The sequence below is a fragment of the Longilinea arvoryzae genome, assembly GCF_001050235.1.
In the GTDB taxonomy this organism is placed as follows: Bacteria; Chloroflexota; Anaerolineae; order Anaerolineales; family Anaerolineaceae; genus Longilinea; species Longilinea arvoryzae.
The window spans coordinates 2,844,258-2,901,928 of record NZ_DF967972.1; the positions used below are offsets into that span (position 1 = coordinate 2,844,258).

Consider the following 57,671-nt stretch of genomic DNA (forward strand, 5'->3'; position numbering starts at 1 on the left):
TTGAATATCGAGGATCGAAACTTCCATTGGAACTCCTGTTTATTGCGTCGGGTGTTTTCGTCCAAGGAAAAACAATATTACAGCCATCATCAGGCCGATCAGGCTGAGTACGAACGAAGGCCAGAACCACGCGGGCCGGTATGTGATGATGATCGTGTGTCTCCCGGCTTGAAGGGGTAAACCACGAAAAGCATAATTCGCTTTCGCGAGCTCAACCGTTTGCCCATCGATATCAGCCTGCCATCCAGGATACCAGATATCCGCCATGGTTAACCAGCCAGCCCGGTTAACTTCGACATCCAGCACAATCCGGGTCGCCTGGTCTAATTGTATACTGATTTTATCATCCGATTGCAAATCGCAGTTTACGCCAGCATCTCCGCTCCCCTCGATGACGATCCGGTCGATCCCATCCTGAATGACCCTTTGGGTTTCGTTCCAGGATTCGTCCGCGTTATCTGTAAATATCGCGCATGGATAAAATCGGAATCGTTCAGCCCCGGCAAGGGGTTGAACAGCGTAGGTATGCTCCTCTGGTTGAGTGACCGCCTCGACCCGATCGACTCCCATGGTTTTGAGCCAGGGAATCCGGTTTTCGGCCGAAAGAGTGGATACGTAAAGCATCCAATTCTCATAGCGCGCTGGTCGGAGCGGGTCGAAATTATTGGCCGAGGATTGGCCGTCCAGAATATTCAAGTTCGGAATTTGCGCCTGGCGCACTGCGTTCCAACTCTCTTGCTGCCGATAATCTGAAAAACGCAGGAAGCGCCCAAACTTCAGATCATATTCGCTTTTATCATCCAGGTAGAGCCTTCCCTCGGAAGGTGCACCGGTCTGAGCCGCGTCGCTGTAGAACTGCATGCTCGTGGCAGGATTTTGCCCGTATCCAGCGGCTGCCAGGTCCATGCCGACGAAGAGGGCCACCCACCACGCCCAACGCTGATGCGCCGGCGATGTCACCTCTAGGGGTTGTTTCAAGGCCAACCAGGCGACCAACAGTCCCAACAGAGCCGCGAGAATGGTCGAATAGATAAAGCTGCTCTTGATCGATGGGATCATAAACCAGGTCATGCCGGCGCCAAAAATAACAGCCATCAAAATCGGAATGGTTTTTCGCAATCCCTTCAGGGCTTTCCCGGATGGGCGCCGACAGTTTTCGATGCCATATGCAGCCAGCAAGCTCAACGAAATCACCGGCCAGATCATATAGCGCGCCGGCGCCTGAAACATATCGAAGGTTGGGATATGCCGGTATAAGAACGGGAAGACCGGCGTGTTCTTCCCAAGCGCGAGAATCGCGCCCACCAGCGCCATCGCCCACAGCAAACGCAGGCGTGGTTGTCGGGAAGGCGCTTCACCAGTTCGTTTCCAAACCATCCTCAAGGTCGAAAACGCCAACCCGACCGGCAGCAGGCCAATATAGATAGCGTCCTCCCAGTAACTGGCGTATCCCCAGTAATCGCCATATGCCGGATTGCCAAAAAAGGAGGGGGCAATCAGCGTCAGAAACCGCCACGGCCAGAACGAATAGGTCATGGCAAAATCATAACTGACTGCCGAGGCGCGCTGGGACTGCTGTAGCAATTCGAAAGTCGGGATCAATTGGGCGCTGGCGATGACTGCCCCAAGCGCCATGCCAAGCGCCGTCTGACCGGCCAGAGCCGCAGCACCCCGCCATCCGCGCCCCGCCCAACCCGCCGTGACCGACCAAATTCCGGCGAAGAGCAGGCTGTACCAGGTGATCTGGGCATGCCCGCTCAGCAATTGTAAACCAACGCACAGCGCCAATCCGCCGAGTCGACCGGCTCGGCGCCGCGCCGTCGTTTCCATGGCGAGCTTTTCGATGAGAAGAAGGATCCACGGCAGCCAGGCAGCGCTCCAGATCATGCTGAAAAAACCGGCTCGCGCCACCAGATATTCGCTCATCGAAAAAGCCAGACCGGCGACCACTTGAGCCAGCTCGCCCAGGCCTAGCTGTTTTACCAGACAAGCGGTTCCGTACCCGGCCCAGGCTAAATGGGCCACCAGCAGCAAGGTATGTCCCCAGGCCATCCAGGGCGTGCCCCCGATGGCTTGCAGCAGGTATAACAGCCAGCCCGGGGGATAATACAGGGCCAGTTGATAATTCGCCAGCAGCGGCGCTCCCATGCCGTTCAACGGATTCCACAACGGCCATAACCCGCTGCGAATCTGTTCCCAGGCCAGCATGCGCCAGGGAATGAACTGCAGAGCCGGTGTTCCCCAGACCAGGGCCTTACCGCTTAACAGCGTCGGCGCAAACAACAGGAACGGGAAAAACCAGAGCAGGTGATAAAGGGAGCGAGCTCGCCGGAAGGTGAAACGCATCTTGTTATTGAGTATCCTGAACCTGATAAATTGTATAACCGTCTTTGGAATAAATCGCTCGCAAGGTGGCTAGTTTATCCAGAGTCTCACTCCCCTGATCCGGATCATTTGCCTCGGACAACACGTATTGAACGCCTTGATCCTTGAGAAATGCGATGCGCTGCGAGTCGGTCTCGCCCTTCGAGAAGAAGGCATCCACCTGCGGCTCGAGGGCGGCCAGATTTATGCTTTCAGGACCGTGCCCAATCACGACCCGCACCGGTGCCCAGGCCGGCAGGGAATTTCCAATCCGGTACGTACTTAATACGGTCGAAAATGGCGTCACCTTTTCCGCCAGATATTCATAGGCGGCTGTTTTCGCCATGGGTTGAAACAGCGGTTCCGCCGGAGTGGAAACGGCCCAGATCGATCCCGAATAGAACAGGAGCGTGGACAGAAAACCGCTCGCCAGAACTGCCAGGGCTGGTCTCTGCCATTTGCGTTTGATTCCATCGATCGCGTAGATCGCGAGAATGATCCACGCGACCCAAACCCCTTCCGGTAGACGGCGCTGCAGGGGATATGGGAAGTAAGCCAGTAACGGAAAAATCAAAACCCAGGCGACCGGAAACGACCAGATCCATTCGCCGCTCTTCAGGGCCTTGAACATACCCCAGACGGCCAGAGGCAGCGCGACTCCAAAGGCCAGCAGATAATCGGTTGGCGGTGGCGAAAGGATCAGATTTTGCTGGGACCAGCCCTTCAAGAATGGATCCAGGCTGAAGGAAAGATAATTATAGATGACCATGGGTGAAGAGACCAAAACCATTCCGCAGGCCGTCCACGCCTGACCATACCAACGACTGAGTCCGAGTTGTATTTCCACTTTCGGCCTTCGCCGGGTTCGAACCCGAATCCAATCCAAAGCCAGCCCCGCCCCAATGACCGCCCAGACGGAAAGGATGGTCAACGGCTGCATGAAACCCAGGATCAGCCAGTAAATCCCTGACTTCAATCCATTCAGAAACGGTTTTTCACCGGTTTGCTTGAGGAATCCAGCCAGCCCCCATAGGAGTAATGCACGCGCGACGGCCAGATGGGGCAGTCCGAATACTCCGAGAAAGCCAAAGGTCTCCGGAGAATAAAATTCCAACGGAAGTTGTTCGTACCCACCGGATTTCAATCCGAAAATGGACAACCATCCCAGACCACCGCCAAAGGTTGCCAGCGCCACGGCCCACCGCTGCCAGCGTTCGTCCCGCAGAAACAGCCGGCAGAAATCGTAGGTTGCGAAAACATACAGGACAATGCCAACCGCGCGAAAAAGATGGAAGAGGACAACCAGTTGCAGGTGCAGCGCCTTTCCGCCGGCCAATTTTCCAAGGAGAATATACGGCAGGAATCCCAGAAAACCATTTTGGGGCTGGTTCGTGTACGGGGTTCGGAAGAGCCAATCGCCGGCGCTGCCGGCCAACATTTTGGCAATGTATGAATTGCCATCCTCGACCCCGAAAACGAACCCGGAAAATTCCCAACCGGAACCCTGCCGTGCAAAGCCAATCAGGTAGGGAAGGGTGGTCGCCAGGATGGTCAGGAGGGCAAATCCCCACAGCCAGCGTTTCAAAGGCCTACTCTCGCGAACCGGCATTCATCCTCCGTTGCTTCAATGATAGGACCCCGATCATTATCCATCCCGTCAGAGCAAGTCCCCAGCCCAGGTAAACGGAAATTGGATGAAAAACAAACTCGATTTGGTGCAATCCGCCATTCAGGCGAACGCTGCGCAGCGCGCCTTGATAAGGCTGGATATCCGTGGACTGTCCGTCCACCCTGGCCTGCCAACCCGGATACACCACATCCGAGAGAACAAGCGTTCCCGGACCTTGCGCCTGAAGGGAAACCCGATTTGCGGTGTAGTCGAGAATTTCAACGCTTCGCACTCCCCCGGAATCGGACTCCACCCAGGCTCGTTCGCGATAATCGCTGTTCTCATAGACCTGAATACCGTTCACAACCTGGACCCATTTCAATCCAGCGGTCGACAGCGGAAATGCCGATAGGACATATTTCGTGTTGAGGACGCCCAGCAGCTTCGCATTCGGCGAATAGGCGGCATTATCCTTCTGCGGATCGCCTCCGGTGAAAGGCGGCAGGGTCACGCTGTAGCTGTGAATCGGGATACCGCTTGCTGCGGAGAACAGCTTAACGTACGAACGGAGCTGCATCGGATCGATCCCATCTACGAGATCCAGGTTCTGTTGTACCGCAATATATTGCGGAAGGCTAAAGGATGGTGAATAAACGCGATAAAGGTCTCCCGATTTTGGCGCGACGACCTGCAATAAATCGGCAAAAGGTCCGTAAACATCGGCTGGCTTCTTGCGCGTCATGATGCTGGCGTCCATGCCGCCCATTTCAATGATAATTAATAGCAAGAAAACACACTGACTGATCTCGACTCGCAGCCAACGTTTTTCCGCTGCCAGGATGGCCAAGAAACCGAACAAAAGAGCCACGCCGGCCCACAGGAAGGGCTCGTAATACCCTCCCAGATACAAGCCCATTCCGGCCGCAATCAGCAGTGGAAACGCCACGAAAGGGACCATGAAAAAGACCGGTTCGGGTTTTTGCTCCACTTTTGTCTGCGATAAATATTCCAGGGCGTATCCCGTCAGGACCGCAAAGGAAAATCCGCACAGAAATAATGCCCGCGCCGGTACGCGCAATAAAGAAAAACCGGGTAAACCGCTGATGAATGCGTAACCTGGAACGACCTCGCCCAGCGACGCTGCCAGGCTCAAGGCCAACACCGCCAGCCAGAACCAGACCCGCCGGCGCAAATCCGGAACAGCCAGTGTGAAAATCAACACCAGCCAGGGCAATGCACCGGCGTACAATTCCCATTCGGCGTAACTTCCCATGGAGGGAACGAACACTCCCAACAGGTTGGCAGCGGGCAGGGAGATGCCCACCCGTTCGCCGGCGGTCATTTCTGCGCGCGTGGTCAGCGGCACCAGTTCGAGCAGCGGCAGCCAGAGCGGCGCGGTTAACACCCCAACCACCAGTCCCTGTAGAATCGCTCCGCCCAACCAGACTATGAATTTCCGGGCTTTCGGGCTGCTTCTTTGGCGGAAAAATTCTCGCAGCGAGTAGAAAAGCCACAGGATGGCAGCATACGGCGCCCAGCGGATATCGGCCAGGGCCAGTAACGCCAACGCTATTCCGGGCGCGATTGTCCAGATCATCGAACCGCGATGTTCGATGCGCTTGAATTCCGCCCACAGCACCCACGGCGTCAGACAGACTGCGTAGGTCAGAGTTAAATGGCCGGCCGCAAAATGGGCCATCAGTTTGGGCATCGCCTGAAACACGACCCCGGCAGTCAATGCGGGCCAATCGCTCAGGCCATTCTGCCGCAGGAACAGGTACATTCCCAGGCCGGCCAGGATCATGTGCAACGCCGTCACCAGGTTAAAACCCAGCGGCAGCGGGAAGAGCAGCGCCAGCCAGCCCGGCGGGTAGTGCAGGCCGGATAATGGGTTCGCTGCAAAGGGGTACCCCCCAAAGAGCAGCGGTGACCAGAGCGGTAATTCGCCGTCCAAAAGGTTGCGGCGCAGGAATTCAGCGTTCGGCAGGTGGCTGATGACCAGGTCGGAATAGTCTCCGCGCACCGGAAAGGCAAAGTCCCCTCTCAGGTAGACCAAAAATGCCAGCGGGATCACCAATAAAATCAGGTACTTCCACGACTTCTTCATGGTCCGGCCTGCAGTTCGAACAATTTCACGCCATCCTCCTGGTAAACCAGAACCATCCCGGCCGGCAGGTTAACCGGAAGTACGCCATAAGCATCTTCCCGCGGCCCCCACAGGATCCATTTCACACCCCGCGCACGCGCCCAGGCCAGGTCACCGGCATTCATTGAATTTTCGAAAAAGCCCTCGACGGCCGTTTTCTCTGCCGGAGCGTTCACCGTTTCAAACGGGTGCCCGTAGATGACGCGCCGTCCGGTATAGGCCGGAATAAAGAGCCCGCTTTCGGGAGATGCGAGCACGATATCATCCGCCTGGCTGTTTTGCGCCAGATATCGATACACGTCCATCTCGGCCACCCGGATGAGCATACTCGGCTCGCCATTTTTAACGGACAACACGCCGCCCAACAGGATGATTCCAAGCGTTGGCAGCGTCAAACCAATGGCCGCAATACCAATCCATTTCTTACGCCGGGTTTTGAGTTCGGCCAATCCAAATGCCGCCAATCCGGCCACTGGGATCATGTATCCCAGCATAAACCTGCGCTGCAGATTAAACGGCAGGTAAATGAGAAGCAGGCCGAGTATGAGCCAACCGCTCAACAGGATTACCGGGCGATTGCGAGATCGAAACGATTGGACAATTCCCCATATCGCCAGGACCAGTAGGGGCATGAATGAAATCAAGAAATCCCAGATTGCGGGAGATGGAGTCTGATTTTGCGCATCCCAGATTACCAGGATGGGATCGGTGCGGATCACGATGAACTGATAAAGGATCGCCAGACCGCCGGTGAACAGGAAAACCAGCGGCGTCTGCCATTGGATGGTCTTCTTCGTGAGAAAGTCATACAGGCTCACTCCGAACACCACCACAATGGTCACCACAACTGCAAATGGAAGGACGATGCCCAGTGCAAGGCCGGCCAGGGCTAACCAAGGGATGTGTTTCCTTTGAAAAGGCCGCCCGTCCCGGGCCAGAAACCAGAGCATAATGGCCAGCGCCAGGCTAAAGTGCGGACTGGAATACATTGCCAGGAACGGGTAGGCTTCAGCCACCCAAAAATCGGATGTAAATCCGCCTTCCAGGGCCACCAGCCAGCCCAGGCCAGACCCCATTCCGGCGAACAGGAATGCCCAGAAGGCTACTTTTGGCCGGTCCTTGAAGATGTTGGTGAAGAACACTTTCATTGCCGCCAAAAGCAAGCCCGCCGATAATACGCGGGCCAGGTGGAAAACAAGAATGGGTGAAAGCGAAAGCCAGCGGGACAAATGACCAAGAAACAGGTAGAACAGAAACAAATAAGCGCCCGGATTGGGTTGAGCGGAATAAGGTAATTGAAAACGCCACGCGCCCTGCCAGCCCTCTTGCATCTTGGCCAGGTACGTGTTGCCATCCAATGGATTGAATAAGAATCCTCCAAAAATCGTACCGGAGCCGGTCAGGGTTTGTGCAATTAAATATGGGGAAATGATCAACACCAGGATCGCAGCGCTCGCAAACAAGTACCGGTTTCGCATATTCCCTCTTTTCCAAAGTATACTTGAGGTGATATCAACGGACAATCCAATCCGACTTACTTTTCAAATCTGTCGACCTGTTAAGCTTGCCAAGCCGGGTTTCGCCTTCTATAATCGCTCTATGAGCCTAAGCTTCCATCTATTTCAACTTCAGAAATTGGATACCCGGGTTTCCAATGCGACCAATCGCATTGCCGAGATCGACCGGTTGTTATCCCAAAATGAAGCACTCGTTCAGGCCCAAGGATCTCTCGATTCCGCCGCCGAGACCCTGGATAGTATCCGGTCGAAGCTTCGAGAAATCGAAATATCCGTTCATAACAAACGTATCAAGACCGAACAATCCGAAGCCGCATTGTATGGCGGAACCGTTAAGAATCCCAAAGAATTGCAAGACCTGCAAACCGAGGTCACGACGCTCAAGCGAACCATCTCTCAGTTGGAGGATGCCCAACTGGAAGTGATGGTTGCTCTGGAAGAAGCCGAACAGAATCATCGTGAAGCCGAAGCCCAGTTCAACCATGTCAAAGCCGAGCAGGCCGGACAGTTCGCCAGTCTCATGGGCGAAAAAAGCACCCTGCAAACCCTGCTCGACCGCTTGAGCATCGAACGCAAGGCGCTTGTCAGCCAGATCAATCCGGCGCTTCTGGAAACTTATACCCAATTAAGAAATTCGAAACGCGGGCTGGCAGTCGTTTCTGTCGAAGATAGCTGCTGCTCAGCCTGTGGCACCACCCTGACCGCTGCTGAAATCCAGGCGGCCCGATCTTCTTCCCACCTGGTGAATTGTTCGACATGCGGCAGAATCCTTTATGCTGGTTAATCCATGGCGCATTTCAAATTCGATTTCGTTTCCTTCCTGGCCGGTTTTGTAGCGGCGACCATTCTTTGGCTGCTGGTCTGGCGCCTGCGCGCCAATTGGTCGCAAATTCGGGATGCGTTGCGCAAGCAAAGCAGTTCGCTGCGCAAGAAGAATTTACTGGATGTCGAAACGTACCTGAAGCAGGGCTCTTACCGGCGCGCCCAAAAGCAGCACCTGGCCGCGGCCCTGTTTCCCCTCGAAGAAATCCTCATTCCGCCGCTCGTAATTGCCCCACCGGCGGCTCCGGATTCGAACGGAAATCTGAACGACGAATCCATGCTCGAACAGGTGCTTCCTTATCTACCGGATTGGCCTGAACTTGGATCCGAATACGGTTATCTTACCCGGCCATTGAGTGAAATCGCGGCCCAGCACGCGGATCTTGCACTGATCGGACGGCCCGGAGTGGGCAAGACGACCACCCTGGCAGATCTGGCAATCTCGATCGTGCAAAAGAAAATCGAGGATTCGCGTTTATTGGAAAGCTTCCCAATTTTCCTGCATGTTTTGGATTTGAGTCCGATTCTGTTGGGGAATGAAGACGCGGCGCTCGCCCTGGTGAATGCCGTAACCGCGAAGACTGCCGTTACTTTACAAAAACAAGCCACCACCGCCGTCCGGGTCTCATTACAGGAAGGTCGCGCGCTTCTGCTGCTGGATGGTCTGGACGAACTTCCGCCGACCGATTTACCTGCCTATACGAAATACATCCAGAATCTCAAATCCCAATTTCCCAATCTGCAAATCATTGCTGCTTGCAGTGATGTTTACCTGGATGGCCTGCTCGGGCTGGGATTCACCCCCATCGCTGTCGCCTCGTGGACGCAATTACAGGTTCGCCAATTCGTGACCCGCTGGGGGCAAATCTGGAAAGAATTGATCCACCCGCAAATCACCAAGGAATTGGATGTGCCACAGCCCGATCCTTTGGCCATGGAGAATTGGATCACCACTGAAGGTTCCTTCTACACGCCTTTCGAGTGGACCGAATTGGTCTGGGGAGCCTATGCCGGCGATTTGTCGGGCAACCAACCTCAACGCGCCATCGCGGCCCACCTGAAGCGCGTCTCGCCGGACAAATCACTGGAACCGCTTTTTGGGGCACTGGCATCTGAAATGTATTCATCCGGCAAAGCCAGTCTCTCCTTCGACCAAGCCGAAGATCTTCTAACCCGATTTTCGGGCAAGCATTCGGGTGAAGCGAGAGACGAAATTTCGGCCGCGCATGCAGAACTTGAAGCTGATCTTTCCGAAGAGAAGGGCAAGAAAAACGTTTCGGATCAACTTCGCAAAGGAACCAAGGTCGTGGTTCAAACCCCCGGCGAAAAATTACTGCTGAAAGCCATCGAGCAAGGCTTGATCGCCGAATACGGAGAAAACCAGGTAGCCTTCACTTTTCAACTGATGGCTGCCTACCTCGCCGCTTCCTTCAACACCGCCGAAATCACTTCCATAAACCCGCAATGGTCATACAGCCTTTCCATCGCCCAGTTCTGCGCCTGCGACGGCAAGAGTAGACCTGCGATTCTAAATTTCCTGAACCAGGATAATGATCCTCTTCGAACCAATCTATCCCGCGCAGGCCGCATTCTGGTCAGTACGCCGCCGAATTCCGAGCTGCGCATCCAGATCATGCGACATTTGATCGGTGAGATTTCCAGGGAACAATTGCCGTTCGGGACCCGGGCGCGGATGATGACCGCCTGCGCGATATCAAACGATCCAAGCGTCGCTCTGCTCTTCCGGCAATGGCTGAACGCCCCATCCGCCAATCTACGCCGTCTGGCCGCCCTGGGCAGCGGTCTGCTCAGGGATCCAAAGAGTGTCGGGGAACTTTCGAACCTGCTCGGCGATGCGGATTTTCACGTCCATTCGAGCGCAGCGCTGGCATTGACTGCCATTCCAGGTGATGGAGCGGCGAACTCGGTGTCTCTGGCCCTGTCCCAGGGAGTTGAGACCATCCGCCGCGCGGTCGCAGAAGCGCTGGCAGTTCAACCCGGGTCGACTGGCAGGGAGATCCTCAAGGAAGCCGTCACCATGGAGGATCTGCTCATCCGGCGCGCCGCCGTTTTTGGCCTGGCCATGCTCCGCAACTCCTGGGCGCACGATCTTCTTTCCAAGGTGGCTGTCGAAGATGGCCAGTGGGTGGTACGCAACGCCGCCGCCCAGACGATCGAACAGCACCAACAGCCAGACCCGCATATTCCCGTGCCAAAATTGCCCTTCTGGGAATCGCCCTGGTTGATCACCTTCGCCGGGAAACACGGCGAGGGCGTTTCACCGGACGAGCCGCCGTTGAAGCTTCTGTTTCTGGCGCTTAATTCGGGGACCCCGGAAGATCGCGCCATGGCACTCGAATATTTGGAGCTGTTTGGCAGCGAGGACGTTCGCAACGAAATTCGGAATCTACTTTCTCTCAAGGAAGAAGAGGTGTCCGAGAAAGCATTGCAGAGTCTGTGGTGTCTTTCGACGGGTTCTTCGAATTAGGGAAAAAAAAGAACCGCGGTGTCTTTCTCACACCGCGGTTTTGATTTACTTGACTTGTTTGACGATTCGTTCCTGAACCGTGTCGGCATCCAGGCCGATCACGGAGATCAACTTATCCCGGCCGGTTTGCCCGGCGACGATATCCAACTGGCTGACCTTCACGTCCAGCAATTTGGCCAGGTATTCAAGCAATGTCTCGTTTGCCTGGCCATCCACAGGCGCTGACGTGATCCGAATTTTGATCGTCCCGTCGTCCAGTATCTCTTGGATTTCATTCTTGCTCGCGCGCGTGGTCACACGCACGGCAATGGCAGCCCCCGTTTGCCCGTTATGCAGGTGGAAATGTCTGGATTCTGTCATAGTCCTATCCGATGAAGTTCAGAATGCTAACGATGACCCATTCAGCAGCTTGGAGAAGCAAGAGCAAAATCAATGGACTGAAGTCCAAATTCATGATGGGAGGTACAACCCGCCGGATGGGGTTGAGCATCGGTCCAATGATCCTTCCGATAAATGCCCGCACCGGGTGATATGGCGACATGAAGTAGGATAAAATCACTTCGGCTACCACGAGGATGGATAAGGCCCAGATGATGAAATGAACGATCTGTATGACGAGTCCCATAAAAGCTTTCCTTTGTGCTCTATTATAGTCTTGCTTTATGGAATGGTTAACCCGAAATCCACGCCGGCCTGGGACCCAGGATCGCCTGACCGATGCGAATGAAAGATGCGCCTTCCTGAATTCCGGTCTCGAAATCCGCGCTGGTGCCCATGGATAACTCCCGCCAATCTGTTGCCGGGAAACGCGCAGCCAGGTAATCCCGCAGACGAGCCAGGCGGGCGAAATAAGGGCGTACCGTCTCAGGATTCTCCGCCAGGGGCGGCATGGTCATCAATCCGTGCACATCCAACCGCGAGCAGGCCAAAACCTCTTCGATTTCCAATGATAGCGCTTCCCAATGGCTTCCATCCCAGGCTGCCCAACCGCTCTTGCTTTCTTCCGAGCTGACGTTCATCTCCAGCAAAACGGGCAGATCGCGGCCTCTCTCTTCCAGGGCCCGGTTCAACTTGAGAGCCAGTTCCAGGCTGTCGATCGAATGAACGTAATCCGCCATTTCAGCAACGATTTTCACCTTCCGGGATTGAATATGCCCGATCATGTGCCACTGGATGCCAGAGAAAACTGAAAGCGCCTGGCGTTTGGGTTCGATCTCCTCGGCGTAATTTTCGCCAAATAACTTCACGCCTGCCCGCGCCGCATTCTCGACGACTTCGACAGGCTGGCGTTTGCTGACCACCAGCAGTTTGATCGATTCTGGAGTTCGATTGGCGGATACGGCCGCTTTACGAATCCGCTCCTCGATGCGCTGCAGGTTGCCTCGAATTTGTTCTTCAGTCAAGCTCATCGGTTTCCGTCCGCCTTCAATGCCAGAATGGCGCCAAAGCGCCCCGTGTTACCCTGTTCCGCCCGGTGCGAATACCAATCTTCGATATGGCAGGCTGTGCAGATCCCCGCGATTTCGATATGCCGAACGCCGGCTTTTTCGAGCAGAATCTGGTTCGTTTTCCACAAATCGAGCTTGAATCTGCCGTGCTGGGATCGCAGGACTTCCCCGGTCCGCTCTTCCAGGACTGCTTTAATGCGATCCGCCACATCCACGCCAACTTCATAATGGTCCGGGCCAATGGATGGACCGATGCCGGCGTAGATGTTTTCGACTTTGCACGCGTAGCGGGCCTGCATGGCGCGCACGGTTTGAGCGACGATGTTCTTGACGGTGCCCTGCCAGCCCGCGTGAGCCATGGCGACCACCTTCTTTTCAGGTTCGTAGAAAAATACCGGCACGCAATCTGCGAACCGCATGAACAAGGTGATCTCCGCGTGGTCGGTTGCGATGGCATCAGCCTTGCGATGCGGCGTATCCAGCGGTCGGGGCTGGTCCGTACAGATCACATCTACAGAGTGAACCTGCCAGACATCGAAAAGTGATTCGACGGGCCGGTCCACGCTCTCGAAAATTCTGCGCCGGTTTTCAATCACGTTCTCACGGCTGTCGCCGTTCAACCCTCCAAGGTTCAAGGAAGCCCAGGGTCTGGGGCTGACGCCGCCCTGACGCGAATAGATACCCTGCACGACTTCATCTTCGGGAAAACTTTCAAAAGAAAAAAAACGCAAACCGTTCTTTTCAACGATTGGCATCCAATTTATCCTTTTACGGTCAATTGCTGCACGTACTGCAATTTTCTCAAGATCAATTCGCGGGTTTCCGCCATGCTCTCTGCCACGTAAGGGTATAAGAACCAGGCGGTGGTAATACCAAATAACAATCCGGTGATGGACCTTAGCAACGGTGTGCTTTCGCGAATGATCATCCAGGCGGGAGGAGTAAACGCCAACCCGGGCAGCTGAGAAATGCCATCCCAACCGATCGGCAAAATTCCAATGATGATCCAAATCGCCCAATGCAAAGGTTTCCACTTTCGGTTCGATAAAGCATAAATCAACCCGAAGATCAGGAAACCGGAATAAATCGCCACGTCCCGTTCGCAAAGGGCGACCTTATACCCCACCAGGTCATTACCGATAAAATTACGGCCGTCGATGATATTGGCCTTATCCGCTCCGATGACCTGCTCGTAGGTCGCAAAACCGGCGACATGTGCCCTTTCGAGAGGGTAAAAAGGCTGCTCGCCGAACAGGAAAAAGGATCGAAAGGCCAGTTGGTGGCACAAAGGTGAATAGATTGCATAGATCACCTTCGCCGGCCCGACATCCCCGGCTTTTTCGAACACCGGCGCCAGGAAGGGTAACCCAACGTAAAGAAAAACGATCAGATTGAAGACGAGCATGAAGTGCCGGCTGAGCCAGAGAACAAATCGATCCATGCCGGATATGCGCCTGCCGCGATCGACGCGCTCGCGAAAGCCTTTGTCGCCGGTTTTCTCATAATACTCACGCCGCTGGGTGGCAGCACTCAACAGTACCCGTAGATCCTGTTCAGTGAACGGCCAGCGTAAATGGTATGGACCGCACTCCAAAACGGGCAACGGCTTGCCGATCCGGTCTCTCATGAGTGGATTTTGTTCGAGATCGATTTCGATGACTTCGTGAGGATGGGTTTCCTGAAGATTCTGCAGCATTGCGCGGACTTCAGTAAGGTCGGTTTCTCCCGCAATGGAATATAGCGACACGCTGATCATTTTACCTCACGAATGGTACGGTTAAAGTCCAAAGTCAACCCACAGTCCAAAGCGCGCCAGTTGTTCGAAGGTGCCAAGGATCAACATAACGCCTACCAGGATCAGGATGACACCCATAACGATCTCGACATAATGCATGGCTTTGCGATACCGTTTCAAGACTGTGGTGACCCAGCCGATTCCCAACGCAGCCAGCAAAAACGGAATCGCCAACCCGGCCGAATAAGCCGAAAGCAGTTTGACGCCGTCGGATACCGAGCCGCCATTGAGCGCCAGGGTAAGGATGGCGCCCAGGACGGGCCCTACGCACGGCGACCAACCGGCGGAAAAGAAAATTCCCATCAGCGCAGAAGAAAAATAACTGCGCCGAACGTCGATTCGCGTCTGAGGGCGCAAATCGTACTCTAAAAATGGTATGCGCAGGATTCCCGTCATGTGCAGACCAAACAGGATGATGACCACCCCACCGATCTTTGCCAGCCAGAAGCGAATATCATATAGGAACCGCCCCAATACCGAAGCGGTCACGCCCAGAAGCACAAAGATGAGCGAAAATCCCAGGACGAAAGCAATGCCATGGGTGAACGTCTGCACCTTCGAGCCGGGCAGGTTCTCTCCTGAAATGGCAACCGACCTACCGCTCAAATAACCAATATAGGCCGGCACCAGTGAAAAAACGCAAGGGGATAGAAACGAAGCCAGGCCAGCCAGAAACGCTAATCCAATGGTTACTTCCACCCGGAATATCCTCCAATACGGACCAATACTACGCTTCGATCACCTGTACCTTTGTACCCAGATCGTAACCTGAGACCTCAATCTTACCCTCGGTGTAAGGCACCGCCGGATTCGACCATAAATAAACAAACTTTGCATCCTCCGGAGAGGCGTTGACGCAGCCGTGCGACATCGGCTCGCCGTAGTTGTTATGCCAGTAGGTCGAGTGAATGGCAACGCCGCCGCTGGCAAAGATGCAGGTCCAATCCACCGACAGCAGTTCATACCCGGAAGCGCTCGATCCGCCCGCCATGTGCAAGGCAACATACTTGCGGTTGATGACGTGATTATCCCCCAGTGGGGTGGACCATTTTTCGACCGGATTCCCGTAAGCGTCATATTTGGCGCCGGAGGATATCCGGCAGAAACGAACTTCGGTATTACCCTCGTAACAGGCCAGCGTCTGGCGGCTGAGATCGATGACGACTTTCTTATCGGCCACATCCGGACGGATGGGTTGAAGTTCTTCCTGTGGAATCGGCCGGAACGCCGAAGCCGGCGTCCAAAAGATATCCCCGGGACTGCCGTGCTTTTCGATGGCCCGGTAATACACATTTCCATCGCTGCTCGTGCGAATGTCATCGATCCAGTAGACCTGGCTGTAGTAGAAACGGTAACGGACGTTTCCCTTCAACAGCTCTGAAATGGGCTTTTCATTTTCCAGCACGAAATCGACGTACGGAACGGTCACTTCAGCCCAGATACCCCGTTCTCCGTCGTTTTCGGGTAATTCGGTCATTGGAGCATTGGGCGCGTACCGCACCGGTTGAACCATCATGGATGGAAGATAACCCTTGGGCGTCTGGATCCAGCGCCGGTTGGTCGGGTACATCGGAAAGGGATCGCCGATCACTTCCTTCTCCCAGACCACGATGGCGTCATCATAGACCGTATCCAGCGTTTCACTGTCCGGGGAAGGGCGGGACTTGAAATCGAGCTTGGCGATGGTGCGGGCAAGCTGCATATTCTCAGGCCATTCCTCATCCTGTGCGAAAACACTGTGCCAGGGTGTCAGTGCAGAAGCGCCCAATCCGGCCAACCCTAACTTTAAAAAATCTCGTCGCGAGATGCGTTTCGTCGAATTCATCATGGAAATAAGATAACCGTGATCCTTCAGAATGTCAACCTCAGCCAAATGATAAGAAGATTAGACCAACGTGTGATCCAACACCAGACGTTTGACTTTCTCGATCTCCGGCCCCCACCAGGCATCCCCGGGTTGGTAAGGTACCGCATTTCGAACGCGGTTGTACACGGTCTGAGTTCCCTGCCCGATATGCGTCCCGGGATTTGCCCGCAGGCGCAGGTCGACTGCGCGAGTGGCCGTGAAGAGTTCGATGGCCAGCACGTGATTCGTGTTTTCAAGAACCTGACGGGCATGGCGCGCCGCCGTCATGGCGTTGGCATTGTGATCTTCCTGCTCGCCCGAGGTTGGCAGTGAATGCACCGAATCGGGATGCGCCAGGGTTTGATTTTCAAGCACCAGAGAGGCGGCGGTATATTGCGGCATCATCAGGCCTGAGTTCAAGCCGGCTGCTTCCGGCGTATCGACCAACATCGGCGGCAATCCGCCGTTCAATTTGGCATCGGTCATGCGGAAAACGCGCCTCTCGGAGATGGCGGCAATTTCAGAAAGGGCAATCGCGAGGAAATCCATAACCATTCCCACCGGTTCGCCGTGGAAGTTACCACCCGACAGGGCGACATCCGGTTCGAACAGTAGCGGATTGTCGGTAGCCGCATTGATTTCGGCTTCGATCACGCCGCGTACGAAACGAATGGCGTCCCGCGATGCGCCCTGCACCTGCGGAGCGCAGCGTAATGAATAGGCATCCTGGACGCGGTTTGTGCTGCCGACCAGAGAGCTCCCGGCGGTTAACTCGCGAACTTTTTCGGCCACCTCGATTTGCCCATGCTGGCCGCGAACCGCGTGCAAACGGGCATCGAACGCAGAAGGACAACCCTGCATGGCTTCCACACTCAATGAAAGGGCGGCCTCGGCCACATCGCAGATATATTCCGCGTCCCATACCGCCAGGGCGCCAATCGCTGCCGAGAAAGTGGCCCCGTTGTTTACGGCCAGACCTTCCTTGGGGCCCAGAATGATGCGCTGGATACCGGCCTTACGCATGGCCGCTTTACCGGTCATCCGTTCACCCTGCACCATTGCCCAGCCGGAATCTTCCTCGCGGTCATCCGAGTCGGTCGTAAAAACCAAAGCCATGTGAGATAACGGCCCCAGGTCGCCGGATGAACCCAATGATCCCTGCGAAGGCACGATCGGGGTCACGCCTTTATTAAGCATCTCCAACAGGGTATCGACCACCTCGATGCGTACGCCGGAATGTCCCTTGGTCAATGTGTTCGCTCGGACCAGCATGGCAGCCCGTACGACTTCTTCGGGCAGCGGATCGCCGGTCCCCACGGCATGGCTCACGATCAAGTTACGACTTAATCGTGCGCTGTCGCGCGAAGGAATGCGCCGGTCAGCAAAGATGCCAAACCCTGTGTTGATGCCGTATACCGGCCGGTCGGTTTTCAGGATGGTTTCCATCCACTGCCGGGCACGTTCGATATTCTGCCGGCCTGCTGCGGAAATGGCGACCTTTTCGCCGTTTCGCGCCACAAGAACGACATCTTCCAGACTCAAATGGTGACCGTCGATTTCGATCATTGCATCCTTCCTCAAAACATGAGATGGCCGAGCAACACCGCGAACGCCGGAACCGTTAAGTTGTCGATATCTCTAAACGGAATGGATTCTACCAGAGCGCCAACAATGGATATCCCTGTTACGGCCAACAGATAATGCGGGATCGACCCGCTAAAAACCCCGGCCAGCATGAACGCCCCCAAAATGACGACGGAAAAGACCCACCCCCCCAGGAGCATCGCCAGGGTGCCGATCCAGGTTTTGCCTGCAGACCAGGGTAAAGGGCCGCTTTGAAACCGGCGTCCCAGGATATCCGCCAGTCCATCGCCGCCGCATAACAACATCAGGGCGACAATGCCGATGGGCGATGTCTTCCAATAGATCAGGGTCAGGGCGACAAAAACGATGCCGTAGAATAACGGCCCGCGCAAGATCTCAGATCGGTTCCCGCTTCGCGACATGGCAGCGACGGCGCCTTCATCCTTCCAGGCGCCCACCCCAACCAGGAAGAATTGAAACGTAATCGCCAATGGGATCAACGCCGCGAGAAACCTGGATTCAGGCCGATCGGGAAAAAGCAACCAGCACAACACGAAAATGGGTCCGGTTCCGATATGAATGATCTTGCGGCTGAGGGCTGCACTCATCCAGCCGCGCTGTGCGGCATAATCATTGACACGTAACCACGCCAGCGCAAGTGCAAACGTAATACACAGGGCTACCCAGGGACTGTTGAGCATGATGAGAACCTCGTTGTTCGTAAAGGCTAATCGCGACTTCGTTGCTCGCGATTGATTTCGCGTTGTTGATCGCGTTTTGCGATCTCATCCCGTTTATCGTACAATTTCTTGCCTTTGGCGATGGCAATATCGATTTTTACCAGGCCTTCTTTAAAGTACATTTGAACGGGAACGATGGTGACGCCTTTTTGCCTTACCGCATCCCAAAGTTCTCGGATTTGTTTTTTGTGCAGCAAGAGTCTTCGCGTCCGCTTGGGGTCGTGATTGTACCGGCTGGCAGGATCGTACTGTGCGATGTGCGAATTTACCAGCCAGGCTTCGTGACCGTCAACTTCGACATACGCCTCAACCAGGCTCACTTTCCCTGCCCGGATGGATTTGATTTCGGATCCCTGCAGGGAAATGCCAGCTTCGAAATGTTCCAACAGGAAATACTCGAAGTGAGCTTTGCGATTGGTTGCGATTATCTTGTTCTGGCTCATGTGCGAAATTTTATCACGCTTATCCCCAACGGAGTATAACTGCCCCCGACGCAGCCCGTAAAACGGCAGCCAGAACCAGCGCGGTTACGATCCCGACCGAATTGCTGACCACCGGACCCAATAGGGAGCCTGCCAGCACCCCAAAATTCGCCAGCACGCTGAACCAGGCCAGATAAGAAGGACGGCTTTCCACAGGTACACTCTCGAGGAGATAATTGAAAAGAGCCGTTCCACACAAAGACCAGGCGAAGCCGCCCAGAATGTTGGCCACCAGATACAGCGCCGGGCCGGTTGCCAGGCTCAGTGTGGCCGGGTAAGTCGCCATCAGGACCATTCCAATTCCAACGACCCAGCGATTGCCGAAACGATTCACGATGCGCGAATGCTGCAGCGAACCGATGAACATGGTGACATAAAAGAGAGACGTACCGACGCTGATGGTCTGGTCGGTCAGGTGCAGGTTGTTGACCATGAACACCGGGAAAATTGAAGAAGGCAGATAATGGCAAAAGTGAAAGATCGTGAGCAATATCAGCACGCGGAGGAAGGGACCGTGCAAAATATCGATCCGCAGGCTCTTGCGAACCTGATCGATCAATGACAATCTTTCCCGGCCTCGGTTCGCTTCAATTGAGTTGGCTCGCACGTTCTCCGGCACGCGAATCCTGGCAATGTGATAGGTGCTCACCATCGCGCCGATGAACCCCAACCCGAATACCACCTGGTATCCAATCGGGAAGGGCAACACTTCCAGCAAGTAACCACTCAATAGGGCCATCAATATGGTAACAACGGCAAACAGCGCATTCCGCGCGCCCGCAAAATATCCGCGCCATTCGGGTGGAACCGCTGCGCTAAAAAGCGAGTTGAAAGCCAGCGCAAAAGCGGAATACGGAATGTACATGATAAACGTCAGGGCAATCAGCAAGTTCACCTGAAGCTTTTCATTCAGGATGAATGGCAGGAGAACGAGCAGCATATAATAAGACCGGTGAAGGATGCCCAGGACGATGGATGTCTTCGTCAGGGACCGCTTTTCGAGATACGGCCCGGCCGGAAGCGATAGAAGCATGGTCATCAATGCGGGGATTGCGTTCAGAATGCCGATCTGTTCGGTCCCGGCATGAATCCGCGTGGCATAGATGTTCAGGAAGGTCAGGGCGGTTGCATTCAGCACGCCGTACCCGCCGATATCCATCATCAAGTGAAAGAAATTCTGACGCAGATCCTCAGGCATCGGCTGCGCCGGCTGCAAATTATGCCGGATGTTTCCGACCAACCCGCTAAAAAATCGCCTAACAAACGTATAATCGGTGCTCATGAATACACAACTGCCAGATTCCTACAAAGATTTTTTTCTGCTCGACCCAAACATTGTCTTTTTAAACCACGGTTCATTTGGCGCCACACCCCGCCCGGTTTTCGAGGCCTATCAAAAATGGCAGATCGAATTGGAGCGCCAACCCGTGGAATTTCTGGGTCGCAAAGCCGGTGAACTGATGCAGAGTGCCCGCGCCAGGTTGGGAGCGTACCTGCATACGGCTGCCGATAATCTCGTCTTTGTAACCAACGCGACCCACGGCCTCAATATCATCGCCCATAGCCTGTCGCTGGGCCCGGATGATGAAGTACTGGCCAGCGATCATGAATATGGCGCGCTGGACCGGACCTGGCGTTTTTTGGCAGGCAAACACGGTTTCAAGTATATCAACATCCCCATTCTGTTACCAGTTACTCGAGATGATGATTTTGTAAGCGCGTTCTTCGAGCATGTCAATTCGCACACCCGGGTGATCTTCCTCAGCCATATCACCTCCCCCACCGCCTTGATTTTTCCGGTCCAGGCCATCTGCGAACGCGCCCGGGCTGCGGGCATCCTGACGGTCATCGACGGGGCGCATGCGCCGGGTCAGATTCCGCTGGATTTGGACGCCCTGGGCGCGGATTTCTATTCCGGCAATCTGCATAAGTGGCTATGCGCACCCAAGGGATCGGCCTTCTTGTACGCAGCTCCCCGTGTTCAGCACCTGGTCGAACCCCTCATCGTCTCCTGGGGTTGGGAAAGCGAAAACCCGGGTCCCTCCCGGTTTGTGGATATCCTCGAATGGAATGGGACCCGCGATCTATCCCCATTCCTGGCCTCCCCCGCCGCCATTGATTTTCAGGAAAGCCATTCCTGGGACGAAGTACGCGCGCGCTGCCACCGGTTGGCCTTCGATACGCAACGCCGGATCACCCAACTCACCGGCCTGCCCGCCTTGAACGGCGCGGACGATCACTGGTTCGCGCAAATGGCGACCTCGCCGCTGCCCGATTCGACCGACATCGTGGCCCTCAAGGCGCGCCTGTACGATGCATATCATATCGAAGTCCCCCTGACGGCCTGGGAAGGCCGCAAGTTGATTCGGTACTCCTATCAGGCCTACAACGACGAAAACGATCGCGACGCGCTTCTGGCCGCGCTCGCGGATGCCCTATAGCACCCGGTCGAAAGACTCCCAAATCTCCTGCGCCAGTCCGGCGAGTTGATCGCCGCTCAGCCGGCCTTTCGAATGGATCGTCGTCTGCCCGCACAATCGCAGCAATGGCTTTTTCCAATCCAACAGTGCCGCGGTATCCGCCGGATAATGAGAACCGCGCGCGCCGGCATTGATCCAGCGCCGGCCTGCCAACGCTGCCATCCATTCATCCCATCCGACCAGATCGGGCGTCATCGAAAACGTGGACAATGCCGAAAAATAGATCGACAAATCGTCAGGCACCCGTGCCAGCATCTTTTTCAAAAAAGCCAGGCTGTCGCCCGTGTTGAAGATCAACCAGATCGGCAGCAGATTGGCCTGATGAACGATGCTGGCATCGAACTGCGAAAACATTTCCACCACCGCGCCGGCTGGACTAATTCCCTGATCTTCCAAAAATTGCCGGTAAGCCTTGAAAGCCAGCAGAGAAAATTGATTCGGGTCGTCGAATCGGATGGGAACGAAATGATAACCTTCCCGGGCGCAGAATTCCTGCAGCGATTCGCGCAAACCGGCCTCGCATCCCCATTCGGATTCGGGGCCGCGTTCGATCTCGAAATCCGGCAAACGCCAGGACGAATCCGTCAGATTTTCCCGGTCAGCGTAGGCCTGCAAACGATCGCTGCCGAAATAGAATTCTTCGGCCGGAATGGCGCCCCAACCGCCCGCCTGATAATAATTCCGCGCGCCGGTCTTCTGGCGCAGCCAGCTTGCTCCGCCGTCCAGATAGACCACCTCCCCGCCGGACACGACCCTCGCCCGGATGAATTCCCGGTAGGCCTCCGGTAGCTGGATCAATTTCAAGCGCAGGTGATTGACGCGCTTCGTCAACCAGCCGTCATGGACGGGATCGAAATGTTGGATGGAAATGAATTCCGGGTTCTGATCGGTAACCTGGCGCGCGAGATCACTGGATAACCGGAAGTAAGGCTGCGCTTCGCCATGCGGAGAGCCTCCCTGAAGGGTCAAAACAAAAGCCTGTGGCAAAAAAGCCGCATCCAACAGGCGCGCCAGATGCGCCGTCGCGCCGCCTTGCGCTACACCGACCACAACGCCAGGCAGCGGTCCTTTGACCTTCTGATAATCCATGAGCCGATTCCGGACAAGATCATTCGCCCTGAGGCCGGCGACGACTCTTGGGTCCAAACCGCTGCCGCGTTGCGTCCTGGGAACCGCCCACGCCGCCACCGGACTCGGCAGCACCCCCAGAAGCCGTAACCCGAGGCATTCGTATCCTTTGAAATCATACCCCCCGGCGAATTCGCCATTCAATGCCGCCGCCACCGATCGGGTCACGATCGGCGACGAGCTTTCACGACTCTCCATGCAGACCTCCTTGCGATTTTCCAGATCATGTATCAATTCCGATTATAATTGTTGGCATCATAAAATCATGGATTCATTATTTTGAGGTGGGGATATGACAGATATTGCTTTGGCATTGGGCGGGGGTGGCATCAAAGGCATTGCGCATATCGGCGTGCTCCGTGTTCTGGAACAGGCCGGTTTCAATATCAAGGCCGTGGCGGGGACGAGCGCCGGCGGCTTGATGGGTTCGATTTATGCCTATGGCAAGACCAGTGATGAAATCGAGAATATCGTTCTCAACCTGGATCAATCCAGACTTTTCGTGCGAACCAAAGAGGATGGCCCGTCCATCCTTGGGCTGGGCGGGATCGTTCAGACTCTGTCCGAACAACTCGGCGATGCGACTTTCAGCGACCTGAAGATCCCATTTGCCTGCACGGCCGTCGACACCATTACGATGAAGGAATACATTCTCGACCAGGGCCGGGTCGCCGATGCCGTGCTGGCCACGATCGCCGTTCCGGGCGTCTTCTCCCCTCGTGAGGTGAATGGGACCATCCTGGTGGACGGCGGCATCCTGGACCCCGTTCCGGTTGCGCTGGCGCGCTGGCTGGCGCCGTCCCTGCCGGTCATTGCGGTTTGCCTTTCCCCCGCGCCGGAGGGTTGGGCGCATTCGCCGGAGCTTTCTGTACCGGTAAACAATCCATTTGCCCAGCCAATCATCAGCCAGATCACCAAGACGCGGGTCGCGAAAGCCTTCACGACCTATGTGCGTTCCATGGATATCACATCGCATATGTTGGCAGAACTCCGTCTTGAAATCGACCGCCCGGATGTCATTATTCGCCCAAACGTCAGCCGGTTTGGGATCCTGGATACAGTCGATCCAAAAGTATTGATTGCCGAAGGCGAAGCCTCAGCCACGGCTGCGCTGAAGGATATCCAGAAATCATTGGGCTGGACCAATCAGGTTACGCGCCGCTTCCGAAAGGTTCAACAGCCCGGCGTCAAGATCGGCCGGTTCGAAACCGGCGATTAGAATCGCACAGGAATCATGAAACCCGTTCGGGATATGCGGAAATTTGCATCCCAGACCCGAACCCGCCTGATCGCCGGCGGATTGGGGTTGGTTTTGATCGTCGGTTCGACCTTAATCTACATCATCTACGGTCCGAGCGCCGCTTTATTGGGCCTGTTATGCTTTCTGGCAGGGATCCTGCCCATTGGTCTGGTGATCGGTGTTTTGTGGCTGTTCGAATGGATTTCAAAACGTGGTTAAAAGACCTGACGCATATACGCTGATCGAAAACGGCTGGACCGTTCGCGTCCAGGCCCCGATTGAAATGCACAGCCAACGCGTGATCTTTTTGCTGCACGGCTGGACAGGGAATGAAACTGTCATGTCGATTTTTGGAAAACAGGTTGCAGCGGATTATTGGTTGATCTCTCCCCGCGGTCCGGTTCAGGCGCAGCCCAACGGCTTTGGCTGGCTGCCTGCCGGTTCGAGCGTCTGGGCCAGCTTTCGGGACTATTCCGAAGTGACCCACGAACTCGACGTGCAAGTGCAACACTGGTTGGACATTTTGAAGATTACATCCGAAAAGTTCGACTTGATGGGTTTCAGCCAGGGAGCTGCCGTGTCTTTATGCTACCTGCTCCAATACCCTGACCGAATTGGACGGGTCGCAAGCCTGGCCGGCTTTCTGCCCGAAGGAGCCAAAGAACTCCTTGTGCCGGACCGGTTATCCGGTAAGGCCGTTTTGATTGCCCATGGAACTGTCGACAAAGCGGTTCCTTTCCGCCGCGCTCAGGAAGCCGCCGCGATCCTTAGCGCAGCAGGCGCTGAAGTCGAATTTTGCCAGGATGAAGTCGGGCACAAGGTGGGTCCGACGGGTTACAAGAAGTTAAGGATCTTTTTTGCATAAAAAAAACCGGGGTAACCCCGGTTTTTGTCATTATCGGCTTTGGAGCATCGAAAATGCTCCGACCAATATTCCTGCGACCAGAATGATCGCAATCACCAATCCCATGGGCACTCCGGAGGCGATTTGATTGGGTGAAGTCTCGGCGTAGGTTGGGACCTCCAACGGCGCGGGCTGCGTAAACGTAGGCATCCGCGTTGGCTCGATGGTGACGATAAACTGGGCAGCCAGGGTCGGGTCGAAGGTAGCCGTCACGGCAGGTGTCACGGTCGCTGGGGGTTGGACAACCGGAGGTTGACCGCCGGTGATTTCGATGTATTGGGAGCTTACCCAACCTGTTCCACCCGGAACGCCCGGATATTCGATCAGGTAATATTCGCCTTTCGGAGAGACTCCCACCGCAGGGACGGATTGTCCGGGCAGCAAAACGCCAATTTTCTCATACAGCGCCCCCGGACCGGAACGCACATTCAAGAAAGGCTCACCCATATCGGATTTGACCGTCGCAGTCGGCCCCTTCGGCGTGCCGGTCACGGTCGGAATCGACCCGGTCGGAACTTGAAAATCGGGCAATGCGTAGACATTTTGCGGGATGAACATCAAAAACACCCCAAAGACCAACAAGAAGAGCGCAGCGATGCGCGTATATTTCTTTTTCATAAACCTCTCCAGAACCATAAATCCCAAACATCCCGATTATAACCTATGATTTATCGACGCCAGAGCCGGCGCATTCTGAACAAGGTATAATGAGTCCCAGCGAGACACCCAACAGGAGGCAGACTGTGCAAAACGCAATAACGGATGTGCCGGGAATTTTGGTAGGGCATGCCACCAACCTGAAAGCCATGACCGGTTGCACGGTCATTCTGGCAGAAGACGGCGCCATCAGCGGGGTGGACCAACGCGGCGGCGCGCCGGGAACGCGCGAAACGGATGCGTTACGGCCTATGCACCTGGTCGATAAGGCCCATGCGGTTTTGCTTGCCGGCGGATCGGCGTTTGGCCTGGATGCGGCGACCGGCGTGATGCGCTTTCTGGAAGAAAAAGGGGTTGGGTTCGATTCGGGTTTCGCGCGCGTTCCAATCGTTCCAGCCGCGGTTTTATATGATCTTGGGATCGGTCTGCCAGACGTCCGTCCGGATGCTGAAATGGGTTATATTGCCTGCCAGAACGCCAGCCAAGCGGCCCCCGCCGAGGGGAACGTCGGCGCAGGTACGGGCGCCACGGTTGGGAAAATCCTGGGTATGTCGCAGGCAATGAAGTCGGGATTAGGGACCGCCTCTATTGATCTGGGGGGAGGTTTGGTCGTGGGTACCATCGTTGCCGTCAATGCGCTGGGGGATATCGTCGATCCGGAAACCGGAAAGATACTGGCAGGGGCCCGGGCGATTTCGGTCGCCCCGAACGCGCGACCGCAGCTCGCGAACACGCTGGTGATCATGAAATCCTTGCTGGGCAAGACTGCACTCCGGATCTCGTCTGCGCACAATACGGTCATCGGCGTCGTAGCCACCAACGCCAGGCTTGACAAAGAAGAGACCAACAAGGTCGCTCAAATGGCCCACAACGGCCTGGCGCGATCCATTCGGCCGGCACATACCATGTATGATGGCGACACTGTATTTGCCTTGGCAACGGGCCGTAAACGAGCGGATGTCAATACCATCGGAGCGTATGCCGCCGAATGCATGGCTGCCGCGATCGTACGGGCAGCTCTCCAGGCTACCTCCGCAAATGGGCTGCCTGCCGCTCGTGATTTGAAATCTTGATTTCCAGTCGCCGGTCGTAGGATCTCATCATCATAAACGTTGAGTCGTTTTCATGCCTTAAGGTAGATGGCCTGAAACCAACCCATTGGTATAATGCTATTGGTTGAGTTTTTTGTTTTTTCTTTTTCATCCGTCATATCAAAAACCGACCTGAAAGGAATCCTTATGGTTCGAATCATTGCCGATACCACATCAAGTATTCCCACCGAGATGGCTTATCAACTCGGCATCGAATTTCTTCCCCAGATCATTGTCTTTGGGGATGAAAGCTACCGTGACGACACCGAAATCGACACGGCTACATTCCTGGCCAAGCTCAAGGCGTCGCCGACGCTTCCCAAGACAGCCGCGCCCCCGCCGGCTTTGTACACTCCGATCTACCAGAAAATCACGGATGCAGGCGACAGCGCCATTGTCATCTGCCCGTCCGCCGACGTCAGCGGAACCGTTCGCAGTGCCACGGTGGCCGCGCAGGATTTTCCGAACTCCGACATCCGCGTCATCGACACCCGCACCATTGCCACGGGCCTGGGATCGATCGTCATGCAGGCCGTAAAATGGGCCGCTGTGGGTCTCTCCACGGATGAAATCGTCGCAAAGATCCAGAATATGTGCGCTCACCAGCACACATATTTCATGGTCGATACCCTGGATTACCTTTATAAAGGCGGCCGGATTGGCGGCGCCGCAATGCTCTTCGGAAGTGTTCTTCAGGTCAAACCCATCCTGACACTCTCGGATGGCCACATCGAACCCCAGGAAAAACAGCGCACCAAACAGCGCGCCATGGCCCGGCTCAAAGAAATCATTCGGACCGAATGCCCAACCACGTCCGAATCCTACATCACCGTCATGTACGGTGATAATAAAGATGAGGCGGAAACATTCGCCAATGACCTCAAACAGGGCCTGGGTTTCAGGGATATTCCCCTCTATCTGCTTCCTTCGGCCATTCTGGTCCATGCAGGACCGAATGTATTCGGGATCAGCTTCTTCTCTGAAAATTGATAAAAAAATCGGGTGGAAATGAACTGAACCCAGAAAACAAGACAGGAAAAGAAAGCACCTCATGCGAGAATAGAAGCAGGAGGTGCTTTTACTATGTCTGGGGAAAAAGGGATGGTTCACTATCGCAAGGAAGTAAAGTTGCTGGCAGTGCAGATGTGTTTAGAACAAGGCAAAACAAACGCTGAAACCGCTCAGGAATTGGGACTGCCACGCGGAGAGCTGGTTGAGCAGTGGGTTCGGCGCTTTCGGCGGGAAGGCGAAGCTGGTTTCGATAAGCCGATTGGTCGGCCGCGGAAAACGCCGTTAACCCAACCAGCCTATATCGCCCACCTGGAGATGGAGAATGCGCTGCTAAAAAAATTTCATACCGAGTTGCGCACAGCTATGCTCGCGAGGCGCAATATCGGGTCATCGAACACTATCGAGGAATCTACCCTGTGAACGCGATGTGTAGTTTCTTCGGGATTTCGCGAGCAGCTTACTATGCCTGGCTTAAGCGCAAGGGTCAGCCAGATTTGGATGCTGAACGGAAACAACTGATCCTGGAAGCCTATGCTGCATCAAAAAGCACTTACGGATACCGGCGGATTGGGCTGTGGTTGAGCCAATATCGTTCAGTCATTATCAACCACAAGGCCATTTTGCGTTTGATGAACTGTCTGGGCATTCGCTCAGTGGCACGTCGCCACAAGATGTTCACCAAAATGAGCCAGTTGGAGATCTATCATCGCTACGAGAATATTCTCAACCGTGACTTTGCGGCCACTCGGCCAAACCAGAAATGGGTAACGGATATCACCTACATTGCCACACAGCAGGGCTGGGCTTATCTATCCACCATCAAGGATTTATACGGTGGCTTTATCGTTGCTCATGCCATGAGCCTCTCAAACTCGGTGGCATTGGTAACCAGGACCCTCAAGTTGGCTCAGGAGAAAGAAAAGGTCACTGATGGACTGATCCTCCACAGTGACCAAGGGCATCAATATACCTCACACGCATATCATGTCCTTACCCAACAGTATAGCATTACTCCTTCCATGTCGCGCAGAGGGAATTGTTGGGACAATGCGCCAATGGAAAACTTCTTCGGCCATCTCAAAGAAGAAGCTCTACGCAATATTTCTACTCCTACTTTCGAGGAGGCTAAGCAGATTGTTGACGAATACATCTACTTTTTCAACTATGAACGGATACAATTGAAAACAAGACAGACACCCTATCAACTCAGGTGTCTGTCCACTTAGCCTTGAGACCGCTTTCTTTTTCTGTCTACCCTATGGGGTGCAGTTCAAAATCCACCCGATTTTCTTTTCTCCTAAAATGCCATTTCCAAGATCCGCAGAAGCTCACTGGAAGACAATTCGATCGGATTGCCCTTCATACTGCTCGATACCGACGCCTTCTCGATGATAAGCTGAAAATCACGCGGTGAAATTCCGAAGGCGCGCAGTCGAGCAATATTCAATGCCTGCGTCAGGTCTTCCAACCATTGAATTCCATCTTCGATGCGCGCGGCCGGGTTTCCGGTCAGGAAACACGCGATATCCGCATACCGCGCCACGGCCGGATGATCGGGTTGGGTGCGCAGGAACGTCTCTGAGTTGACCCGCATCACCGGCGCCAATAGCGCTGCGCAAAGCGCGCCGTGGGGAGCGTCGTATAATCCACCCAGGGGGCCGGCGAAGCCGTGCACCGCCCCCAGGCCGGCATTGGCCAACGCCAGGCCGCCCAACAGGCTGGCCCAGGACATTCCCTCGCGCGCCGTCAGATCATCGCCATGTTCATAGGCGGCGCGTAAAGATCGGGCTGCCAGTTGCAGACCTTCTTTACAAAAAAGGTCGGTCATCGGATTGGCTTTCCGGGAAACGTACGGTTCGAGAACCTGAGTAAGCGCATCCAGGCCCGAATTGGCCGTTATCACCGGAGGCAGGGAGAGAGTCAATTGCGGATCGACCACGGCCACCTTCGGCAGCATCGCCGGGCTGCGCAGGCTGACTTTGACGCGCTTCTCCGGCACACTGATGACCGCGTTGCGCGAGACCTCGCTGCCGGTGCCGGCCGTCGTGGGAATGGCAATCACGGGTAGGACCGGCTTTATCAACGGAAGGCCTTGCCCGACGACCTCAAGATAATCCAGGATAGGACGGTCGTTCGCGACCAGCGCCGCAACGGCTTTGCCAGTATCGAGAACGCTGCCGCCACCGATGGCAATCACGACCTCGATCTGTTTCTCTCTCGCAGACTGCACGCCCCTTTCGATCGATGGGACATCCGGTTCACCGCTGGAGATGTAATCAACCACGTTTACACCGGCCGACTCCAGATCGCTGCGCAACGTTTCCACACCCGCGGCGTGTCTCCCATGGATCAATAAGGTCTGGCGGCCGTACGAAGCAACGATCCGAGCAACCTCATGGACTTTGCCGTTTCCAAACAGAATGCGATTTGCGGTGGCAAAATCGAAATTCATGCCTTGCCCCAACTGTCGTCATCCGGATACACATTTTCAAAAATCCTGCCAACGCGAGGCTCGGCCATCATTGGAGCAACGGCATCCCGCCAGCGAATGTAATGGGCGGTTTCGCGATGAGCCGCCTGGTCTTCTCTTTGACGGTACACTTCGACCAGAACGAAGCGGCAGGCATCTTCTTTTTGCTGAAGGGCATCGAATCGCATGACACCGGCTTCTTGAATACTGTTCCTGGCGTTGTCGAGTGTGGCTTTTTTGAATTCATCCAAAAATTCGGGTTTTACATGGATATCAACAAGAACGATGTGCATACCTCTCCTCCGATATCAGGGTTCGGTGTAGATTCTAGTCCAATTTCCGCGATTTTTCCGGCGGTTCGGGGTTTTCTGCGGGTACAATTTGATTACCATGACCGCGCCAACCATTGAAATTCTTTTTCAGGACGAACATATTCTGGCGATCAATAAGCCGTCCGGCGTACTCTCGATTCCGGATGGCGGGCAATCTCAGGCCGAGCACGTCCGAAATTTGCTCGAGCCGCGATTTGGCCGCCTGTGGACCGTGCATCGATTGGACCGCGAGACGAGCGGCGTGCTCTTGCTCGCGCGCGACCTTGCCGCCCACCATGCCCTGAACGATCAATTTGCTTCCCGGAATGTAAAGAAGGAATATCGCGCCATCGTATCCGGAACCCCCGATCTGGACACGTGGAGGATCGACCTCGCTTTACTAAAAAACGGCGACCGGAGTCACCGGACCATTATCGATCTCGAAGACGGAAAACCGGCCTCCACGACCGTAACGGTCCTTGAACGTTATCCGGGTGGGTATTCCCTGCTCAGCGTCAGACCTCACACTGGCTATACGCATCAAATCCGCGCCCACCTGGCGGCCTGTGGCTTGCCAATCCTTGGCGATCCACTCTATCAGGCCAAACCTCATGCGTCGATGCTTGATGAACTGCAAGTCGCTCCTGTCCGGCGCCCCGTTTTCGCCGACCGGCTTGGACTGCATGCCTTTACCATTCAATTTACCCATCCCGTCAGTCAGGTAGAGATGACACTCACGGCGCCGTATCCAGCCGATTTTTCTGCGGTCCTGTTGGAGGTCAAAACCGGGTAAACGAAAGAGGAGCTGGATTGACCCGGCTCCTCTTTTTTTTTACTTCAGATTCAACGGATTGCTCTACTCGAGCTCAGGAGCAGCTTTCTTGCTTCGGAGAATGGACCAGACCAATCCAGCCACCAGCACGAGGACGACAATCCAACCGCCCACGCCCAGGTGAGTGGCCTTGACAATGACCGGAGCGGCCAGCAAGCTCACCAGGTTCACCACCTTGATCATCGGGTTGAGCGCCGGCCCCGCGGTATCCTTCAACGGATCGCCAACGGTATCTCCGACGACACCGGCCTTATGGCGTTCGGAGCCCTTGCCGGTATTGGCGGACAAATCACGTGGCTCATCTTCGATGGATTTCTTGGCATTATCCCAGGCGCCGCCGGCATTTGCCATGAAGACTGCCAGCAGTTGGCCGCTGAGAATGACGCCCGCCAGGAAGCCACCCAACGCTTCGACCTGCAAGACCAATCCGACCAGCAACGGCATGCTAATCGCGATGATCGCCAGCGGGATGAGTTCCTTCTGCGCAGACCGGGTGGAGATGCTGACAACACGGGCATAATCCGGCTTGACAGTGCCTTCCATAATGCCCGGGATACGGAATTGCTTGCGGACTTCTTCCACAATTTGCCCGGCCGCACGAGTTACAGCCCGGATGGATAATGAACTAAACAGCCAGGGCAGCGCGCCACCCAACAACAGGCCAATGAAGACGCGCGTGTCGTTGATGCGAATGCCCGTAAAGGCCAGCCGTAATTGTTCGGAAACGCCCAGGCCTTCCTGAACGCGACCCACATCCGTGGTATACGAGGCGAACAGGCTGACGGCGGCGATGACAGCCGAGGCAATCGCAACACCCTTGGTAATAGCCTTGGTGGTGTTGCCCACGGCATCCAGGTCTGCCATAATCTGGCGGGCCTTCAAAGTCTCTTCATCCGTCTGGTCATGCCAGGCCATTTCGGCAATGCCATTCGCGTTGTCCGAAATCGGGCCGTAAGAGTCCATGGCAACGTTGTTGCCGGTGTGGCTGAGCATACCGATGCCAACCATGGCCACCGCATACAGCACATAGACAGCGCCATCTGCGGAGTACAGCAGCAGAGCGAACACGAAGGATATGGCGATGACGATCAGAGCCCAGACGGAGGATTCCATACCCACCGAAAGACCGGAGAGAATGGTTGTAGCTGCGCCTGTCTTGGTCGAGCGGACGATTTCCTTTACAGGTTCACGCTTGGTCGAGGTGAAGTAAGAGGTCAGCGGGTTGAACGCAACCGCCAGGCCGACGCCAATCGTGGTCAGCATACCCATGCGCCAATCATGAGCGTACAGGAAGGACAGCAGGAAAGCCCATAAAACGGTGTTGACGCTCGAGACTTCATACGAACGGAACATCGATTCTTCCGCGTCATGAGAGCGCAGGAACTTGATCGGGAACTTCTCCCAGATCGGTACGGTGAACGTTCCGATGATCGAGCTGATCACACCAATTGCGCGGATGATCAACGGATACACGATCCATTTGATGTCCTGCGTCATGGAATAAAGGGAAAGGCCCAGGATCAAGGCGGACACGATGGTGACTTCATAACTCTCGAAAATATCGGCGGCCATGCCGGCGCAGTCGCCCACGTTATCGCCGACCAGGTCAGCGACCACGGCTGCATTCCGGGGATCGTCTTCCGGGATATCTTTCTCGACCTTGCCTACCAGGTCTGCGCCGACATCAGCGGCCTTCGTGTAAATACCGCCGCCCACGCGCATGAAAAGCGCAATCAATGTACCGCCGAAACCAAAGCCCAGCAATGCATCCGGTGCTGCGCGGCCGAAGATAATAAAGATCACCGTGCCGCCCAACAACCCCAATCCATCGGTAAGCATACCGGTAATCGTACCGGCATAATAGGCGATGGAAAGGGATTCGTTGAAACTACGTCGTGATGCAGAGGCTGAACGTACGCTGGCCTGAATTGCCATGCGCATGCCCAACTGTCCAACGGTCATACTAAAAAAAGCGCCAACGACGAATGCGATGGCGCGGCCAAAAGCGATGACGTTGCGAGCTTTATCACCAAATTCGACCGTCGCCTCAGACGATGGCTCTGCAACATAAACGGATAGGAATAATGCCACTACCAATAACAAAATGGCGGGCAAAATGGTTTTCAACTGGCGGGAAAGATAACTATCCGCCCCCACACGAATTGCATTCCAAACATCCTGCATTGGTTTCGTACCGGTATCATGCTTTAATACTGTTCCACGCAATAACCATGCGTATAACAGGCTGATAAGGGCCGTTATCAATACACCTACAATTGCCCATTGTTCAAACGGCGTTGTTAAGCCGTGCCTCGAAAGGCCTAGAATATCCATGGTACCTCCATAAGAATTAATGGAACAAAGGGAATATGTTTATATGACAACTTCCGATCCATAGGAAATTGCATCCCAATCATTTTATCCTTTCAACCGCAAAAGTCAACGGTCTTTCATACATTAACATTTGATTAGAATATCGAAAACCAGTTGACTTTCAGGTTATGGCTGTTGTATATTGTTATGCGGCTATTTTTCAGCCTAGAATCTATTACAGGCCAAGTACTGATTACATTGAATAGATGTAATTTAATGACCTCTTATTGTTTGGAAGGATACAGTCAAAACTAAATACTGAACCGGCCAGGATTTTTACGACGGGATTCCGATCATCCCCCTGACGCGTGTCGTAGGTATTGAATTTTAACCCTAAACTGTGTATTCTGAATTGATCAAACATGTAAAGATAAACACAGGTATCTGTGATGCTGCAGAGAGGTTGCTTTTAGATCTATGGATGATCCTTTGATTAATGTGGTTGATGAAGAGGATGAAGAATTCCCAGCAATTGCCCGTCTGGTCGAATTAGGCCGTCAAAAGACCTTTGTGACCATCGACGACATTCTGCACTTCTTCCCAGATGCCGAACAGGACATCGAGCAATTGGAAGAGGCCTTTGCTGCTTTAATGAGTGCTGGCGTACCTTACGTGGAAGACGAGCCGACCCTGGAAGAACCCAGTGAAGATGAATTGGTGGGCGGCGAAGAAACGGAACGCCAGATTCAAATCGACGACCTCGAGAATATCGACACGGACGACACCATCGGCCTCTACCTCAAAGAGGTCAGCCGGGTTCCCCTGCTGACCGCCGAGGAGGAAGTGGAACTGGCCCAGCGCATCGAACGCGGTCGTATGGCCCGTGAAGAATTGGCGCGCGCGAACGTAAACGTTCGCCGTCGCACCGAACTGCGCCGTCTGATCGAAGATGGTTGGACCGCCCGCGAGCATCTCATCACCGCCAATTCCCGTCTGGTCATCAGCGTCGCCAAGAAGTACATGGGCCGCGGGGTGCCGTTCCTGGATCTGATTCAGGAAGGCAATATTGGCCTGATCCGCGCTACGAAGAAATTCGATTATCGGCGCGGGCACAAATTCAGCACGTATGCCACATGGTGGATTCGCCAGGCGGTGACGCGCGCCATTGCCGATCAGGGCCGCACCATCCGCGTTCCGGTGCATATGGGCGACCAGATCAACAAATTGCTGCGCGTCCAACACCAGCTGACCCAACGCCTGGGCCGCGAACCCTCCGTCGACGAATTGGCGTCTGCCCTGGAAGTGCCGCCCAAAAAGGTGGAAAACATGATCCAGGTGGCTCGCCGGCCGCTGTCACTGGAAACGCCAACCGATGACGAGGAGGACTCAGTTCTCGGTGACTTCATCGAGGATGTGGATACCGCGCCGCCGGATGAATCGGCCACCTACAATCTCCTGCGCGAACATCTCGAAGAGGTGCTCAACAGCCTGCCGCCGCGTGAAGTGCGCATTTTGCAGCTTCGCTACGGTCTTCTGGATGGGCAAGCTTATACATTGGAAGAGGTCGGTCGTAAGATGGGCGTCACCCGTGAGCGGGTCCGCCAGATCGAAGCCCAGGCCTTGAGCCGGCTGCGCCACCCCTCCATTCGCCGCAAATTACGCGATTATTTGGGCGAATAACCCACTTCTGACATCGAAAAACGCTGCATTTACCCGAATGCAGCGTTTTTTTGATCACGCTTTACAATTCTTACAACCGATCCGTTAGGCTTGCTAAATCAAATAAGTTGATGCATACTATTTACGGGAGGCTAGCCATGGCGAAAATTCCACTGCGTGCATACAATCGGGAGATCGAGAATCTGATCAACCGCGGACAAATCGATGAAGCGGTTGGCCATTGCAAACATATTCTCAGGTTCTTCCCGAAGCATATTGATACCTATCGGTTGTTGGGAAAAGCTTATCTCGAAGGCCAGCATTACAGTGAAGCATCGGACGTTCTGCAGAGAGTATTATCCTGCATTCCGGATGATTTTGTCTCACAAATCGGTATGAGCATCATTCGGGAGGATGAAGGCAACCTGGATGCCGCCATCTGGCATATGGAACGCGCCTTCGAAGTCCAACCCGCCAATACAGCGGTGCAGGGCGAATTACGGCGCCTATATGGCCGGCGAGATGGCATTGAGCCCCCCAAAGTTCGGTTGACTCGCGGCGCATTGGTCCGCATGTATGCACGTGGCGAGTTGTACCAACAGGCCATTGGAGAAATCCGGGCCGCGCTGGCTGAAGATCCCAAGCGAATTGATATCGAAGTCATTCTGGCGCAGATGTACTTCTTCTCCGCCATGAAAGTGGAAGCCACCGAAGTCTGCAGCCGCCTGATTACAAAACTCCCATTTTGCTTCGAGGCCAACCGGATTTTAGCGGAAATCCTCCCCGAGACCGCCCGCGCCGAGGATGCCAAGATTTACCAGCAACGCGTGGATGCCATGGAACCCTACATGGCTTACCTATCCAAAAATACACCCACACTGGCTGATGTTCCGGATAATGTGGTCACATTGGACCGCCTGGAATGGGAGGCTTCCGAAACCACAGCCCAGAAGCCGGAATGGGCTCGTACCGTTGGAATTGAATGGGAAGAACAGCAGGAATCCCTGCCGGAATGGATGGCTTCCGCGCCTGAAGCGTTAAGCGGTGAAATGCCGATCGCGGATGAGAGCGCGCACCCAAATATCGCCCAGTCCAATGCCGAACAGAGCCAGTCCGCTCAACAGGCATCGCAAACGCCGGAGGCCGGCGGCGAAGAAATCCCCGAATGGATGAAAGCGGCCGGCTGGGGAAAATCGACCGGCCCAGAAACGCCTCCATCGGAAAGCGCATTCCTGGAGGACGATTCGGCGGGCGAAGGTATCGCCAGCGGCAATATTCCGGATTGGCTGCAAGCCATGGCGCCTCAAGAATCCTCAGATGAAAGCGCGCAGCCTGAAGATCAGGCACGACTGGACCTGTTGGCCAACCTCCTCCCGCAAAACAACCCGCTCGGGGAAGATCAATCCCGGACCGGCGAGTTCGCTCAAGATATAGCCGGCGGTTCCGACCTGCCGAACTGGATGAAACCCGAAAACGCCGTTCCCGAGGCGCCGTCCTTCGAACCGGCTGCCGCCGAAACCCCGGACTGGATGAAATCCGAAAATACCGCTCCCGAAGCGCCGTCAATCGAACCGGCCGGCGACGAAACCCCGGACTGGATGAAGTCCATGGGAACACCTGCTTCCGAAGCAGCCAATGATGAAATGCCGGATTGGATGAAATCTTCTGGCATACCTGCTTCCGAAGCAGCCAAAGATGAAATGCCGGATTGGATGAAATCCTCCGAAACCCCTGCTTCCGAACCGGTTGAGGATGAGACCCCGGACTGGTTGAAAACAATTGCTTCATCCGCTGAAGCTGGCCAATCTGCCGAACAAGAGGGCGCCGAGATGCCGGATTGGCTGAAATCCGAAGAAGCGCCTGTCCAGACGGAAACTCCTCAAGACGAAACACCATTCACCCCGGCCGCGTCCGAAAATCCGGAATTGCAGCCCATTGCGTCCGAAGAACAACCGGTGCCTGAGATTCCGTCCCAGCCGGCCAGTGCGCCTGCTTCAGAAAACCCGGATGACGCTTTTGCCTGGCTCGAGGCTCTGGCAACCCGTCAGGGCGCCGCGGAAGAAACCCTCCTCACCAAACCCGAAGACCGCACAGAAACTCCACCCGACTGGCTACAACAGGCCAGCCAATCGGAACCGCCGGTCCCGGCAACGTCACAACCCGTCGATCGCCCGGCTGCCGAGGCTACCGAAACTGGCGCCGAAGAACTTGAAAATGAAGTTCCGGATTGGTTGAAGGAATTGGAGAGTGATTCCACCGCCGAGACGCCCGATTTCGGCAATCTATCGCCGGCCGATCAGGCCGCGCCGGAGCCCGTCGAAACACCGGCGGTCGAAACGCCGGAAACCTCGCTTCCAGTCGCTGAAACGGGCGGGAGCGAAGAAATTCCGGATTGGTTGAAAGCCGCGCCGGAGAGTGATGAAGAAGCTCTCGAGAGTGAAAACCCGGCCATTTCCCCGGAAACCGAACAACCTCAACCGGTCGAAAAGACCGAACCGCAAGAGCAGCCCGCGGCGGAAACCTCACTACCCGAAATGTCCGGGTTGGATTCCGATTCTGCTTTTGCCTGGTTGGAATCTCTGGCTGCCAAACAGGGCGCCGATGAAGAGACCCTGCTGGTAAAACCCGAAGAGCGCCTGGAGACACCCCCCGATTGGGTAAAGCAGCAAATGTCGGAACCTCAACCCGAATCGGCGGTTCCTCCCACCGCGCCCGAAGAAGTACCACCCACCCTGCCGGCCGAACCTGAACCGGCTACCCCGGAGCTGCCGGATTGGTTGGCATCCAAAGATGAAGAAGTCGAGACCGGCGCGGCTCCCCAGGAGAGCGTGCCTGCCTGGCTAAAAGAATCCACCGAAACCGCAGAAGAATCCAAGGCAGAAGAAGCACCTGCATCGGGTCTTCCGGATTGGTTAACAACGAACGAACCCCCGGTTGATGAAGCGGCCGCCCCGGTTGCTGAGAGTCCCCTCGAAACGCCGTCCGCCAGCGCAGAAATTCCAACTGCCGGCGCAGATGATGCGTTTGCCTGGTTGGAATCGTTGGCCGCAAAACAGGGCGCGGACGAAGAAACCCTGTTGCTCAAGCCGGAAGATCGCGTCGAGACGCCGCCGGAGTGGGTCACCGAGCAAGCTGCCGAATCTCAACCTGCCCCTGAGGCCGTCGAAGAACCCGAATTGATTCCGGAAAAGGCCCCGGTCCCGGAAGCCGAAGAACAATCCGCTTCGGAAGACATGCCGGATTGGCTGAAGGACCTGGAGATCAGCTCGGAAGAAACGAATGCCGCCATCGATCTCGCCTTCCAACAACCCCTCGATAAGGATGAAAACTCCTCTGTAAAGGCCGATGCTGAAAACGCGTGGATGCGGGAATTGCCCGAAACCAGTCTCCCGGAGCAAGAGACAACACAACCCGCCGAAGAATCCGCGGCTGAAATCACCCACCCGGTGCCAGTGGCGCCCGTCGCCGCGCACGTTCCCACGCCTGAACCCGCTCAGGAAGTCGCGATCGACGTCCAGACCGTGCTCAGTCGCGCCAGATCAGCCTTAAAGCGAGGAAAGACACAGGAAGCCGTCGTAGACTACCTGACTCTCATCCAAAACAACCAGGCGCTGGAGGAGACCCTACAGGACCTCAAGGAAGCGGTTTACCAGCACCCGGTGGATATTGACCTGTGGCAGACGATCGGTGATGTATATGCGCATTCCAGCCGTCTGCAGGATGCCCTGGACGCTTATACCAAGGCAGAAGAATTACTCAGATAATTTTTGGAGGAGATTTTGGAACGGACTTTTGTAATGGTAAAACCAGACGGCGTTCAACGTGGTCTGGCGGGTGAAGTAATTTTACGACTCGAACGCCGGGGGTTGAAATTGGTCGGCGCGAAATTCATGCAGGTCAGTCGTGAACTGGCTGAAACCCATTACGCGGTGCATAAAGGCAAGCCCTTCTATGAAGGCCTGGTCCGGTATATCACCTCGGCTCCGGTAATGGCGATGGTCTGGGAGGGTCCCAACGCCATTCAGGCCGTGCGGCAAACCATGGGCGCCACCCGCCCCACCGAGGCTGCACCCGGAACCGTGCGCCACGATTTTGCGCTCGAAGTGGGCCGCAATCTGACGCATGCATCCGACGGCCCTGAGACCGCCGTTGCAGAAATCGGACTCTGGTTCAAACCATCTGAACTGGTTTCATGGGACCGCGCCACAGACGATTGGATTATGGGTTCGAATTAACCGCGATACCCCCCTTGCTCCACGGTGATTGTACCGTGGAGCAAGGTTAACCTTCTTCCCTTCCATCATAACGCATGCATGATCTTTGTAACTTGACGCGTTCTTCTCAAACCGTAGAATGATTACGGAAATTGATACGGTTCGTCCCCTTTTCTCCATTCACCATCAACTTAACATCACCGCTTCTGCTCGTCCTCTTGGTTTTGGGTAACAAGCTCAAGAGGAACTTCAACCGTTCTGTCAAGTGCCTTGACGAAAGGAGGTTGATATTCCCCGATTCTTGCCAAAAACAGTCTTCGACCCAAACTGCTAGATTAATATTCCATGGAGGAATCCCAAATGCAGAAGAGAAATTTATTTCGCTTGATGATGGTGTTAACAGTCTTTGCACTTCTGGTATCCGCCTGCCAATCACAGACTGGCGCGCCGGCTGCCACGGAGAAACCCAAAGAAGTTGTCATTGGTGTATACGAACCCATGACCGGCGCCCAGGCGGCTGGCGGTCAACTGACCATGCAGGGCGTCAACCTGGCCTACGAAACCCATAAGGAAGTCCTGGGTACCCCGATTCGCCTGGTTTTGGTGGATAATCGCAGCGACAAAGCCGAATCGGCCACTGCCATGACCCGCCTGATCGAACAGGAAAAAGCCATTGCCGTCATCGGCAGTTACGGCAGTTCCAATTCGATGGCCGGCGGTGAAGTATCCGAAAAAGCTGGCATCCCGGTAATGGGCTGCTCGCCGACCAACCCGCTGGTCACCGCTGGCAAGAAATTCTATTTCCGCGCCTGTTTCATCGATCCGTTCCAGGGCGGCGTAATGGCCAAATATGCTGTCGAAACCCTCAAAGCCACCAAAGTCGCCATCATTCAGGATGTCGCCCAGGACTATTCGGTCGGCCTGGCTTCCTTCTTCAAGCAATCCTGGAAGGAACTTACGGGCAGCGAGGATGGTATTGTGGCTGAAGCATCATACCAGAGCGGCGATCAGGATTTCACCGCCCAACTCGGCGCTGTTTTGGCTGCAAAACCGGACACGATCTATGCTCCCGGATATTTTGGGGATGCCGCTTTGTTGGTCAAGCAGGCCCGCGAACTGGGCTTCACCGGCCCGATCATGGGCTCGGATGCCTGGGAAGCGCCTGAATTGCTCTCCATCGCCGGCGATGCCGCCAACGGCGTTCTGATCAGCACGCACTACCATCCGGATGCGGACCTCAGCCCGGCTTCCAAGCCTTTCGTCGATGAATTCAAGAAGAAATACAACGAGAACCCCAGCGCCTTCGCAGCGCTTGGTTATGACGCCTACATGCTGGTTTACAGCGCCATCGAAAGGGCGGGTTCATTCGATCCCACTGCCATTCGCGATGCCATCGCCTCCACCAAGGATTACCCGGGTGTGACGGGCACCATTTCGATCAATGAGACCGGTGATGCGGTCAAGGATGCAGTCATCCTGACCGTCGAAAACGGCGCTTTCAAGTATCTGTCCACCGTCAAGCCATAAACTACTGGTATTTCAGGGGGGCACTCAGATTCGAGTGCCCCCTAATTTCCTGTACTGTTTCATGAGGTTGAGTTCGCAAGGTCCGCTGTTATTGTGGAGCAAACCCTATGACCTTTGAATTGTTCCTACAACACCTGGCCAATGGCATCTCTTTGGGCAGCCTGTACGCCCTGATCGCCATCGGCTATACCATGGTTTATGGGATCCTGCGGTTGATCAATTTCGCCCACGGCGATGTCGTCATGCTGGGGGCGTATGCTGCGTTCTATGGGGCAGCGCTGTTAGTTCTTCCCTGGTATATTGCTTTTCCCCTGGCAATCCTCATCACAGCCGGTATTGGTGTGGTCATCGAACGGGTTGCCTATAAACCACTGCGAGAATATCCGCGCATCAACCTTTTCACGGCTGCGGTCGCGGTTTCGTTCCTTATCGAAAATCTCGGTATCGTTATCTTCGGCGGCCGGCCTTTCGCCTTCACCCGCCCAGGTTTCATGGACGTCAATTTGAGCGTCGGAAAAACAAGCATCATCAGCTACACGCCCTTCATCGTCATCACAGCCGGGGTTCTTTTTGCCGTCCTGCTCTATCTGGTGAATAAGACCAAGGCTGGCATGGCCATGCGGGCGCTTTCCAAGGATATCGAAACGACCGGTCTGGTTGGCGTGAACACCGATCGCATCATCATGTATACCTTCGCTCTTGGCTCGGCTCTGGCGGCAGCCGGCGGCATCCTCTGGGCCATCAAATTTCCCCAAATCAATCCGTTGATGGGTGTGATGCCAGGCTTGAAAGCCTTCATCGCCGCAGTCCTGGGCGGCATCGGAAATATCCCCGGCGCCATGATCGGCGGTTTTGTGCTCGGTATTTCCGAGATTTTGATCGTAGCATTTCTCCCCAATCTATCGGGGTACCGGGATGCCTTTGCTTTTGCCATTCTCATCCTGCTTCTCCTGTTCCGGCCCAACGGCATCATGGGAGAAGTACAGGCGGAAAAGGTGTAAGCCATGAAAATCAAGCGAAACACCCTCCTTACCCTTGCAGCCATCGTCGTTTTTTACGGACTGCTGGCAATTGCACAAAACTTCTTGAACACTTACCTGTTGAGAATCCTCAATTTGTGCGCCGTATACACCATTTTCGCGGTGACCTTCAATCTCATCTTTGGCTATACCGGTCAATTCTCATTGGGACATGCCGGTTTTGCAGCCATCGGCGCTTACGTGGGGGCATTACTCACCCTCTCACCGGTTCAGAAACAGGCCAATTTCTTTTTGCAACCGATCGTGCCCTTCCTGGCGAATTTGCAGGTGCCTTATCTGCCGACGTTGATCATCGCCGGCTTTCTGGCGGCGTTGATCGGCAGCCTGATTGCCTGGCCGGCCCTGCGCCTGCGCGGCGACTACCTGGCCATCGCCACCCTGGGTTTCAGCGAGATCATCCGGATATTCCTGGTCAACCTGCAACCGTTGACCAACGGCGCCATGGGGTTGAAAGGTATTCCCGACTATACGAATTTATACTGGAGTTGGGGCGCTGCCATTGTCGCCATATTTGTCATTAAACGTCTGATCGACAGCAGTTACGGGCGCGCCATGAAAGCCATCCGGGATGACGAAGTGGCGGCCGAAGCGTTGGGCGTCGATCTCTTCAAACATAAGATCATGGCTTTCGCCGTTTCAGCCTTCTTCATCGGGGTCGCCGGCGCTTTGTTCGCAAACCTGATCAGCACCATCGATCCGAAAGTCTTCCTGTTCACCCTCACCTACCAGATCGTCGGGATTACGGTGATGGGTGGGATGGGCAGTCTGACCGGCAGCGCAGTGGCCGCCTGCCTGTACACCATCTTTCTCGAACTCCTGCGCCCAATCGAATCCCAGTTCAATATCGGGGCTCTGGTCATTCCGGGCATTCCCGGTATGCGCATGGTCATTTTTTCATTGCTGCTGTTGTTTGTCATCCTCTTCTACCGGAAAGGTCTTTTCGGTCAGAATGAATTCAGTTGGGACTGGCTGATCGACTTCCTGAGTGGGAAAACCCGAAAACTCAAGGCCAGTCAGGCAACCCTACCCAAAAACGGGACGGAACAGGAGAAAAAATCATGAGCATTCTTTCCCTCAACTCCGTCGTCAAACGTTTTGGCGGCCTGACCGCGGTCAACAAATTTTCGGCTGAGCTGCAACCTGGCGAACTCTGCGCGTTGATTGGCCCGAATGGTTCCGGCAAGACGACCATCTTCAACATCATCACCGGGGTCTATGCGCCCACAAATGGCAAAGTCTTCTTCGATGACCGGGATATCTCAGGGAAGAAACCCAATGAGATTGCCAATTTGGGCATCTCGCGGACATTCCAGAATATTCGCCTGTTCAAGGGGCTGAACGTTCTCGAAAATGTCATGGTCGGTCATCACCTGCGTTTGAAATCCGATCCCATCTCCGCCATCCTGCAATTGCCGGGATACATGGCGGAGGACCGGAAGATGCATACAGAAGCCTACGAGCTGCTCGAATCGGTCAATCTCTCGCATCTGGCCGATAAACAGGCCACGGCGTTACCCTACGGCCAGCAGCGCAAGCTCGAGATTGCCCGCGCCCTGGCCACCCATCCCAAATTGCTGCTGTTGGATGAACCGGCGGCCGGGATGAACCCCCAGGAAGCCGAAGAATTGATGGAATTCATCCTGCATATCCTCAAGACATTCGACCTCACAATTTTCCTGATCGAACACCAAATGCGAGTGGTCATGGGAATTTGCCCACGCATCATCGTCATCGATCACGGCGAGCAGATTGCAGAAGGCGCCCCGGAACTCATCCAGAATAATCCACGCGTCATCGAGGCGTATTTGGGAGTCACCGAAAATGCTTGAGATCAAAAACCTTCATGTTTACTACGGTGGTATTCACGCCTTGCATGGGATTTCACTGAGGGTGCCGGATGGGAAAATCGTGACCCTGTTGGGCGCCAACGGCGCGGGTAAAAGTTCTACCCTGCGAACAATTGCCGGTCTGGTAAAAGCCAATGAAGGCAGCATTACCTTCGATGGGCAGAACCTGCTGGGTTTGAAATCCTTTGAGGTTTTGCGCCGGGGTATCGCCCTGGTGCCGGAAGGCCGGCGAGTCTTCGTAAACCTGACCGTCCGCGAAAACCTGATATTGGGCGCATATACCCGCAACGACAAAACTGAAATTCGGCGCTCGACCGAGGAAATCTTCGCAGTTTTTCCCCGGTTGGAAGAACGCATCAACCAACCCGCGGGCACGCTATCCGGCGGAGAGCAACAGATGCTGGCGCTCGGTCGCGCGCTCATGTCTCAACCCAAGCTCTTGATGATCGATGAACCCTCGCTCGGGTTGGCGCCGGTGCTCTCACAGGGTGTTCTTAAGAAGCTCAAAGAGATCAACCAGAACAAGGGTCAAACCATCCTGTTGATCGAGCAGAATGCCCGGGCAGCCATGTCCATTGCCGACTACGCGTACATCCTCGAAACCGGCAAGATCGTACTGGAAGGTGAGGCCGAGGTTCTCTCCAAAGACGACCAGGTCCGTAAATCGTATCTGGGTGTTCATTAACCGGCAGCGAATGGTCGAACAACCCTTCAAAGAAAAGAGTCCCAAACTCAGGCCCAGACGGCAGCTCATCAGGTTGCTGATAACCCTGGCAACGCTTGGAATATTGATCTGGCTGGCCGTCATGGTCAAAACGGGCCTGGATTTCGCATCCGCCAACGCGCAAGCACAGGACGATCGCCCCGAGATCGATTTCACCGTCAAGGATCTATCCGGTGCGAGTGTAACCTTGAGTTCGCTGCACGGAAAAGTCGTGCTGGTGAATTTCTGGGCGACCTGGTGTTCTCCCTGCAAGGAAGAAATGCCGCTTCTTCAGGCTTATTATGACGCCCATAAAGCAGAGGATTTCACGCTTGTAGCGGTAAACGTCAGCGACGATGTCGAAGACGCCCAGGCTTTCATTGCCCAGAACGGCTATACATTCCCGGTGTGGTCGGATCCCCCCGGTAATGTGCTCATCGACTTGAACATGAACGGTCTGCCGGCCAGTCTGGTGATCGACGCTCAGGGGAAACTTGTAAAACGCTGGATCGGGCCGCTGGCTCAGGAAGACCTGGATGATGTCATTACTCCGCTGTTTGAAAAGGGGAAATAAACTGTCTATTTTTCCCCTTAAAAATCATTCGAATTCCTTGACGCCGCCCAATGCATATGATAAACTATTGGTCGTTCGGGGGCGTGGTGTAGCGGCTAACATGCGGCCCTGTCAAGGCCGAGATCGCGGGTCCGAATCCCGTCGCTCCCGCTCGAACGAGACCTTCACTCCGGTGAGGGTCATTTTTATCTCGAGATCGGGGTCCCCGCAAGGGGGATTTTATCCCCACAAGGGGGATTTCATCCGAACCCTTTACTCCCGCTCGAACGAGACCTTCACTCCGGTGAGGGTCGTTTTTATCCCGAAATCGATCGAGCCATCCTCTTCAAAACAGAGAATATCCTGACTATACGAAGTATTGCAGTATAATCACGCCTGAATCAGGGATAATTTTTCCTGGAAAATGCTATAAAGAATGTGGCACTAGATGCGAGAGCAAACCCAAAATCGAGGAAGTCGCATGGTATATGATCTTGTCGTAAAAGATGGAACCATCGTATCCAGCATAGGAATTTCACGCGCGGATATTGGTATTCAGGATGGGAAGATAGCACAGATCGCCCCGGCGCTGAATGGGCGGGAAGAACGATCCGCCGAGCATATGCTGGTCCTGCCCGGTGGCGTGGACCCGCATGTCCACATCCAGATGCCAACCGCGATGATGACTACCTGCGACACCTGGGCGGGCGCCACCCGGGCAGCGGCCCTGGGCGGCACCACCACCGTTGTCGACTTCGTCGAACCCAACTACCCGGGCCAACCGCTGATGCAGGCCTTCGAAGAGCGCCGCGCTCTGGCTCAAGGCCAGTCAGCGATCGATTATGCTTTTCACATGACGCTATGTTCTAGCGCCCCGGAAACGCTACGCCAGGTTCCGGAAGTCCTTGAAGCGGGCATGCCCTCCTTCAAGGTTTACACAACTTACACGGGCTTCCATCTCGCCGATGAGGAATTGTTGGCGGTTCTGCGTTGCGTCGCTGCGGCTGGCGGCCTCACAATCGTCCATGCCGAATCGGACGCGATCATTCAGGATGCCGTCGCCAGGCTGCTGGCTGAAGGGCAACAGTCGGTGGCGGATTTTCCGCTCAGCCGGCCGGAAATCGCCGAAAAGGAGGCCATCCAGCGCGTTCTGACCCTGGCCGATTACGCCAACGCGCCGGTCTACATCGTGCATGTCTCGACCCGCTCAGGCGCTGAAGCCATCACCAACGCCCGGAAAAAGGGCCAGCCCGCCTGGGGAGAAACCTGCCCACAGTATCTCTTATTGGATGAGTCCAGGATCATGACCGGGCAATTCGAAGGCGCCAAATTCGTCTGCTGCCCGCCGCTGCGTACCCCGGACGACCAGGCTGCTCTCTGGTCTGCCTTGCAGGCCGGCGACTTGCAAACGGTCGGGACCGACCACTGCGCATTCAATTTTATCGGTCAGAAGCAGCTCGGAAAAGAATCGTTCCTGAATATTCCCTCCGGCCTGCCTGGCATCGAACTTCGCATGACGCTGCTGTATACCTATGGCGTAAAAAACGGTTATCTATCGCTTACCGATTGGATAAATCGCTGCTGTACGACTCCGGCGCGTTTATTCGGTCTTTATCCTCATAAAGGTGATATCCAACCCGGTTTCGACGCCGATTTAGTCATTTTCGACCCGGATTGGAGGGGAATGGCAACACAATCCGCTTTGCACGAAAATGTGGATTACACGCCCTATGAAGGCTTTGAATTGAGCGGCAGGGTAAAATCGACTCTTTTACGCGGCCGGTTTTTGGTAAGCGATGGAGAATGGACGGGCGCCCCTCCGGCGGGTAAATTCATCTGTGGGAATCCCTGATTTCCATTCGGCAATTCGTCATTGTGAGTGCCGTAAGATTCTATTTTTAACTTCAATTAATCTTAATCCATGTATACTTAGGCCGCGAATACATCTCATCGACCCTGACAGGGAGTAAGATTTCTTGAAGCTGAACCAAATCATACAACTTGTGCCTGAATATCGGGATTATGTCTGGGGAGGCAACCGCCTGCGACCAGGCATTGCCCCTACGGCTGAGGCCTGGATCGTCTACGAAGGCGATAAAATTAAAAACGGATCGCTGGCAGGCCATACTCTTGCTGAAGCCGCACTCGAATTCGGCGAGACGCTGTTGGGCAAACTACCCATGCAGCACACCGGAGCCCGGTTTCCCCTGTTGATCAAGATCCTGGATGCCGAACAATGGCTGTCGTTGCAGGTTCACCCCAACGATCAACAGGCAAAGGCGCTCGAAGGGCCGGATTTTTTCGGCAAAACGGAAGCCTGGCATGTTCTGGAAGCAAATGAAGGCGCTCAACTGATCTCCGGTCTGCGCCCGGATACATCCCCCAGCGAATTGGCGGATGCCGTTCGCAACGGCGCCATCCTGAATTGGGTGCAGTACCATACCGTACACAAAGGGGATAGCATATTCATCGCCCCCGGGACGATTCACGCGCTGGGACCCGGCGTGATGCTCTACGAGGTCCAGCAGACCTCGGATTTGACTTATCGCGTCTATGATTGGGATCGTCCGCAGACCCAGACCCGAAAATTGCACATCGATAAGTCCCTGGCGGTGATCGATCCGCAAGCCACCAGCACCCCGGTCCCGTTGACCATTGCCCCACCCGATGCGAAGAAAACCCTGGTTGCCTGCCCTTACTTCAGCCTGGAATATATTCGCAGTGATTTGCAGTCTATTTCGATGAACACCCGGCAGCAATCCTTCCACGCCCTGACCGTTATCGAAGGCCAGGCGGATATTCAGGCCGGGGATGAAACGGCCCGGTTGAGCCGCTTCGACACGGTTCTGATCCCGGCCCGATGTGGCGCGTATACCATCCAGCCCCGGGGATCATGCGTCCTGTTAAAATCAAGTGCCGATGGTTATTAGCCGGCTCTCTCGAGGAAAACGATAAAAATCAAGTGATCCTCTTCCCGGGTTCATTGATCACTTGTCACAGATTGCAACTATTCTGTATCATCAGATGTATTGACAAGCATCTCAAAAAAGGTTAAAACCTGACATTATGATTTACTTATTAGCACAGCAGTTGAACCATAAGCATCCGCGTAACCGAATCCCTCTCGTGAAGGTTCCGGCTTATTTTGCTTAATGTATCAAGATGAATTCTTTGCCAAGCAGGCCTTCCGAGAACACGGAAGGCCATTTATTTATATTCGGCTCTGGAGGAGATCGATGAAAAGCAGTTTGAAAGTTTTAGTCTTATTGGTTCTTGCGGTTTTGGTTTTGTCTGCCTGCAGCGGACTGGCCAATACGACCGCCCCGGCTGCGACCAACGCGCCGGCCGATACCACCGCCCCGGCTGCCTCATCCGCTGCGTCCGCTTCGCAGTCGAGCTGCCTGGGAAGCGCGGATACAGCCATCGTTGATTTGAACTGCCGCGAAATTACCATCGCCGTCGAAAATGCTTACCTGCCTTTCAATTACATCATGGTGAGCACAGGCGAAGCCGGTGGTTGGGATTATGAAGCATTCAATGAGATTTGCACGCGCCTGCACTGCACGCCCAAATTCGTGGAAACCGCCTGGGATGGTTTGATCCAGTCCGTATCTGCCGGGCAAATCGATGTCGGTGCGGATGGCATCACCATCACCGATGAACGCAAGCAAAGCGCAGATTTTTCCGACGGTTATGTCCAGATTCAACAGCGCCTGCTCGTTCGCAAGGGAGAAACCCGCTTCAGCAGCATCGAAGATTTCGCCGCCGATTCGAATTTACTCCTGGGCACGCAGGTCAACACAACCAACTACCAGACCGCTACCAAATACCTTCCCGAGGAGAGAATCAAGGCCTTCGATCAATTCCCCTTCGCCATCCAGGCGCTCATCGCCGGCGATGTGGATGCTGTGATTATCGATGAGGTGGTCGGATTGGGTTATCAGGGCGAAAACGCGGACCAGTTGGAACTGATTGGCTCTTCCATCTCCAGCGATGAACTGGGCTTCGTCTTCAAGAAGGGCAGCGATCTGGTGGACCCGATCAACAAAGCCCTGGACGCGATGAAAGCGGATGGGTCGTTGGACACATTGAACCAGAAATTCTTCGGGCCAGATTTCAAAGTCACGCAAGATCAAGTGAAATAGCTTATCCCAAATGAATCTGCCAGGGTATGAAAGATACCCTGGCAGAAAAAGGTCGCACATTATGGTTATAAAAACGACAACACCTTCAGTTCTACCTTTATCGTTGGACTTAACCGGCAGACGGAAAAAATTGCAAGACTACCCCTGGTGGTTGCTTGGAATTCTCCTGCTGGTATTGGGCACATTCTACCTGATTTTGACTCAGCCTAATTTTAAAGAGGCTTTTTCTTTTATTAAGGCCGGGCTGGGTTTGACGCTGTCCACAACCTTTGTCGCCTTCGGTGTTGCTCTGATCATCGGCCTTCTGGCCGGGCTGGGCCGCATTTCAAGCAATGTGGTCATCAAGAATATCGCCACCCTGTACATCGAATTGATTCGCGGCGTGCCCATGCTGGTGTTGATTTTCGTCATCGCCATCGTGGCGGTGCCCGCAATTGTTACCGGTTTGAATGCATTTGGAGCGTTTCTCTCCCGATCGGGCATCACATTCCTGGCTGGCATCTTCTCCGGAATCAATATCAAGGATGTGCCAATGAATGCCCGCGCCATAACAGCGCTTGCCACGACCTACGGCGCGTTCCTGGCGGAAATCTTCCGGGCCGGCATCGAATCGATCGGCAAGGGTCAGATGGAAGCTGCCCGGTCGCAGGGCATGAGCTATGTTCAGGCGATGCGCTATATCATTCTCCCCCAGGCCGTCCGCAATGTGCTGCCCGCCCTGGGCAATGACTTCATCTCCATGCTCAAAGACTCTTCTCTGGTCTCCATCCTGGCGGTTCGGGATATCACCCAGGTCACCCGGCTTTACACGGGTCAGACTTTCCGGTATACCGAGGCTTATACGACCCTGGCCATCCTGTATCTCACCATGACCGTCATTCTGTCGCTCCTGGTCAAAACGATCGAAGGAAAGCTGCGCCGAAATGAACAGTCCTGAGGATATGATCATTATTCGAGATCTGTTCAAGAGCTTTGGCGCGGTGGAAGCCGTCAACGGCGTCAATCTCAACGTCGGCCGGGGGAAGGTGATGGTGATCATCGGCCCATCCGGATCGGGCAAATCGACTCTGTTGCGTTGCATCAATCATCTGGAGATCGAGACTTCGGGCGAAATCTGGATCGACGGCGAAAAATTAACCCGCGATCAGCAGCAGCTCAACCGCATTCGCGCCGACGTGGGCATGGTGTTTCAACATTTCAATCTCTATCCCCATCTGACCGTGTTGGAGAACATCACCCTGGCCCAGCAGATTGTACGCGGACGGGCCAAAATCGAAGCAATCGAGATCGCCGAGCAGCAGCTTTCGCGGGTCGGAATTCTCGGCAAACGCGACAGCTTTCCGACTCAGCTCTCGGGCGGCCAGCAGCAGCGCGTGGCCATCGCCCGCGCCCTGGCGATGAAACCCAAAATCATGCTCTTCGACGAACCCACCAGCGCCCTGGATCCCGAGATGATCAAGGAAGTCCTGGATGTCATGCTGGACCTCGTAAAGGACGGCATCACCATGGTCGTCGTCACGCACGAAATGGGCTTTGCCCGCCGGGCCGCGCATGAAGTCGTCTTCATGGATCACGGTAAAATCGTGGAAAAGGCCAATCCCGAAACCTTCTTTACCAATCCGCAAAACGAAAGATCACAGTTATTCCTTTCTCAGATCCTGAACAAATAGTTCCTGGGTGGGATTTATGGAAAATTTCAATTATCAGCTCTTCGATGACAAAGTGATTTTGCGAGTTCGCGACCGGGTGTGTTCCAAACCGGAGCATTTACTGGCCAATCCGCTCTTCCAGGACGTTTTGAAACGCTATATCGCTGAATTGTCGCGCAAACGTTCGCCGTTGCTCGGGATCTTTGCCAAGGAGCCTGTTACGGGGAAAGATATCGATTTACTGGTAACCACTTTCAAATACCTGCTCAAGGTACCGGCAGATCTGGTACCGCGCCTGGATCCGGATTCCGAACAGTTCTTCCGGGATCGCTACCTGTTCAATGAGTTCATCGAGCAGTTCTATAACTATTGGCGACGCATGCACCGCCTGATCATCTGCGATTCGGTCGGCGATCGATTGGACAAACGCCCCTACCGCACTTTCCACGACACCGTCGAAACGCTGATGCACGTCGTGCGCAGCACCTATCGCGACCTGCAGGAGAATGTTACCGGCAATCATCCACGCATCTACCGTCAGGTCAGCGCCGGTGCAGAAGCGGCAACCATCGCCCTGCCGGTGGAGATCAAACTGCCCGGCGCGCCCTACGCCATATTGAAGGACATCTCCGTCATCCGCCAGGTGTTGATCTACCCACCCATGATCTACAACTCCCCGATGAACAAACGCAAGGGAGAATTCGAACGCGTCTCCTCGAATCCACTGGCCGGGATGAACCTGAATTCACAGGACTGGCTGTGCTACCCGGCCAAAGTCGGGCCCCTGCTGATCTTGATCTATTTCACATTGCCTTTCTTCGAGCTGGGCTTCTCGCTGAGCAATCTATTCGAACTGGCCAGCGATGAAGACCTGGAGCATAAGCCGGATGCTGTTTTCCTGTTTGGGTCCCCGGAAACGATCACTGCCGGCAAGAACGAAACCATTTTCTTCGAAGACGCGGCCAGCGACCTTCTGGTGGCAACCATCCCGAACAAGGAAGAATTTGGTTATTTCGGATATCTCAAGAAAATGGCGCTGACCCTGCACAACATCAAGATGATGAAACAGGGCAAGATGCCTTTCCACGGCGCTTTGATGAACATCAAGCTGCGCGACCATGGGAGCTCGACGATCCTGGTCATGGGCGACAGCGGCGCGGGGAAATCCGAGACGCTCGAAGCTTTACGCCAGATCGCCGGCGACGACGTCGAAGAACTCATCACGATCGCCGATGACATGGGATCGCTGGCCGTCGATGGACAGAATCGGCTGATCGGGTACGGCACGGAAATCGGAGCCTTCGTCCGCCTGGACGATCTGCAATCCGGCTACGCGTTGGGCCAGATTGACCGCACCATCATCATGAATCCGGACCAGGTGAATGCGCGCGTCGTACTGCCCGTCACGCGCTATGAAGAGATCGTCAAAGGTTACCCTGTCGACTACGTCCTGTACGCCAACAACTACGAAATCGTAGACGCCAGCCATCCGGCGATCGAGCGCTTCTCCAACCCGGAGGAGGCGCTGGAGGTCTTTCGGGACGGCGCGGTGATGAGCAAAGGCACCACCGCGGCGACCGGTCTGCTGCGCACCTACTTTGCCAATATCTTCGGGCCATCCCAATACCAACAACTTCATGAGCCATTGGCAAAACGCTTTTTCCAGGCCATGTTCGACAATCGACTCTTCGTCGGTCAGATGCGAACCCAGCTTGCAATTCCCGGTTCCGAGCAATCCGGACCCCGCGCGACCGCTCAACAGTTGTTGAACCTGCTTCGGACGAAGGAGTAGAGGCAGATGTCCATCCTGAAAGACAATCACCCGCCTTGATCGATCACGAAATGTCTTTGTAGACCTTGACAAACTCCGTATATCCTCCTATGATTAGAGCATTGAAATTTAACAGGTCCATAGAGAAGAAATAGCGGCTGAATCTCGTGCGTAACGAGACAACGAGGTGGAGGTTCCTTTCCGCAAGGGAAGCGCTAACCCTGCAAAACCAGGGGAAAATCGATCGATCAGCGGATGCCTCTGAAGCCTGTCCACGGGCTTCTTTCTTCCGAAAAGCACAAAGCGTGTTCAAAATCACCTGGCGACAGGTGAGGCAACAACAGGCTAGTGGTGAGCATTTAACAATGCGTTGAATGCCTTGTCGCGTTTGATAAACCTTTTCAGCGAAATCTGACAAAGGATATATTGTTACTTTTTAAATATTGGAGGAAATAAAAATGGCAGAGGAGAATGCTTTACCCATCGAATTCAACGAAATCGAAGATGAATATATCGAACAACGCATCCAACCCACCGCGAACATGGATGTCGAGACCATCGAAATCCTCCTGGACGACCGGATTGCCACAGGTGGCTAACCAAAGGCCCGGATACAAACGCACAGGTCGCCATGGATCGTTTTGATCCGGGCGACCTGTGCGTTTGTATTGTCTAAAAATATCGCTTACCCTCCCAGATATGCCTTGATGACCAACGGGTCATGCAACAGGTCATCCGACGCCCCCGAAAGCACAATCCTCCCGGTTTCCAGAACATACCCCCGATCCGCGATCGAAAGCGCCATTTGCGCGTTTTGCTCGACCAGCAGGATGGAAGTGCCCTGGTCGTTGATCGATTGGATGATATCAAATATCTGTTCGACGAAAACGGGCGAGAGCCCCATCGAAGGCTCGTCCAATAGCAGCAATTTGGGATGGGCCATGATGGCCCGCGCGATCGCCAGCATCTGTTGCTCGCCGCCCGACAGCGTACCTCCGGCCTGTCGGCGCCGTTCCTTCAAACGCGGAAACCGCACGAAGACCTCTTCCAGGTCTCGCTGTTTAGCCGCTTTGTCGCGTTGCAGATATGCGCCCATCTCCAGATTCTCTTCCACGGTCAGGGACGAAAAGATTCTGCGGCCTTCCGGAACGTGAATGATCCCTCGCGAGACGATTTCCTGAGGTGGCACGCTGGTAATCTCGTCGTCCAGGAAGCGAATCCCGCCCGAAACAGGGCGCAGCAGGCCGGAAATGGTATTCAGCGTCGTCGATTTGCCGGCGCCGTTTCCGCCAATCAGGGCGACGATCTCCCCCTCCGTTAGGGTCACATCGATGCCCTTGAGGGCTTTAATGGCTCCATATGAAACGCAAAGCTCTTTGATCTCTAGCATCATTGCAGCTTCTTCCTTCGGTATTTTTCAGTAAGCGCTTCCGTACCCGCGCCCAGATAGGCCTCGATCACCCGCTGATTGCTTTGAATCTCCGCCGGCGTCCCCTCCGCGATCTTGGTGCCGTGATCGAGAACGGAAATGCGGTCGGAGATACCCATGACTACGCGCATGTCGTGTTCGATCAGGATGATGGTCAAACTGAGCTGATCGCGCAAACCATGGATGAATTCCTTCATCACCTCGGTTTCCTGCGGGTTCATTCCGGCCGTGGGTTCATCCAACAGCAGCAACTTCGGGTGGTTCGCCAGTGCTCGCGCGATTTCCAGGCGCCGCTGCGCACCATACGGCAGGTTGCGTGCCAGAGAATCCCCCATCCCTTCCAGCCCGACGAATTTCAACAGCCGCCGTCCTTCCTCGAGCGTTTCATTTTCTTCAGAAAAGTACCGTTTGGTATGAACGATCGCATCCACCCAATTCGTACGCAGATGCGGCTGCTGCCCGATCAAAACATTCTCGATCGCGGTCATTTCCTTGAACAACCGGATGTTTTGATACGTGCGCGCGACCCCGATGGAAGCAATTACATTGGTCGATAATCCCTGAACTTCCTGATCGAAATACAGGATGGATCCGCGTTCAGGCGTGTAGTAACCCGAAATACAGTTGAAGAGCGTCGTCTTCCCGGCCCCATTGGGTCCAATGATGCTGTAAATGCTCTTCTCGGATATTTCAAGGTCGATCTTATCGACCGCGATCAGACCGCCGAAAAATTTGGATACCTGCCGGGTTTCAAGACAAATCGCCATGGGGGTCCTCCTTCTTTTCGACTGCTGAAGCAGATGGCTTGTCTTGATCCTTTCTTTCCAGGACCGGGCGTCCGATGGGCCACAGACCCTGCGGACGAACAATCATCATGATCACCAGTAAGGCTCCAAATGCCAGAAGACGATAATTCTCCAGGTCGCGCAAGATCTCCGGCAACCCTTTCAGCGCAAAAGCGCCCAGGACGACGCCCGGGATGCTGCCCATGCCGCCCACAATGACCTGGCAGAGAACATTGATCGATACCATCATGACATGGTCTTCCGGCCCGGTGAACTGGTTTCGTGCGGCAAAGAGCACACCCCCTAACCCGGCAAAGGCAGCGCCCAGGGCTAATGCCAGCAGCTTGTACTGGGTCGTATTGACACCACTGGCCTGCGCCACGGTCTCATCTTCGCGAATGGCAATCCAGCTCCGCCCAACGCGTGAATTTTGCAGGCGGTAGGCAATAAAGATCGCCAGCGCGACTGCCAGCAGGATGAGATACATGAAGTCCACATCCGAGGAAAACGAAATGCCAAAAAGGATTGGTCCCTTGATGTCTTGAATACCTCGCGGGCCGCCGGTGAAATTGGTGAGCAAATCGCTTTTCAACAGCACACGGATGATCTCCCCAAAACCCAACGTCACGATGGCCAGATAATCACCGCGCAGGCGCATGATGGGCAGGCCGATCAGGATACCGGAAATGGCGGCCAGTACAATGCCAATCACCACGGCAATCCAGAACCCCCACATCAGGTTATGCGGGAAGGGCGCGTTGAGCAGCGCCACCGTATACGCCCCAATGGCGAAGAACGCCACATATCCCAGCACCAGTTGGCCGGATAAACCAACGATGATATTCAGTCCAAGGCCAAGCAAAACGTAAATTCCGACCAGGCCAAACACGTAATTCCAGTAGGATCCCCACATACGCGGAACGAAGAAACAAATCAGAACCAGGACGGCGTAGAGCCCAAACTTGAAGTACCGGCTTACTCGAACGGATCGTACAACGTTGGAATTGAAGAGCAGATCCCATTTTTCGGATACGACCTTCCAGGCTCTTCCGGGTTGGAGTTTGTCAACCGCGAATCCGAATAAACCGCCGCTCAACAGCATCGCTGCAAAGACCAGTGCCGCGCCGCTGGCTGGCGCCATCTGCATTTCTAGAAATTGAACGTAGTTCGGTGAAAGCGCATACAGGGTTTGTCGAAAATCAGCGCCGTTTTGATACAGCGTTCCAAAGACCAGGATGAACGCCCCCACCGCTAACCCGGCCAGCCCCGCCGAAGCCAGTCCGCCCAACCAGGGATGCGGAAGGTTCTGGCGTTTTGCCTTCGAGGTCACCGAAATGCCCTGCCAGATGGCCAGTAGAACGAGGAAGACCAGTCCAAAAGCGACCGGGGGGAGCTGCCCCGAACGCGGCGCTTTTCCAACGATACGCGCCAGCATTGCCGCTCCGGAGCTGTTGAAGCCGATCAAAATCAAGAACATTACAATGATCGTAAAGGGTTCACCAGCGCGCAAACCATTTTTGAAGGCCGAATTGGAGTGTTTCATAGTTTCTCCTCCACTGTGGCCGTGCCCAAAATTCCGGAAGGCCGGAATATCAACACCAGAACCAAGATCGAAAAAGCGATTACATCCTTCAACTGGAAATCGATCCCCAACGCTGCCGGGCCAATCGATTCGACCACACCGAGGAATAATCCACCTACCATGGCGCCGGGGATATTACCGATGCCGCCCAGAACCGCGGCGGTGAATGCCTTGATGCCCGGGACGAAACCGAGGAAGTAGTACACCAGCCCATTGTGGAATCCCCACATGACGCCGGCGGCTCCGGCCAATGCGCCGCTGATGATGAATGTCCGGCTGATGACCGCGTTGACATCGACTCCCATCAACGCTGCCGTCTTCTTATCCTGCGCCACCGCGCGCATGGCTCTACCGATGCGCGTCTTTTGAACCAGGATATATAGACCAACCATCAAAAGAATAGATAACAAAAACGAAAAAGCGCCTGTATAAGTGATCAGGACCTGACTGCCCGCAATTTCGATCGGCCAGCCAATTCCTCGAGCAATTACATCCGGATTTGTATAATCGCGTAGCTGTGGACTGAAGAGTAATTGCACCGCATTTTGCAGGAAAATCGATGCGCCAATAGCGCTGATCAAAGGTACCAAACGCGGCGCATTCCGTAATGGGCGATAAGCAATCTTCTCAAGGAAATAGCCGGTTAGAGCTGCCACGATTGTGCCGGCGAGAAATGCCAGCAACACGGATGGTATTGGATAAGCGTTCAGGAATGTCAAATTGGGATTTTCAAGCGTTGGGGTGTGGATCGCGCTGAGCCCCTCAACGACAAAATAACCGCCAAATGTACCGATCATCATCACTTCGCCGTGGGCGAAATTGATCATTCCCAGAATGCCATAAACCAACGTGTATCCAATCGCGATCAAAGCATACATGCCACCGATAATCAGACCGCTAATCATAAAACGAACCCAGGTATCCGGGCCGTAAGGCATTTTGACGAAAAGGACGTCATAAATTCGCACTGCCATCCATGCCAACACAAGCACGCCAAGAACAATGCGTAGGATCTGTGCCAAGAATTTTGGCAATTTTAGCGCAACAGGTTTTGTAGCTATCATAGGATAGGACCCATGGATTCCCTTTCCTCCCTTGCGAGAGGAAAGGGAATGATTCGAAAATTAGGGAAACTGAATGGAAAAGGTGAGGGTCACCTCGATCGTAACCGCATCAGTTCTGTGCATCAACCCATTTTCCATCTTTGATCGTTACGAACCTTGGGCCAGAGGCATTGCATTCACCCTTTGCATCGCAGGTGTAAACGCCGCCGATGCCCTGGTAATCCTTAAGATTACGCACGGCAGTTACCAGCGCGCCGCGAGGAACGTAAAGATTCCCATCTCCGCCCAGGATAGCTACGGCCTTGATCTGGGAAACGAGAGCGGCCACAACGTCATACCCGTTCCAGGTAAACGGCGACAGAGTACCGGGTTTGACACCGTAAGCCTTTTCATAAGCCGCGTCGAACTTCAATTTCGGATCTGAG

At 54.8% G+C, this 57,671-nt stretch carries 53 protein-coding genes and 1 tRNA gene (2 of these 54 cut by a window edge); 28 read left to right on the top strand and 26 right to left on the bottom strand.

Annotation, left to right across the window (positions count from 1 at the left end; translation table 11 throughout):
- The 5 genes in view from LARV_RS12610 to LARV_RS12630 are tightly spaced (at most 12 nt apart) and all read right to left on the bottom strand, a layout consistent with a single transcriptional unit that may run on beyond the window.
- Positions 1-27, bottom strand: the start of a protein-coding gene (locus tag LARV_RS12610) for an AAA family ATPase (protein ID WP_075073968.1). The gene continues 945 nt to the left of window position 1, outside the view; only the first 27 of its 972 coding nucleotides appear in the window; the start codon lies at positions 25-27; the stop codon falls past the left edge of the window.
- A 12-nt stretch (positions 28-39) separates the two neighbouring features.
- On the bottom strand, positions 40-2,346 hold the full coding sequence (locus LARV_RS12615) for a YfhO family protein (RefSeq protein WP_075073969.1): 2,307 nt from the start codon (positions 2,344-2,346) through the stop codon (positions 40-42).
- Positions 2,347-2,350: 4 nt separating this feature from the next.
- The gene (locus LARV_RS12620; RefSeq protein ID WP_075073970.1) at positions 2,351-3,973 is read right to left on the bottom strand and encodes a hypothetical protein; all 1,623 of its coding nucleotides are present in this window, start codon (positions 3,971-3,973) and stop codon (positions 2,351-2,353) included.
- The gene (locus tag LARV_RS12625; protein ID WP_075073971.1) at positions 3,954-6,080 is read right to left on the bottom strand and encodes a glycosyltransferase family protein; all 2,127 of its coding nucleotides are present in this window, start codon (positions 6,078-6,080) and stop codon (positions 3,954-3,956) included. Before LARV_RS12625 ends, LARV_RS12620 begins: the two co-directional genes overlap by 20 nt.
- Complete coding sequence (locus tag LARV_RS12630) at positions 6,077-7,597, bottom strand: hypothetical protein (RefSeq protein ID WP_075073972.1); 1,521 nt, start codon at positions 7,595-7,597, stop codon at positions 6,077-6,079. The genes LARV_RS12625 and LARV_RS12630 overlap by 4 nt, the downstream gene beginning before the upstream one ends.
- A gap of 121 nt (positions 7,598-7,718) precedes the next feature.
- Between LARV_RS12630 and LARV_RS12635 the strand changes: the two genes are divergently transcribed.
- The gene (locus LARV_RS12635; RefSeq protein ID WP_152031789.1) at positions 7,719-8,420 is read left to right on the top strand and encodes a zinc ribbon domain-containing protein; all 702 of its coding nucleotides are present in this window, start codon (positions 7,719-7,721) and stop codon (positions 8,418-8,420) included.
- A 3-nt stretch (positions 8,421-8,423) separates the two neighbouring features.
- Positions 8,424-10,946, top strand: coding sequence for a HEAT repeat domain-containing protein (locus tag LARV_RS12640; protein WP_075073974.1), 2,523 nt, complete (start codon positions 8,424-8,426; stop codon positions 10,944-10,946).
- A 45-nt stretch (positions 10,947-10,991) separates the two neighbouring features.
- Here the strand turns inward: LARV_RS12640 and LARV_RS12645 are convergent, their stop codons facing one another.
- The 11 genes from LARV_RS12645 to LARV_RS12695 all read right to left on the bottom strand — a co-directional run bounded on the left by LARV_RS12645 (position 10,992) and on the right by LARV_RS12695 (position 20,123).
- The gene (locus LARV_RS12645; protein WP_075073975.1) at positions 10,992-11,306 is read right to left on the bottom strand and encodes a DUF167 domain-containing protein; all 315 of its coding nucleotides are present in this window, start codon (positions 11,304-11,306) and stop codon (positions 10,992-10,994) included.
- A gap of 4 nt (positions 11,307-11,310) precedes the next feature.
- Entirely contained in the window at positions 11,311-11,571 is a 261-nt protein-coding gene (locus LARV_RS12650) for a YggT family protein (RefSeq protein WP_075073976.1), read from the bottom strand.
- A 46-nt stretch (positions 11,572-11,617) separates the two neighbouring features.
- Positions 11,618-12,349: a YggS family pyridoxal phosphate-dependent enzyme gene (locus LARV_RS12655; protein ID WP_236709971.1), complete on the bottom strand. Its 732-nt coding sequence runs from the start codon at positions 12,347-12,349 to the stop codon at positions 11,618-11,620.
- 2 nt (positions 12,350-12,351) lie between these two features.
- On the bottom strand, positions 12,352-13,149 hold the full coding sequence (gene pgeF, locus LARV_RS12660; protein WP_075073978.1) for a peptidoglycan editing factor PgeF: 798 nt from the start codon (positions 13,147-13,149) through the stop codon (positions 12,352-12,354).
- Positions 13,150-13,154: 5 nt separating this feature from the next.
- On the bottom strand, positions 13,155-14,090 hold the full coding sequence (locus tag LARV_RS12665; RefSeq protein WP_172797864.1) for a DUF2085 domain-containing protein: 936 nt from the start codon (positions 14,088-14,090) through the stop codon (positions 13,155-13,157).
- 81 nt (positions 14,091-14,171) lie between these two features.
- The gene (locus LARV_RS12670) at positions 14,172-14,888 is read right to left on the bottom strand and encodes a cytochrome c biogenesis CcdA family protein (RefSeq protein ID WP_172797865.1); all 717 of its coding nucleotides are present in this window, start codon (positions 14,886-14,888) and stop codon (positions 14,172-14,174) included.
- A gap of 28 nt (positions 14,889-14,916) precedes the next feature.
- Positions 14,917-16,017 carry a L,D-transpeptidase gene (locus tag LARV_RS12675; protein ID WP_152031790.1) on the bottom strand — a complete coding sequence of 367 codons (1,101 nt, stop codon included), beginning with the start codon at positions 16,015-16,017 and terminating at the stop codon, positions 14,917-14,919.
- 57 nt (positions 16,018-16,074) lie between these two features.
- On the bottom strand, positions 16,075-17,601 hold the full coding sequence (gene hutH / locus LARV_RS12680; RefSeq protein WP_075073982.1) for a histidine ammonia-lyase: 1,527 nt from the start codon (positions 17,599-17,601) through the stop codon (positions 16,075-16,077).
- A gap of 11 nt (positions 17,602-17,612) precedes the next feature.
- The gene (locus LARV_RS12685; protein WP_075073983.1) at positions 17,613-18,320 is read right to left on the bottom strand and encodes a diacylglycerol/polyprenol kinase family protein; all 708 of its coding nucleotides are present in this window, start codon (positions 18,318-18,320) and stop codon (positions 17,613-17,615) included.
- A 26-nt stretch (positions 18,321-18,346) separates the two neighbouring features.
- The gene (gene smpB / locus LARV_RS12690) at positions 18,347-18,802 is read right to left on the bottom strand and encodes an SsrA-binding protein SmpB (protein WP_075073984.1); all 456 of its coding nucleotides are present in this window, start codon (positions 18,800-18,802) and stop codon (positions 18,347-18,349) included.
- A gap of 19 nt (positions 18,803-18,821) precedes the next feature.
- Positions 18,822-20,123 carry an MFS transporter gene (locus tag LARV_RS12695; RefSeq protein ID WP_075073985.1) on the bottom strand — a complete coding sequence of 434 codons (1,302 nt, stop codon included), beginning with the start codon at positions 20,121-20,123 and terminating at the stop codon, positions 18,822-18,824.
- Here LARV_RS12695 and LARV_RS12700 point away from each other — a divergent pair.
- Complete coding sequence (locus LARV_RS12700; RefSeq protein WP_075073986.1) at positions 20,122-21,282, top strand: aminotransferase class V-fold PLP-dependent enzyme; 1,161 nt, start codon at positions 20,122-20,124, stop codon at positions 21,280-21,282. The two genes, LARV_RS12695 and LARV_RS12700, sit on opposite strands and share 2 nt — an antisense overlap.
- Here the strand turns inward: LARV_RS12700 and LARV_RS12705 are convergent.
- The gene (locus LARV_RS12705; protein WP_075073987.1) at positions 21,277-22,647 is read right to left on the bottom strand and encodes a hypothetical protein; all 1,371 of its coding nucleotides are present in this window, start codon (positions 22,645-22,647) and stop codon (positions 21,277-21,279) included. The genes LARV_RS12700 and LARV_RS12705 overlap by 6 nt on opposite strands.
- Positions 22,648-22,741: 94 nt before the next feature.
- On the opposite strand from LARV_RS12705, the gene LARV_RS12710 reads away from it, so the two are divergent.
- Genes LARV_RS12710 through LARV_RS12720 form a run of 3 tightly spaced genes read left to right on the top strand, consistent with a single transcriptional unit; the run spans position 22,742 to position 24,554 of the window.
- Positions 22,742-23,668, top strand: a complete 927-nt coding sequence (locus LARV_RS12710) for a patatin-like phospholipase family protein (protein ID WP_075073988.1) — start codon at positions 22,742-22,744, stop codon at positions 23,666-23,668.
- A gap of 15 nt (positions 23,669-23,683) precedes the next feature.
- Complete coding sequence (locus tag LARV_RS12715; RefSeq protein ID WP_075073989.1) at positions 23,684-23,908, top strand: hypothetical protein; 225 nt, start codon at positions 23,684-23,686, stop codon at positions 23,906-23,908.
- Positions 23,901-24,554, top strand: coding sequence for an alpha/beta hydrolase (locus LARV_RS12720; RefSeq protein WP_075073990.1), 654 nt, complete (start codon positions 23,901-23,903; stop codon positions 24,552-24,554). Before LARV_RS12715 ends, LARV_RS12720 begins: the two co-directional genes overlap by 8 nt.
- Before the next feature lie 30 nt (positions 24,555-24,584).
- Here the strand turns inward: LARV_RS12720 and LARV_RS12725 are convergent, their stop codons facing one another.
- Positions 24,585-25,211 (bottom strand): SH3 domain-containing protein, encoded by a 627-nt coding sequence (locus LARV_RS12725; protein ID WP_075073991.1) that lies wholly within the window; start codon positions 25,209-25,211, stop codon positions 24,585-24,587.
- A 125-nt stretch (positions 25,212-25,336) separates the two neighbouring features.
- Between LARV_RS12725 and LARV_RS12730 the strand changes: the two genes are divergently transcribed.
- The 4 genes from LARV_RS12730 to LARV_RS12745 all read left to right on the top strand — a co-directional run bounded on the left by LARV_RS12730 (position 25,337) and on the right by LARV_RS12745 (position 28,578).
- On the top strand, positions 25,337-26,323 hold the full coding sequence (locus tag LARV_RS12730; protein ID WP_236709972.1) for a P1 family peptidase: 987 nt from the start codon (positions 25,337-25,339) through the stop codon (positions 26,321-26,323).
- A 165-nt stretch (positions 26,324-26,488) separates the two neighbouring features.
- Positions 26,489-27,331 (top strand): DegV family protein, encoded by an 843-nt coding sequence (locus LARV_RS12735; protein WP_172797867.1) that lies wholly within the window; start codon positions 26,489-26,491, stop codon positions 27,329-27,331.
- A 93-nt stretch (positions 27,332-27,424) separates the two neighbouring features.
- On the top strand, positions 27,425-27,772 hold the full coding sequence (locus tag LARV_RS12740) for a helix-turn-helix domain-containing protein (RefSeq protein WP_075073994.1): 348 nt from the start codon (positions 27,425-27,427) through the stop codon (positions 27,770-27,772).
- Complete coding sequence (locus LARV_RS12745) at positions 27,769-28,578, top strand: IS3 family transposase (protein WP_236709973.1); 810 nt, start codon at positions 27,769-27,771, stop codon at positions 28,576-28,578. The genes LARV_RS12740 and LARV_RS12745 overlap by 4 nt, the downstream gene beginning before the upstream one ends.
- Positions 28,579-28,649: 71 nt before the next feature.
- Here LARV_RS12745 and LARV_RS12750 read toward each other — a convergent pair whose 3' ends face one another.
- Complete coding sequence (locus LARV_RS12750) at positions 28,650-29,804, bottom strand: iron-containing alcohol dehydrogenase (protein WP_075073995.1); 1,155 nt, start codon at positions 29,802-29,804, stop codon at positions 28,650-28,652.
- On the bottom strand, positions 29,801-30,115 hold the full coding sequence (locus LARV_RS12755; protein ID WP_075073996.1) for an antibiotic biosynthesis monooxygenase: 315 nt from the start codon (positions 30,113-30,115) through the stop codon (positions 29,801-29,803). Before LARV_RS12755 ends, LARV_RS12750 begins: the two co-directional genes overlap by 4 nt.
- Before the next feature lie 97 nt (positions 30,116-30,212).
- Here LARV_RS12755 and LARV_RS12760 point away from each other — a divergent pair, with 97 nt between their 5' ends.
- Positions 30,213-30,926 (top strand): RluA family pseudouridine synthase, encoded by a 714-nt coding sequence (locus LARV_RS12760; RefSeq protein ID WP_075073997.1) that lies wholly within the window; start codon positions 30,213-30,215, stop codon positions 30,924-30,926.
- A gap of 63 nt (positions 30,927-30,989) precedes the next feature.
- Here LARV_RS12760 and LARV_RS12765 read toward each other — a convergent pair whose 3' ends face one another.
- Positions 30,990-33,299 (bottom strand): sodium-translocating pyrophosphatase, encoded by a 2,310-nt coding sequence (locus tag LARV_RS12765; protein WP_075073998.1) that lies wholly within the window; start codon positions 33,297-33,299, stop codon positions 30,990-30,992.
- A 456-nt stretch (positions 33,300-33,755) separates the two neighbouring features.
- On the opposite strand from LARV_RS12765, the gene LARV_RS12770 reads away from it, so the two are divergent.
- From LARV_RS12770 to LARV_RS20380, 17 genes are all read left to right on the top strand, one after another.
- On the top strand, positions 33,756-34,958 hold the full coding sequence (locus LARV_RS12770) for a sigma-70 family RNA polymerase sigma factor (RefSeq protein ID WP_083522544.1): 1,203 nt from the start codon (positions 33,756-33,758) through the stop codon (positions 34,956-34,958).
- A gap of 137 nt (positions 34,959-35,095) precedes the next feature.
- The gene (locus LARV_RS12775) at positions 35,096-38,701 is read left to right on the top strand and encodes a tetratricopeptide repeat protein (RefSeq protein ID WP_075073999.1); all 3,606 of its coding nucleotides are present in this window, start codon (positions 35,096-35,098) and stop codon (positions 38,699-38,701) included.
- 15 nt (positions 38,702-38,716) lie between these two features.
- Positions 38,717-39,172, top strand: coding sequence for a nucleoside-diphosphate kinase (ndk, locus tag LARV_RS12780; RefSeq protein WP_075074000.1), 456 nt, complete (start codon positions 38,717-38,719; stop codon positions 39,170-39,172).
- 339 nt (positions 39,173-39,511) lie between these two features.
- Positions 39,512-40,678, top strand: a complete 1,167-nt coding sequence (locus tag LARV_RS12785; RefSeq protein ID WP_075074001.1) for an ABC transporter substrate-binding protein — start codon at positions 39,512-39,514, stop codon at positions 40,676-40,678.
- A gap of 107 nt (positions 40,679-40,785) precedes the next feature.
- Complete coding sequence (locus LARV_RS12790; protein WP_075074002.1) at positions 40,786-41,679, top strand: branched-chain amino acid ABC transporter permease; 894 nt, start codon at positions 40,786-40,788, stop codon at positions 41,677-41,679.
- Between the two features lie 3 nt (positions 41,680-41,682).
- Positions 41,683-42,780 carry a branched-chain amino acid ABC transporter permease gene (locus tag LARV_RS12795; protein ID WP_075074003.1) on the top strand — a complete coding sequence of 366 codons (1,098 nt, stop codon included), beginning with the start codon at positions 41,683-41,685 and terminating at the stop codon, positions 42,778-42,780.
- Entirely contained in the window at positions 42,777-43,547 is a 771-nt protein-coding gene (locus LARV_RS12800; RefSeq protein ID WP_075074004.1) for an ABC transporter ATP-binding protein, read from the top strand. Before LARV_RS12795 ends, LARV_RS12800 begins: the two co-directional genes overlap by 4 nt.
- Positions 43,540-44,250, top strand: a complete 711-nt coding sequence (locus tag LARV_RS12805; protein ID WP_075074005.1) for an ABC transporter ATP-binding protein — start codon at positions 43,540-43,542, stop codon at positions 44,248-44,250. The genes LARV_RS12800 and LARV_RS12805 overlap by 8 nt, the downstream gene beginning before the upstream one ends.
- A 73-nt stretch (positions 44,251-44,323) precedes the next feature.
- Positions 44,324-44,842 (top strand): TlpA family protein disulfide reductase, encoded by a 519-nt coding sequence (locus tag LARV_RS12810; protein ID WP_236709974.1) that lies wholly within the window; start codon positions 44,324-44,326, stop codon positions 44,840-44,842.
- Positions 44,843-44,919: 77 nt separating this feature from the next.
- Positions 44,920-44,992: transfer RNA gene (locus tag LARV_RS12815), tRNA-Asp, on the top strand.
- A 277-nt stretch (positions 44,993-45,269) separates the two neighbouring features.
- Positions 45,270-46,673 (top strand): dihydropyrimidinase, encoded by a 1,404-nt coding sequence (gene hydA, locus LARV_RS12820; protein WP_075074007.1) that lies wholly within the window; start codon positions 45,270-45,272, stop codon positions 46,671-46,673.
- A gap of 124 nt (positions 46,674-46,797) precedes the next feature.
- Positions 46,798-47,751, top strand: a complete 954-nt coding sequence (locus LARV_RS12825; RefSeq protein ID WP_075074008.1) for a type I phosphomannose isomerase catalytic subunit — start codon at positions 46,798-46,800, stop codon at positions 47,749-47,751.
- A 306-nt stretch (positions 47,752-48,057) separates the two neighbouring features.
- The gene (locus LARV_RS12830) at positions 48,058-48,966 is read left to right on the top strand and encodes a substrate-binding periplasmic protein (RefSeq protein ID WP_075074009.1); all 909 of its coding nucleotides are present in this window, start codon (positions 48,058-48,060) and stop codon (positions 48,964-48,966) included.
- Between the two features lie 130 nt (positions 48,967-49,096).
- Positions 49,097-49,903, top strand: coding sequence for an amino acid ABC transporter permease (locus tag LARV_RS12835; protein WP_236709975.1), 807 nt, complete (start codon positions 49,097-49,099; stop codon positions 49,901-49,903).
- Positions 49,890-50,636, top strand: a complete 747-nt coding sequence (locus LARV_RS12840) for an amino acid ABC transporter ATP-binding protein (protein ID WP_330219124.1) — start codon at positions 49,890-49,892, stop codon at positions 50,634-50,636. Before LARV_RS12835 ends, LARV_RS12840 begins: the two co-directional genes overlap by 14 nt.
- A gap of 16 nt (positions 50,637-50,652) precedes the next feature.
- Positions 50,653-52,407: a hypothetical protein gene (locus LARV_RS12845; protein WP_075074011.1), complete on the top strand. Its 1,755-nt coding sequence runs from the start codon at positions 50,653-50,655 to the stop codon at positions 52,405-52,407.
- A gap of 437 nt (positions 52,408-52,844) precedes the next feature.
- The gene (locus tag LARV_RS20380; protein ID WP_172797869.1) at positions 52,845-52,985 is read left to right on the top strand and encodes a hypothetical protein; all 141 of its coding nucleotides are present in this window, start codon (positions 52,845-52,847) and stop codon (positions 52,983-52,985) included.
- Between the two features lie 86 nt (positions 52,986-53,071).
- Here LARV_RS20380 and LARV_RS12850 read toward each other — a convergent pair whose 3' ends face one another.
- The 5 genes from LARV_RS12850 to LARV_RS12870 form a co-directional block, all read right to left on the bottom strand.
- Positions 53,072-53,779, bottom strand: coding sequence for an ABC transporter ATP-binding protein (locus tag LARV_RS12850; protein WP_075074012.1), 708 nt, complete (start codon positions 53,777-53,779; stop codon positions 53,072-53,074).
- Positions 53,776-54,582, bottom strand: a complete 807-nt coding sequence (locus tag LARV_RS12855) for an ABC transporter ATP-binding protein (protein ID WP_075074013.1) — start codon at positions 54,580-54,582, stop codon at positions 53,776-53,778. Before LARV_RS12855 ends, LARV_RS12850 begins: the two co-directional genes overlap by 4 nt.
- Positions 54,566-56,143 (bottom strand): ABC transporter permease subunit, encoded by a 1,578-nt coding sequence (locus LARV_RS12860; RefSeq protein WP_075074014.1) that lies wholly within the window; start codon positions 56,141-56,143, stop codon positions 54,566-54,568. Before LARV_RS12860 ends, LARV_RS12855 begins: the two co-directional genes overlap by 17 nt.
- A complete protein-coding gene (locus LARV_RS12865) occupies positions 56,140-57,156 on the bottom strand; it encodes a branched-chain amino acid ABC transporter permease (protein ID WP_236709976.1) in 1,017 nt (338 codons plus the stop codon). Before LARV_RS12865 ends, LARV_RS12860 begins: the two co-directional genes overlap by 4 nt.
- Before the next feature lie 199 nt (positions 57,157-57,355).
- Positions 57,356-57,671: the 3' portion of a branched-chain amino acid ABC transporter substrate-binding protein gene (locus LARV_RS12870; RefSeq protein WP_075074015.1), read on the bottom strand. It continues 941 nt past the right edge of the window; the window shows 316 of its 1,257 coding nt (coding positions 942-1,257); its start codon lies beyond the right edge, outside the window; its stop codon occupies positions 57,356-57,358.

Excerpts from the sequence above, each read along its gene's own strand:
- LARV_RS12615 (WP_075073969.1), bottom strand. The coding sequence starts at position 2,346 with ATGCGTTTCACCTTCCGGCGAGCTCGCTCCCTTTATCACCTGCTCTGG.
- LARV_RS12645 (WP_075073975.1), bottom strand. The coding sequence starts at position 11,306 with ATGACAGAATCCAGACATTTCCACCTGCATAACGGGCAAACGGGGGCT.
- LARV_RS12620 (WP_075073970.1), bottom strand. The coding sequence starts at position 3,973 with ATGCCGGTTCGCGAGAGTAGGCCTTTGAAACGCTGGCTGTGGGGATTT.
- LARV_RS12640 (WP_075073974.1), top strand. The coding sequence starts at position 8,424 with ATGGCGCATTTCAAATTCGATTTCGTTTCCTTCCTGGCCGGTTTTGTA.
- LARV_RS12675 (WP_152031790.1), bottom strand. The coding sequence starts at position 16,017 with ATGATGAATTCGACGAAACGCATCTCGCGACGAGATTTTTTAAAGTTA.
- LARV_RS12725 (WP_075073991.1), bottom strand. The coding sequence starts at position 25,211 with ATGAAAAAGAAATATACGCGCATCGCTGCGCTCTTCTTGTTGGTCTTT.
- LARV_RS12800 (WP_075074004.1), top strand. The coding sequence starts at position 42,777 with ATGAGCATTCTTTCCCTCAACTCCGTCGTCAAACGTTTTGGCGGCCTG.
- LARV_RS12685 (WP_075073983.1), bottom strand. The coding sequence starts at position 18,320 with ATGCTCAACAGTCCCTGGGTAGCCCTGTGTATTACGTTTGCACTTGCG.
- hutH (WP_075073982.1), bottom strand. The coding sequence starts at position 17,601 with ATGATCGAAATCGACGGTCACCATTTGAGTCTGGAAGATGTCGTTCTT.
- LARV_RS12700 (WP_075073986.1), top strand. The coding sequence starts at position 20,122 with ATGAATACACAACTGCCAGATTCCTACAAAGATTTTTTTCTGCTCGAC.
- LARV_RS12695 (WP_075073985.1), bottom strand. The coding sequence starts at position 20,123 with ATGAGCACCGATTATACGTTTGTTAGGCGATTTTTTAGCGGGTTGGTC.
- LARV_RS12705 (WP_075073987.1), bottom strand. The coding sequence starts at position 22,647 with ATGGAGAGTCGTGAAAGCTCGTCGCCGATCGTGACCCGATCGGTGGCG.
- LARV_RS12715 (WP_075073989.1), top strand. The coding sequence starts at position 23,684 with ATGAAACCCGTTCGGGATATGCGGAAATTTGCATCCCAGACCCGAACC.
- LARV_RS12840 (WP_330219124.1), top strand. The coding sequence starts at position 49,890 with ATGAACAGTCCTGAGGATATGATCATTATTCGAGATCTGTTCAAGAGC.
- LARV_RS12635 (WP_152031789.1), top strand. The coding sequence starts at position 7,719 with ATGAGCCTAAGCTTCCATCTATTTCAACTTCAGAAATTGGATACCCGG.
- LARV_RS20380 (WP_172797869.1), top strand. The coding sequence starts at position 52,845 with ATGGCAGAGGAGAATGCTTTACCCATCGAATTCAACGAAATCGAAGAT.
- LARV_RS12865 (WP_236709976.1), bottom strand. The coding sequence starts at position 57,156 with ATGGCAGTGCGAATTTATGACGTCCTTTTCGTCAAAATGCCTTACGGC.
- LARV_RS12650 (WP_075073976.1), bottom strand. The coding sequence starts at position 11,571 with ATGGGACTCGTCATACAGATCGTTCATTTCATCATCTGGGCCTTATCC.
- LARV_RS12830 (WP_075074009.1), top strand. The coding sequence starts at position 48,058 with ATGAAAAGCAGTTTGAAAGTTTTAGTCTTATTGGTTCTTGCGGTTTTG.
- LARV_RS12785 (WP_075074001.1), top strand. The coding sequence starts at position 39,512 with ATGCAGAAGAGAAATTTATTTCGCTTGATGATGGTGTTAACAGTCTTT.
- pgeF (WP_075073978.1), bottom strand. The coding sequence starts at position 13,149 with ATGCCAATCGTTGAAAAGAACGGTTTGCGTTTTTTTTCTTTTGAAAGT.
- LARV_RS12710 (WP_075073988.1), top strand. The coding sequence starts at position 22,742 with ATGACAGATATTGCTTTGGCATTGGGCGGGGGTGGCATCAAAGGCATT.
- LARV_RS12735 (WP_172797867.1), top strand. The coding sequence starts at position 26,489 with ATGGTTCGAATCATTGCCGATACCACATCAAGTATTCCCACCGAGATG.
- LARV_RS12755 (WP_075073996.1), bottom strand. The coding sequence starts at position 30,115 with ATGCACATCGTTCTTGTTGATATCCATGTAAAACCCGAATTTTTGGAT.
- LARV_RS12855 (WP_075074013.1), bottom strand. The coding sequence starts at position 54,582 with ATGGCGATTTGTCTTGAAACCCGGCAGGTATCCAAATTTTTCGGCGGT.
- LARV_RS12665 (WP_172797864.1), bottom strand. The coding sequence starts at position 14,090 with ATGCTGCAGAATCTTCAGGAAACCCATCCTCACGAAGTCATCGAAATC.
- LARV_RS12790 (WP_075074002.1), top strand. The coding sequence starts at position 40,786 with ATGACCTTTGAATTGTTCCTACAACACCTGGCCAATGGCATCTCTTTG.
- LARV_RS12625 (WP_075073971.1), bottom strand. The coding sequence starts at position 6,080 with ATGAAGAAGTCGTGGAAGTACCTGATTTTATTGGTGATCCCGCTGGCA.
- LARV_RS12850 (WP_075074012.1), bottom strand. The coding sequence starts at position 53,779 with ATGATGCTAGAGATCAAAGAGCTTTGCGTTTCATATGGAGCCATTAAA.
- LARV_RS12775 (WP_075073999.1), top strand. The coding sequence starts at position 35,096 with ATGGCGAAAATTCCACTGCGTGCATACAATCGGGAGATCGAGAATCTG.
- LARV_RS12860 (WP_075074014.1), bottom strand. The coding sequence starts at position 56,143 with ATGAAACACTCCAATTCGGCCTTCAAAAATGGTTTGCGCGCTGGTGAA.
- LARV_RS12845 (WP_075074011.1), top strand. The coding sequence starts at position 50,653 with ATGGAAAATTTCAATTATCAGCTCTTCGATGACAAAGTGATTTTGCGA.
- LARV_RS12630 (WP_075073972.1), bottom strand. The coding sequence starts at position 7,597 with ATGCGAAACCGGTACTTGTTTGCGAGCGCTGCGATCCTGGTGTTGATC.
- LARV_RS12770 (WP_083522544.1), top strand. The coding sequence starts at position 33,756 with ATGGATGATCCTTTGATTAATGTGGTTGATGAAGAGGATGAAGAATTC.
- LARV_RS12795 (WP_075074003.1), top strand. The coding sequence starts at position 41,683 with ATGAAAATCAAGCGAAACACCCTCCTTACCCTTGCAGCCATCGTCGTT.
- LARV_RS12740 (WP_075073994.1), top strand. The coding sequence starts at position 27,425 with ATGTCTGGGGAAAAAGGGATGGTTCACTATCGCAAGGAAGTAAAGTTG.
- hydA (WP_075074007.1), top strand. The coding sequence starts at position 45,270 with ATGCGAGAGCAAACCCAAAATCGAGGAAGTCGCATGGTATATGATCTT.
- LARV_RS12760 (WP_075073997.1), top strand. The coding sequence starts at position 30,213 with ATGACCGCGCCAACCATTGAAATTCTTTTTCAGGACGAACATATTCTG.
- smpB (WP_075073984.1), bottom strand. The coding sequence starts at position 18,802 with ATGAGCCAGAACAAGATAATCGCAACCAATCGCAAAGCTCACTTCGAG.
- LARV_RS12805 (WP_075074005.1), top strand. The coding sequence starts at position 43,540 with ATGCTTGAGATCAAAAACCTTCATGTTTACTACGGTGGTATTCACGCC.
- LARV_RS12750 (WP_075073995.1), bottom strand. The coding sequence starts at position 29,804 with ATGAATTTCGATTTTGCCACCGCAAATCGCATTCTGTTTGGAAACGGC.
- LARV_RS12765 (WP_075073998.1), bottom strand. The coding sequence starts at position 33,299 with ATGGATATTCTAGGCCTTTCGAGGCACGGCTTAACAACGCCGTTTGAA.